We start from the raw sequence: 57,671 nt of genomic DNA on the forward strand, positions 1-57,671 counted from the left end.
AAAACATATTGGCTTAAAGAAAAAAGAAATGGCGTTATTTTTCTGGAAACTTCACTGATGTTAAATCAGTTAAAATACAATCTGGAAATCGTACAACAAAACGGAACGAATACTTTCTATGAGATTCAGAATATTGATTTTCAATCGGTCGCCAATATCAATTATGTTTTAAATACGATTGACAAAGCTACTCTGGACGCTGAACTGCAACAAGGTTATCTGGAATTTTCTAATGAAAAATATACTTTTTCAATCACTAATCCTGAAACGATTGCTCCGGAGAATTATATAAAAACGAATTTTCCTGATTATTCTTTTCGCATTACGGTTACTTCCGGAAACGGAAATATTACTATTAATGACGAACTTTTTAAGAAAAACACACTTTTAATATTTCCAGATTATATTCCGGAACTACAAACTCCGGAATTTAAAAAACGCTTGAAACAGTTTCTTAAAATCAGTTTTCCAACCAATATAAAATGTGAATGTCTGTTTTTAAGCCTTTCAGAATTAGAAAGCCTGATTCCTAATTATAGTAATTGGCATGGAAGTTTGCGCTTCAAAAATATCTTGTATTTAACTGATAAGCAAGAAGTTAACACACAAAAAGCAACATTTTCAGATCCTGAACAATCTGCAGTGAATTTAATCAATAGTTTAACCTCAATTTTAGAAACAAAAAATGGAAGAAATAAATAGCCATATTGTATCGAGTCTAAAGTGGGACACAACTTTTGACCAAAAAAGAGAAAGTTACAGACTTCAGAAACGTTTGAGTACCTGGAGCAAAATTTCGTTGCCCAGAGAAGTCGCTAATATTTTTAATGAGTTATGTCCGCCGGAACAAAGCTGGCGAATCGAATCGCTGGAACTCGATCTTGGTTCTTGCGATTATAGTGATCTTGAATTTGATTTGAGTCGAAAAATACGCAATTTATTACGAGAGAAAATAGCCGAACTAATTCTCTATCAAAATAGTCAGAAGCAAAACGGAATTGCGGTTTACAACAAAGAAAAATCGATTCTGGAGAATCTTATGGTCTTTTTGCTTGAAGGTTATTTACCGTGGAATTATCAAAATAAAGAGGGTTCTGTAAACCAAATTATGGCAGAATTACTTCAGAATAGTCTTGCCGAAGTTATTGCGATTATCAAGGAAACCGGAATGACACATGAGGAAGTGAGAAAACGAATTTCATGGCAATTTGACGAGAAAAATATAACCAAAATTATTGCAGCGCTTGAACCTAATAATAGCGAATCTATTATTGAATTTAGCTCGATTATGACCAATATTCAGGTCAAAGAAACTATTATTCAGACTAGTACGGCAAGTTTCAAAAAGAATTTGTGGTTCTTTATCCTGAACTTTTTATTGTTGGAACGCGGCACTCTTTTCAACAAATTAGCGTTCATGAAAAGCAGTATTCTGCAAATGGCGAATCATTATAATATCGCTTACGCTGAACTTATTCTTTTGATCGAAAACACGATTGTAAAACTCTCTGATAAAACGTCTCAGAATAACAATTTTATCGCTTGCCTTAAAATATTGACGCAGGAATATGAAACTCAAAAAAGCGAAAATTATAAACCTGAAACGAGCACAAATTACTGGAATGTTCTGGAACAATTGCTAAAAAGCAAAAGCGATCGAAGATTTAAAGCGGATAAAAACAATCTAAACGAATTGATTATTGCATTAAATAATGAGAATAAAACAAAATTTAATGTGCTTATTCAGCCTGTTTTAAAGGATGAAACTTTGCTTATTTTATTGCTTCAGGATTTGAACGAAACTTCGATAAAAATACTTTTTTCCAGACTGGACGCTACTCCATCGTTGCTTCACATGGAATCTGTGATTTATTTAAATAAGCTAAGTCAGACTTTTAAACTAAAAACAAACAGTAAGGCTTTATGGGAAATTGGAATTCTTTTTCTCCTGAAAAATAAAAATACTGACAATGCTACATTCCTGCTTTTTTGCATTAAGGAATTAAGCAAAAGAAACAATCTGAATCACGAGCATTTATTGGCAATGTTTACGAATGCAAAGATTCCTGCGGCGGTAAAAAACAATAATTCGGCAACGATATATACGAACTTAAATGCTATTTATTGCAAAGAAATAAACAGCAATAATTCTAATTATCCTGCAATTCACTTTAAGAATCTTGTTGTAAAACTGGAACTCGAATTGCAAAAAAATGCTACCAAAAGTGTCTTTTTTATTGACTTGCAAAGATCATTAATCAAGACTATTCTACTGCATCCCAAAATGGCTTTTGAGGTTATGCTTTCGTACGGAAATAAAGAGGTTTTGAAGAAAATACTTCCGTTGATTTTAAACCGTGAAATGCTGCAATTATTGGTAAAAACGGCTAATTACAAGAAAACAAAACTCGTACAAACAATACAAGTTGTCTACGAAATCCTAAACGAAAAAGACAAATATGATTTTCCGGAAGAATTAATGACGGATAATTTATTGTTGCTTGGAATGCAGGAAATATTGTTTCATCCGGAACACAACTCGTCTTTATTTCTGGAAACTATAATTGTGCAATTGTCCAAAAAAGTAACGGATACAAGACGCGATGATTATTTTCAGTTTATCGCAAAACTGATTCAGTCTAAGCGAATTAAATCTTTTGGCGTTGCAATCAAAAAGACTTTTTTAAATCAATTAAAGAATACAAAATCTATTGATACGCTTGCGCTTGCGTTGCTTATTCAAAATACATCCCAACAAGATCAGCTTGAATTAGCGCAATTATTGTCGACTAATTTTAATGATTCGGGGTTTGTTTTGTTGCGAAAACAAGATCGAAAAGAAAGTGAAAACATCTTGCGTTATTTCCTGACAAACGGAAATGCGCTGAAAAAGAATTGGATTCAGAAAACTTCGGAAACTATAATTCGAAATGTAAAATCAGTTTCTAAAACTAAAATTACGTTGGAATTAAACGAGCTTTTCTGGAAGACGATTCTGAAATATTCCGCTTATAAAGGCAATGAAGTTTTGTTTGAGAAACTACTTCAAAAGGAATTGAAAGCTTATCTGAAACAGAATGTTGTAAAGGAAAAATTTCAGCTTCAAAACGAAATAAAATCTTTTGAAGCCACAAATTCAGTTTCAGAATTGGATCATTTTTTTGAAAATAATATGATTTCAGATCATACGGTTTCGAATGGAATTTTGGAATCTATCAACAATAATATTCTGTTTGAGATTGAGAAACTATCGGAGAAGGAAAAATACGAATGGATTTCATCGATTATCATAGAACGACAAATTCCATCGGCTTTTATTATTTCTAAAACCATAGAAATCAAAGATCTTCTGAATGTAATTATTGTAAAAGAACCTAAGATTTTCTTTAGAATACTCAAAAAAGAAATTATTCCTGAAGCGCAAATGGATTGGCTTTGCCGAAATATTAGCTTTCATAATTTGTGCAATGCGATAAGTCAGCTGGATAAAAACAGGGAATCGTATTTGAGGATTCTGGAGAAATTCAATCATGTTTTGGGTTCGGTTACGATTAAAGGTTTGGCTTCTAAAGAAATGCAGCATCTTTTGCTTCGAAAACTTCTAAAAGCTGCCACAAATGACAATTGGAGATTAATTGCGATTGATAAAATCTGGACTGAACTGATCTGGGAAGTTGTTGCTAAAAAAGGCATTTCTAAAAAAAGCTTTCTGACAGATCTTGAAAAATATATCTATCAGTTTCCACCTGCTTTGCAACTTGGTTTCAAAGAAATTCTAAGAACGGAAAAACAATCTGCTCCTATTTTAAAACAAACTGAAATACTCTCGAAAATGGAATTAATTAAAACTAAACAAAGTCCAAAAACTAGCCTTAAACAAGGTATTGCGGTTAGAAACGCAGGAATTGTACTCTTGAACGATTATATCTCGATGTTGTTTGAACGCCTAAATCTTGTTGCCGAAAATAAGTTTATAAGCAATGAACATCAGGTTCGAGCGGTGCAATATCTACAATATGTAATCACGGGAATGCAGGAAACGGAAGAGGTTTATTTGCCTCTGAATAAAGTTTTGTGCGGTTTGCCGTTGACGGATACTGTGCCGGATTTTATTGAAATACCGGATCACGAAAAACAATTGATAAACGGTTTGATACAAGCGGCGATTTCGCATTGGCCGGACATTGGAGATTCCTCCATTGAAGGTTTTAGAGGAAACTGGCTTGTTCGCGACGGAATTCTGGTTGAGCAGGAGGATAAATGGGAACTTACGGTTGACAAAAGGGCGTATGATTTGTTGATTAACAGATCTCCTTTTGCTTTTTCGATTATAAAATACCATTGGATGGATAAGCCGTTTCATGTATTATGGCCTTATTAATCTAAACGTTGGCGACAATATAGAACGCGGATGACGCGGATTCGATTTGCGAAAACACAGATTAAAACGGATTTTATCTTGTCATTTCGACGGAGGAGAAATCACACGAGTAGCTCGACAAAGATTGGCGGTAATATAGAACGCGGATGACGCGGATTCGCTTTGCGAAAACACGGATTAAAACGGATTTTATCATCTCAATCTTGTCATTTCGAGGAACGAGAAATCCTCGTAAGTAGCTCGATAAAGATTGGGTATAGACAATAGTATATAAACAATAGTTTACATATGAAATTGGTAAGCGCATTTTTGTCATTTCGAGGAACGAGAAATCTCCACGAGTAGCTCGACAAAGATTGGCGATTTTGATTGCGTATGATGGATTAAAATCCATCTCTACAATATAATCTGTTCCTCCGGAACGCTTTATAGAATTCCGGAGGAATGAACTGTTTTGTAGCAACGTCCCGAAGCTTCGGGATTAATCCGTTGGATAATGTGAATCGACAAAGATTGGGTTTCGATTGCGAATAATGAGTGCAAACAATAAATAATAAAAAACCTTGAATACGATCTTGAAATATAAATTAATCAACTAAAAAAAACTATTATGAACAGCTACAATGAAAATCTACATTCTAGTGTATTGTCTTCATTAGAAAGTCAGGAGATGACCAAAAAACAATTGAGTACACAATTGAATGCTTCTATGTTTACGCTTTATTATGCAGAAGGAGCCGAAATTGTTGCGCAGGAAAAACTTGAGGCAACAACGAGTATGTACAAGGAAAAACAACTTATAAATACTGTGGTTGTTAAGAATAAGAACATGGCAGACAACTTGTTATTATCTGCAAATCAACAAAAAACGTACACTACACAATCTGTAACTAATATGGCTGTTTGCGCATCAAACATTCAGATTGCATCAAACTCTATTGTGCGTTTGGCGAGTGATATTGGTAGTATTTACAGTATTATTAATGCTGCAGATTATGGAACTCAAATCTACCAACAGGCTTTTGAGGCTTATAATTTAATCAATAAAACGGCTTATAATGCCGAGGAAACTTCGCAACACGCGATGGAAGCTTCCGCATCGATTGCAGAAGTTGCAACATCGACAGTTGCTGATGAAGCTAAACTGACCAATACTTCTGTAAACAATTTATTGCAGGTTACTACAACTGATTTAACTGCGATTACGGCTGTATTGACAACTGACAATGACACTAAATCTAAAGCTAGTATTGCTACAAGAGCTGCTGAAGGTGTTATAAAATGTAGTATGGTTGAATATGAGGCTTCTAAAAAAGCGTATGAATTTAATAACGAAAAATTCAATCAGAACTTAAATGTTGTGGTTCCGGCTCCTTTTGATGAAGTTAAAGGTCATTTTACGGTTTCTTTTAATTACTATAAAAGTCCGTTTTCGCCAAAAGACAAAGACACAGAAACTCAAAATCTGGGCTTAGATAAACCGGTTCAAAACTATAATATCATCTTGGTTAAAGACAGTAAAAAGTCCTTTTTTAACGTATCGACTGCTGAGGATTTATTGACAAGTCCTTCTCAATTTAAAAGAATTGCTGTTCCAACTGACCCTACAAAAATAGGAACTTCTGTAAATATTCGTTTTAATGAATTGCTGGATTCGGATAATGAAATTTTGGTATTAGGACAAAATTATGTGGCTTTTCTTTTGATCATTTTCACAGAAAACTACAAAAAAGAGATCAATACATTTGATGAATATCTGTCTGCTCCGACTGAAACTTTTACTTTGACGCATACTTTGAATAATGCCGACTCAATTACTGTTTCAAGAGAAAGCGGATCTACAGATTTGTCTAAAATAAACTTCACTGTTGAAAGAGAAGCTGATTTAAAAGCTTCTGAACTAGAATACAGATGTTTCTTATTGCCTTATCCTGACGATTTATTGACTACAAATAAGGATTTGAGTACGCTGGAATTTACAATTGAAACGTCGGAATTGGAAGAAGAGATTAAAACGGTCGAACAGGAAATTAAAGCTCTTCACGAGGAAATCGAGAATATTAATTCCGCGGCAAATGAAGTAACTCCTGATGCTACTAAAGCTGCTAAAGATCAGGATTTAGCAAAACAAAAAAGCAACAATTTTAGAAATGCTCTAAACGAAGCTAAAACTAAATTGAATATTGCTAATGACCAATTGAAAAAATTGAAAGCAGAATTGACTGAAACGGAAAAAAATTCTCCTAAACCGGTTAAAAATAAAAATGCTTTTTTCTTCAATTTAAACTTAGCCGAGAATATTCCGGCTGGTAATTATAAAAGTGCTAAGCACCATAGAGGTACTTCATATGTGGCTGAAATTGACGCAACTTCTACTGATAATTTTGGAAATCCATTGATCGAGGACAAAAAATACATTCCAGTGGTTTTGTCACTTTACAATGGTCCAGAAGTTACTAAAAGTAAGTATACAAACAGTCTTTCGGACTGGCAAAATACTACGCCGGTTGCCTATTCTACAAGTGAAACTCTAACAACAACTAATTAAAACCACCACATATGGAAACTCAAATACCTCATTCTGGTCCAAAATTGCAAAGATATGGGATCACAGAAAAGAAAAAAGCGGAACTGGATTCGTTAAAAAATCAGGTTATCGACGCGGGAGCAATTGTACAGCAACAACAAATAATCGTGAACTCGCTGAATGAAAAAGCGACGAGATATCAAGGTTATTTATTGGTTGCAGAAGCCAATCGTGCACATGCTTTGAGTAATAAAAACCTGATTGATCAGGTTGTTCAAAACGCTTATGACTTGAGTTATAACTCGAGAAATGCTTTTTACAAAACGACTTCTTCAAGTGGCGATGCTTCGCTTGTTGCGGAAAACATTAGCGATTTGATCAACAAACTGATTTATTCTGTAGAGATTATCAATAAGTTATCAAATCTTGTTATACGCAAGAAAGCACTTAATCCGCTTATTTCTGATGACTTGATTTCAAGAATAAATACGGCAGGAACAGATGCAAATAATGCTGTTGCACTTACTTTGATCGCTTTAAAATCTACGTTGGCTGCAGAAGCTTCTATTCTGGAATCTGAAGCTGCAATTACGTTAGAAAATAAACAAGCGACTAAGTTGTATCTGACCTTAACGGATGAAAAATCGATAGATACACCATTGTCATTGCACCCGGTTTCTGAGACTTGTATTAGAGGTTTGTTATATAATGCTTACAAAAATTCTCAGCTTGCATACGATAAAGCAAATACTGCAAATGATGAAACTGTAAGACAATTGAATTATGCAACTACTAATCTGAGTAAAGCACAAATCAAGCTTCAATCGCTTCAGTCAGGTTTGGCAGCGGCAACTGCAGCAGCTTTGGCGTCTTAAGATACATTATTAAAACACGGATTTCACGAATTTACTCTAATTCATTCGTGAACTTAATTACACCATATTAAGTTAACCAATATGCTTTGTGTTAATTAGTGAAATTCGTGTTTGCTTTTTTTGCGTTTATGTCCAAAAGGCAACACTTATTACAATGGTGTTTCTGTGGACTTTAATCAATAAATTTTAAGGTTATGGATCGCACTTACAAGAATTTTTACAGACAATTTTATCTTAAAACGGGAGGATTTCTGCCTACAAAACCTTTGAATAAAAATCTTTTTCCGGGCGATTATTTCCAAATAAAAAATGGCGAAATAATTCTCTTGGGAAACATTTATCGCAACGCTATTGTAGCGCATCAGGATATTGATATAAGCGATGTGATTGCGTTGAATGCCTCTAATTGGAATTTTAGCGACGGGATTTCAAAACCATATTCAGGGCGAGCGCATGCACATGCGGCAATTGATGGTCAGATTGAATTTAGTAAACAGATATTGGCTTTTGCTAATAAGGGAAGTTTCATTTTTAAAGCTGAAGAACCGGAATCCATAAAAATTAATAATTGGAATGAAATCCAACAGCAATTAATTATAAAACTAACGCAGACTTTATACTCTTTCAGGGAACTTTATGTGGTGACAGAAAGTGCTACTGCTTCTACCACAACTCTGGCTACGGCGGGCGAAGCAAATGCGGAATTGGAATTGGCATGTGAGGCGGAAAACTTTGGTCTGGTTGATATTTTTGGACATCAAAATACCAAAACGATTCAGTCAAAGGATATTGAATATTATCATAGGGAAACCAAAAGAAAACCCGCTTATTTCAAAGCTAAAAAATTAGTGGTTCAGGACGAAAAACTGGCTTATTTTATTAGTGATTTTATCGCCAAAGAAAATAATATGAGCGAATGGACGGATTCTTTTTTTGATTCGAATTTTCATAATGAGATTGATTACAATACTCAAATGCTAATGCAAAATGCGCAGGGTTTTTACCTGGATATGCTGCAATGCAATGAGTTAAATCCAAATACGGCTTTGTTGTATTTTAAATGGGTGGATGCTAATCTCGACGATGTAGAAAAACTATTTGGCACTTATGGAAACTAATCCTGATATTATCGTTTTGCATAATGAAATGGATTGGCTGCAAAGGGTAATCGATCAGGTTATTTGCAGCTATTTGCTTCAGGAAGGTCACGAAAATCGCTGGCAGGATATTCCGTTGCCTGAAACTGATACCGATATTGAAGATAGTGTTTATTACAAAAAAATAATAGAATGGGATTTGAGTCTCTACGAGCGACTTTGCCTTGCTTTGATTCTTGCGCCTCAGATTAAACCTGAAGTTCTGGATATTTTCTTTAGCAAAAATGCCATGTACGATCGTGGTTTTACTGAATTTGGCGGAGTTGTCAATAAAAATCACAGCGGTTTTTTACCAACTGGTCAAACTTTGTCTTTTTTGATTTCGGCGGTTAATCCTGAATTACGAATTGAAATACTCCATATTCTGAGCTCGACAAATATCCTTGCAAAAGAACAGGTTTTGGTTCTGGAATCTACGGAATCTTATGTACCTGTTTTGAATCAGGTGATTTCGATTAACGAACGTTGGCTGCACTATTTTATAACAGGAGTTTTGCCCAAACTTGAACATAGTGTTTCGTTTCCGGCGCAGCAAATTTCGACCAATATGGACTGGGACGATTTGGTTCTCGAAGATCATGTTATGAATCAGGTTATGGAAATTAATGCCTGGCTCAATCATGGTGCAACTCTTATGAAGGAATGGGGTCTTGAAAATAAAATAAAACCGGGTTATCGAACGCTTTTTTACGGACCTCCGGGAACGGGTAAAACGCTTACGGCAACTTTACTGGGAAAAAACACAAACAGAGAGGTTTACAGAGTCGATCTTTCGATGATTGTCTCGAAATATATTGGTGAAACCGAAAAAAATCTGTCTAAGATATTTGATGTTGCACAACACAAAGACTGGATTTTATTTTTTGATGAAGCCGATGCGCTTTTCGGAAAAAGAACGAGCGCTACCTCATCAAATGACCGACACGCAAATCAACAAACGGGATATTTACTGCAAAGAATTGAAGATTTTCCGGGTGTTGTTATTCTGGCTTCCAACTTAAAGGAAAATATGGACGAAGCTTTTTCGAGAAGGTTTCAATCGATGATTCATTTTACAATGCCAACTGCCGAAGAAAGGATTCTGTTATGGGAAAAAGCTTTCTCAGGAAAATGCAAGCTTGATCCGGATATTGACATCGAGGACATTGCCGAAAACTACGAACTCGCCGGTGGCGCCATTATTAATGTATTGCGTTTTTGTGCTTTGGCAGCAATTCAAAAAAATGAAACTATTGTAAGTCGTCAGGATCTGCTGGAAGGCATTAGACGTGAATTTAAAAAAGAGAACAAAACACTGAAGGTTACTCAAATGAATTGACGCATTATGAAAAAAAATGAAAACATAATTCAACCTATTCCTGATGAGGACAATTTATACTATTATAAAATGACTCTTAAAATTGGAAACTGGAGAAAACATTTTGATCTCAATTATGTCAATACGATAATTGCAATGGCACTGCATTTTTTTACTAAAAAGGATCAGATTTTGTTCAATGGATTTCTAATTACAAGTCAAAATGTCTATCTAATGATACAAACTAAAGAGGAAACTATAGAATCAGTGGTTAGTAAAATTGAGCTTCGAATTATTTATTTATTAAAAAATAATCCGAAGAAACTAAAAGTAAACCGAAACGAGATTTCTTTTATCGCCGACGATGAAAGTTTTTTTTATGAAACCCAAAAACCTTTATTCAAAATACATCCGTTGCGTAATAAACATTTAGAAAAACTGATTACAGGAGAAAAAGTAGAACTACCTTATTTTGATCGTACTCTTCAGAATTTGAAAGCAACGATTCATAATCATCCGTATTGTTCGGCTATTTCTTATTTAGGTGGTATTAGCACTGTAAAAGTTACCGAATTTCAAAAAGCAGATAAGGATAAGCCAGATCGTGATCGATAAAAATTAATAACACATAGAAACATAATTTTCTCTGCCTAAAAAAAGAATATAAATAAGAACAAGTTTCTTCACACATAGTTTGTCACCCTGAGCGAAGTCGAAGGGCGCTTCAATTGAAACACGAGCTTCGACTGCGCTCAGCATGACAAATAGTTATTAAAATAAAGAACCAAATCAACAAAAGCTATTAACGAAACTAAACCACAAAAAATGACTACACCAGCAACTAATAATTTCACTGTATTTGGTATTGATATTTCAAGATATCAGGGCAACGAAATCAATTTTCTAAATAAGCAAGTTGACAAACTCACTTTTATAATCTGCAAAGCTACAGAAGGAATTACCTATACTGATTCGAGTTTTAAGACAAACTGGCCAGCGATTCAGGCAAAAGGATATGTTCGTGGAGCCTATCATTTTTATCATTGCAACGATGATCCTTCCAAACAGGTTGCTAATTATCTGGGCGTTATGGGTGCGTTTTCAGACACGGACTTTCCTCCTATTGTTGACTTTGAAGAAAGCAGCATTGATGCGGGCGTTAATAAAGCGAGTATTCAGCCTAATTTATTGCAGTTCTTAACTTTATTAGAACAAAAAACAGGACGAAAACCTCTTATTTATACGGATAATAATACGGCAAATGCTTATTTGACTGATCCTTCGTTTGCTGGTTATGCGTTATGGATTGCCAATTATAACCCTACGCTTAAAATACCAAATGTCTGGACAAACTGGACGATCTGGCAACAATCTCAAAGTTATAAGCTAAATGGTCAGCTTAATGATTATGATGTTTTTAATGGTGATAGTAATGCTTTTTCAAATTTCATTCAATCGAGTTAAGGTTCTGAAATAGTACGCAGTTATATAATTCAAAAAAGAAGAAAATGACGCAGCAACATAAAAAAATATCGGAAAATAAAACGACTCTAACTGCCGCAAATGCAAATCGGGATAATAACGCTATTCAATTAAAAGACAATCGCGAATATTCTCTTGTACAAAGAAAAATGCAGGAACATGTAGAAAATAGTCTACAACAAAACACAATTTCTAATACTGGTGTTGCGCAGTTAAAAGGTGGTAAAAAAGAGGAGAAAAAGAATCCTAAGAAAAGAAAAAGAGAAGAGTCTGAAAGTGATGAAGAAGGCAGCGATGACGATGGCAGCGGTGATTTTGTACCTCCGCAAGCAAAAAAACAAAAGAGATTTCATATCCCAAACGATACTACGGAACATGTTATAAGGCATACTGCTCACAAACGCGAAAATGTCAATAGTAATTATGATGATGTTTATACTTGCCCCGGATGTAGACGACCTCTTGCTTATACCAAAAAAGGAAGCAAGAAGCTGGAACTTACCAAATATGCTTTTACTAGTAAAGGTGGTAATCATCACGAACAACGGGCTTTGACATTAGACCACTATCCTACTTGGGCACCGCGAGAACGTGAATTGAAGTCGAAAGGCGCGACTAATGAAGAAATAAAAGAAGATCACAATGATCCGGATCGTCTTAGGGCTTTTTGCAAAGTATGCAATGAAAGTCACAAGTATGAGAAAAAGAAAAAAGTCGATTATGAAAGTGATACTGATGAAGAAGGATATCATACTCCGGATGATGAACCTGAAAACAAAGGTTTTTATAGCGGTTTCCGCAAGGGTCCTGATCCTGGTTCCGGTGGTGCTGGAATAACTACATAAAAAGAAAATGACGCAACAACACGACAAAATATCCGAAAATAAAACAGCCGTAACTGCTGCCTATAATGGTGGCGGGACTACTGCTGTGCAATTAAAAAACAATCGGAAATATTCTGTTGTACAAAGAAAGCTTGCTGAGAGAAGTGCTGCAACGCAACAAGCTTCTTTTACTCCTGTTCAAAGAAAAGCAAACAATACTGGCTTGCCCAATAATCTAAAATCCGGAATAGAAAATCTTTCGGGTCATTCTATGGATGATGTCAAAGTGCATTATAACTCTGATAAACCTGCTCAGCTTAATGCTCATGCTTATGCTCAGGGATCTGATATACATATAGCTTCAGGACAAGAAAAACATTTGCCACATGAAGCTTGGCACGTTGTACAACAAAAACAAGGACGGGTGAAACCTAATTTACAAATGAAGGGAAAAGTGAATGTAAATGATGATTCAGGTTTAGAAAAGGAAGCTGATGTTATGGGGAATAAAGCTTTGAATATTCAGTTAAAAAAAACTGGTATTCAAATTATAGAATCAAACGTTTCTATACCCCAAGTTAAACAATTGTCTAAAATTAGCAAATTACCTCCAGTATCTGGTATTTTGCTTCCCTGTGGACATGAAAGTCAGGGAATAGTACAAAGAATGATTTTGTTCAATCTTCCTCCGGAAGCAAAAGATATTGAAGAACTTGAAAAATACGTCTATGGAACAGTAATTAATAATCGCGGACAAAATTTTGAAGAGGCTATAAGTGGACATAAAGATGCTCATTTATGGATGGATATTATACGAGATGCGCTCTATAAAAAAGAGATTGTGAGAGCTACGCAACAGATAAAAAATGTAATTGATATTGTAAACGACTCTGAAACCAAAAAGCCTCATCACCCAAATCCTGTGCATAAAGGCAAAAATGGGGGTGCAAAAAAACTGGCATTAGAAAATGAAGCTCCCTACACTATAAGTAAAACTGCTTTGAGTACTTCTCTTGTTAATAAGGCCCGCAAGTTAATTATTGATTCTCGTCAATTAGATACTAACAAATTTATGCTAGGTCTTTTGGTTCTTCCTGATGGTCAACAAATTTTTGCGCTTTCAGGAAATAAACCTGAAATGGTAAAATTAGTTGAAATGATTTTGGAAAAAGATTTTCAATTGTTCAATAATAAAGTTTATGATAAAACCTCGATTTCTCCTGAAGATGAAGCAAAATACGAAGAAGATGTCAGTGACGAAATAGGTAAAAATGACAAATACTTTGCTTATGAAGATAGAAAAGTAGTTAGAAAAAGAAGTGTGAACAAAGAAGATTTAGGGTCCTTTCCTGCTAACTGTTCAGCTGCGGTAGCTTTGTCAGTGGCAAAAACCGTTGATCCTAAAGCTTTTACTGGTTCGGCAAAAATGGGCTTGACCGAAGTTTTTGTATCAGGGAACCCCAATTCAAAAGTGTTGATTTATAATAAGCTAACTGCTGAGGGGGATAGCTTTACGATGCATGATGAAGATGTTCCTTCTTGTCACGTTTGTCAAATGCAATTAGCAAAAGTAGCATCTGAAGTAGTAGAACTTGAGAGACAAGGTATTACGGAAAGAGTTAGAATGGAAATCGATAAAACAAGTTATAGTATAGAACAATCAACAAAAAAATTAACTGCTCTAAAACAAGAAAAGGAACAAAAAAGCCCTTTGGCAAGTCAAGAAAAGGTACTGGAAAAAGCATTTGCCGAAGGTAAAGAAAAGCAATTAAGTTTGAAACAAGATCTTACAAATGTGGAACAAAAATTAAAAAATACCACCAAAAAATTAAACAAATTTAATGCCGAGGTCGAAGGACTAGAAGAACAAATTAACAATTTGAATTATGAGAAAAAAGGATGGGATAAAGAAGCAAAAACTTCTAAAAAATTTGAATTGCAAATGCTTGCTATCGAATCCAGAATAAAAAAATTGGAGGACAAGATTACGGAACTTGAAGCAGATTATAAAGAGTTACATAACGCAGGTAAAGGATTCGGTATAGTTTATACAGCATGGCATAAAAAAATAGCTGCTTTGCAAGTTAAATATCCTGAGGTTAAACCAAAAGATATGGAAAGCAAATTGTCAAAAGAGATTGAAGCTCTAGAAAAAATTAAATCTAAGGAAGAAGCAGATAAATCAAGAGTTTATGGAGAAAATACTTCTGCTAGTTTTACAGCCAGAGTATCAATCGCTGATCAAAAAAAAAGAGACATTTCAGACGAAATAAAACTAAAAACTGGTTCTAGAAATGAAATGAGTGCGCATGCTAAAGAGTTATCGATCGATCAAATAGCATTAAAAGAAGAAAATGACAAACTAAACCAAGAAATCGAAAAATTAATTTTAGAAAACAAAAATTTAGAAGTTAATTTAAGTGAGTCATCAACAGCTGCACAAGAATTACGTAAAATCGATAAAGAAATTAAAGATCTGGAAACAACACAAGCCAGGGAAATTCGAGAGTTGAAGATTCTTACATTAAAACAAAATGTCTATCATTAATCATAACGATGTTTTAAAAATTAAAAATGATACAGCAACACGACAAAATATCGGAAAATAAAACAACTGAAGCTTCTGCTAATAATGGCGGTGGGACTAGTGCTGTTCAATTAAAAAACAATCGGGAATATTCTGTTGTACAACAAAAACTTGCTGAAAAAACTATAAAGCAACAAGCTTCTTTCCCTCCTGTTCAAAGAAAAGCAAACAATACTGGCTTGCCTAATAATCTAAAATCCGGAATCGAAAATCTTTCCGGTCATTCTATGGATGATGTAAAGGTTCATTATAACTCTGATAAACCTGCTCAGCTTAATGCTCATGCTTATGCGCAGGGAACAGATATTCATCTTGCATCCGGACAAGAAAAACATTTACCGCACGAGGCTTGGCACGTAGTACAGCAAAAACAAGGCAGAGTAAAACCTACTTTGCAAATGAAGGGAAAAGTGAATGTCAATGATGATACCGGTCTCGAAAAGGAAGCAGATGTTATGGGTGCGAAAGCAATCCAATTGAAAAAAGAAATTAAGCAACCCAATACGCTTAAGACAGGAAATAATAATGGAAGTAGCTCTGTAAGACAATTAAAAAGCGAGCAAACTACAGATTATGGAAAATTTATTGCTGATCCGTACCAAACCATTCCAGCTACGGCACCTGTATCAGGGGCACATATCGAGTTGAAATTTGAACCCAATGAAAAAGTTGAGGGACGAATAGGTCTTGTCCAAACAGTAAAAAGAGACCTTTATACAGATAAAGGTGAGCATGCTACAAAAGACAGCGACTTTGGGCCAATGAAAGGCCAGGTTCTTGAAGGGGATAACAAAGGCTGGAGAGTAGATCAACTTCCGTTTGGAGAAACAAAAGGAGTGCTCGGTTATGGGAAAAAGAAATTTCTACAAACGACTAGTCCAGTAGCATATGGATTCTCAAACTATCATTCAGGTCATGAAGCATTGCCAGAAAAACTTTCCGATACACCCAACCCAAAAAATACCTTACCGTCTCATGGGTATAAAGGAAACAAAACTCAAACAGGTTATAGAAAAAATAATACCATAATACCTGCAATACTGGAAGATACCCCAACCCACCCAAAAAATGGAGGTTCACTATTTCTTGCAGAAACTGCGGCGATCATTCTGGATGGTCCAATGCAAAAGACTTATCTGGGTTCAATAGAATGGGGATATGTGGCTGCGGCAGGGAAATCGGCACAACTGCAGCCTGGAGCTATAAATTTGAAGAGCATGGGTGTTCCATCACCACGGTTTATGGATGCTGCACTAGCGTGGAATAGAGTACAGAAAATAACAGATCCATATAGTGGGACAGAGCATTTAATTATTCCATTACCTGTTCAATATACCGGTTTCAAAAAAGCCAAAGATCTTCCAAGTCTTATAGAAATTATCAAAGAATTTTTGCAAAGCAATCACGATACTCCAGATACTAAGTTAGCCGCTAAGCACCTTCTGACAATGGCAGAATCTGAAGGTCTTCATGCTGATAATCAAATACAAACAGGAATTCCTCAAAGCATAAAGAAGGTAGAAGATGCTCTTAAAATGCCACTTGGCTTCCTAGGTTTTATATCAGGAATGCCAACAGCCAAACTTGTATTCTCATTGAACCAGAAACTCGAATCTCTTAAAACAGAACATGAGAGAGCAAAAAAATATTTTAAAGAGTTGGAATCTCTAGCTGAGCAGCTCGACATTTTAATGAAGAAAATTAATAAAGACAAAACATTAGAAGAAAAAAGCTCCAATTCACAGATTTAATAACGGGTTCCTAATATTTTAATACGATATGGAAAATAGTTATGAAAAAGCAAAAACACAATCTATTGCCAATATTCTAAACCAGAAAACTGTTCAGAGTAAGGAATCTCTAATAAACTTAATCTAAATATTAATCTTTAAAAACTACAAAAATGAGCGACATTTCAAGAATTCCAAATGCTTCGGCATTATTTCCTTTAAGAGGAAGTGCTTATGTACCGGCACCATCAGATGATGCATTAAACCCTCCTGAAAAGTATTTTGACACTGATTTTACCAATTCTACGTTTCCTCTTATATGGGGAAAAGCAAATGGCGGTCGTGGCGATCTTTCTAATTTTGCCAATGATCTTAGAGTAAATTTTTTACATCTCTACGATTGGAGTACACCACCATATCCGGGTCAGGAACCAGGACAAAATCAAAGATCGCACATATCCTTTTTAAATGAGTGTGCTGCTAATAATATTAAAGTTTTTGTTCCTATTTCTAATTATTTTCTGGTACAATTAAATAAGGGAAAAGATGTAACAGCTTTTATTACAGCAATGGTAATTGAAATTTACAATGCCGGAACAACTCCGCATAAAGCCGCTGGAATCTGGGGAATTGGTAATGAATTTGATCAACCTGGAGAATTTACAGTAACGGATGTCGCTAAGATGATTCAGATTCTTATCAATATTGAAACAAAACTAGGAATTCCGACGTCAAATTTATTGCCAATTACTTCGCCAGTTTCATTTGCAGATCCAACACATACAAATATACCCGGAATTATTGCTATCCAAAAACTTCAAGCAGCTCTTAAGAATATTGGTTTAGAAAATGTTTGGAATAATAGATTTATTGCTTCTATAAATCCCCAAAACTCTGGCGACTATATTAGAAATTATATTGATGTAACATTTCCTAAATATTTTCCTAATATTCCTTTTTTCTTTACAGAAATGGGTGCTCCTATCAAACAGGATTGGGATTGGCCTGTAAAAACGGAAGAACAGCAAGCTGATTACGTTCTTTCTCAAATACAAAATTCACATCCGCGAGGTAACTTTTTAGGCGCTTGTGTATTTCAATTCCTGAATCAAACCACTCTTAAAACAGGTTCTGAAAGTACTTTTGGAATGACAAAACACTCCGGATCTTTTACAACCGGTATTATACCGCAATCTTATAAGCCGGGTGGAGGTCAAACTTATAATGTTGATACACTCACACACAAACCAATGTATCAGAGTGTTAAAACAGGTTTTTCGGCTATGTAATATGAATTTAGATGTTTCACACAAATCAATGAGCAGTTTTTAAATTAATTGAACAAAAACTGCTCAACGATTCAAAATAATTATCCGATGAGCAATCAGTTTATTTTTTGAAGAATTTAATGCAACTAAAATGGATCAGTACTCAGGAAAATATTTTACCCAAAATCATTCAATAACTTCGACAGCTAATAGTCAGAGTGGGAAAAATGCGATTCAATTAATGGATAATCGTCCTGTATCTGCTTTGCAGCAAAAGCTTTCTGGACTTGCAACAAAAAGTCGGACAAATTTTCTAAGACCTATGCTACACTTTCTATTTTATAAAATTCTAGTTCCATTTCTTTAGGTGTTTTATATCCCAAAGAAGAATGCAGACGTTTTCTATTATACCATACTTCTATATATTCAAAGACTGCTAATTTAGCTTCTTCAATGGTTGTGAATTTATGCTGATAGATAAGTTCTGCTTTAAGGGTCTTGAAAAAACTTTCAGCTACAGCATTATCCCAACAATTAGCTTTTCTACTCATACTTTGAGTGATTAAAGTATTTTTATTAATCAATTTTCTGAATTCTATCGAAGCATATTGTATTCCTCTATCTGAATGAAAAAGTAAAGATTCTGTTATTTCTCTTTTTGATACTGCCATTTTCCAAGCTGGAATAATCGTTTGATCGGTATACATTCGTGTGCTTAACGACCATCCTATAACCTGCCTGTCATATAAATCAATAATAGTAGTAAGATATAACCAGCCGGCAGCTGTTCTTATATAGGTTATATCAGACACCCAAACCTCATTAAGTGATTTTGGTGTAAAATTTCTATTGAGATGATTACTGCACACTGGATATCGATGATTAGAATCTGTGGTTACTTTAAAGCGTCTTTTAAGTTTACTTCTCCAGCCATTAAGAAGCATCAATTTAGCAACTTTCCTTTTGGATATTTTATATCCTTTTCTTTTTAGCTGTTCCGCTATTCTGGGACTTCCGTAAGTTTGACTGCTTAGATCAAAAACTTCTTTTATTAAATCTGTAAATAGACTATTTTCTATAAATCTATTAGAAGGACCGCCACTGAACCATCTATAATAACTACTTCGGCTTACTTTTAAAACGCTGCACATCTTTTCAATAGGATATAAATGTTTATAGCTGACTATAAATTGGTAGATTTCCCATCGCTCTTGGAAAAGATGTGAACGGCCTTTTTTAATATCTCAAGCTCTAATTCTTTTTCTTTAAGGGCTTTTCGTAATTGTTTTACTTCTAAAGAATCTATCTCTGTCTTTTTAGAAATAATTGGTTGTAGATTAGTAAATGTTTTTTGAGAAGACCTCCATTTATAAATACGCTCTACCTGGACGCCTAGTTCATCTGCTAATTCTTTGATGTTTTCTCGCTCGTAACTTAATCGTACTGCTGATGATTTAAACTCAGCACTGTAAACTCGTTTTTTCATAATTCTAAGATATTTATTTTTATTTAAACAGTCTTAAAATTTATGTCCCAGTAAATGTAGCAACTCCACCGCAAGATGTAACCTTTAGAGATACTCCGGTTGGAAAAGGCAGAGGTGACGGTCAATATAAAAACATGGCAAATACTAATGCTGCCGGCTATGCATGGTTACTAGGCAGAGTTGGGAATCAGCGTTGGGAATGGTTGCATATAAGAGGAGCCGGATTAGGCGGAAAAACCGATTCTACAAATTTAGTTGCCGGTGCAAGAGATGCAAATACACACATGATTCCTTTTGAATCAAATATTAGGCATTTAGGAACTGCCGTAAAAAATCATCCTCAAAAATATTCCAGATTACGGGTAATATGGTCAGTTTCTGGTCAGGTGGCAAAATATGCGTACAAAACCATTAGAATAAAATGGAGTTTATTTAGAAAAAATAATACAAAAAAAGCAACTGGAGATGTTTCGTTTAAACCTTTGGATACCTCAAATAACATTTCTAAAAATGAAGTAACCAAAATAGAAAACCTTTTAAATGACATTCGAAGCGGACTTTAACAAATATAGATGTTGTGGATTCAAATAGCGATTTGTTTTTGAACTACTTTCAATCCTATTTTCTGATGTTTTTAATCGTTTTCTTTTAATATATAACTATTTAAAATTTTCAGTTCATTATTTTAAAAAGACTCTTTGATTAAGATAAAATAAGAATAAACTTAGAAAACTCTGTTTTTCTGATAGTTATGTCATATTTATTTTATAAATTTATTATCTCAAATCGAAAAAGCATACTTCAGTATAAGCCTACAAAGATATTCCCTATTACAACTTTCAATAAAGTTTCTGTGTTTTGATTGACAAAAATCAAGCTTCTTCAGCAACAATCAATCAAAATTACTGTGACACCAAAAAGCGATTTTATGACACGAAAAAACCGTTCTGTGTCATATTATCCAGATTTTACGCGTTGGATATTTAATTTTAAAAACTGAAAAGAGAAATGATAGCGCTGGAAAGTTTGAAAGAAGAATTACTTCGTAAGAAGAATCCTAAATCAACAGCAGTTCATTTAAAAACAGGTAAAAACACCTGTTTCTAAGCAACTTATATAGAGTAATTTAGCATTTCATTAACAAAAATATATTTCAATTTAAAATCTTGAAATCATTAACAAATCTAATTTATTAACTAACCAATTAAACAAAAAAATTATGGACGTATTTTTAGGAACAATTCTAGCATTTGGATTTAACTTTAACCCAAGAGGTTGGCAATTATGTTATGGGCAACTAGTTCCCATATCGCAATACAATGCACTCTTTGCCTTACTTGGAACAACTTATGGAGGCAATGGGACATCTACATTTGCTTTGCCTGATTTAAGAGGTAGATCTCTTGTAGGTCAAGGACAAGGAAATGGATTAACTAATATTGTTATGGGACAAATAAGTGGTACTGAAACCATTACGCTTACAGCAAACAATATGCCTATACATGGTCATCCTCTTACTGCGGGTACATCTCCTATTGCTGTGGCTGTCAATGCAATAAGCTTAAAACCAATCAGTAATGATCCTGATGGCGGTAATAATAATTTTGCTGCTGGCGGTAATACTCCAAATATCTATAGTGAACCTGGAGGAACAACTAATGCTGTTGGTGGTGTAACTGCAACAATTAGTGGTGCTACAGGTGTTGCTGGAGGTAGCCAACCATTTGCTTCAAGAGATCCATACTTAGGTATAAACTTTTGTATCGCTATGGAAGGAATTTTCCCAAGTAGAAACTAATACAATTAAAATGAAACAGAGGCAATTATGCCTCTGTTTTTTTAATCTCATTTTATGGAAGATATTATTAAAATAGGAATTCTAATTCCGAAATCACAACAATACCCAACTCTGGACAAAGATTTTATGAGAGGATTAAAACTTAATAATCTCAATGTGAAATTTTTTGTAGAGAGCATTGGTATTGGTGCTGATGAAAAAATGATAATTGATAAAATACAAAAATTAAATTTTCAAGAGGATATATCTATTATTGTTGGTTTTTTTGGGCATTATAATATGTCTGAGGTTTATAATTATACCTCCAAAAACGATATTCTATTGCTTGCCGCAGATACGGGAGCAACTATGCCTTATGAAACATCTCCTTATAAAGGTGTTTACATAAATTCTTTTGGATTAACGGAATCCTGTTATCATTTAGGAACTTATCTAACTGCCAAAAACTATCAAAAAGTCGTAACCTCAACTTCATTTTATGATTCCGGTTATGGTATGCTGGCGGCAATTGAATATGCTTTTAAAGAAAAACCTATTTTTTCAGGCCACTACATCACTCCTTTTGTGCCCAGAGAAGACGAATCTGAATACATGGGACAGTTTATTAACTCGTATGAACCAGATGCTGTTTTTGCTTTCTACAGTGGTTTGTATGCAAAAGAAAATGCTGATTTTGTAAGTCAAAATAAAATCACTAAAAAGTATCCGTTTTATGTTACTCCGTTTTTTATCAATGATAAAATTCTTGAAGATTATAAAAATGACCCGCACGATCTTTATGTAGTGAGTTCATGGATGCAAAATGATAGTGATAACAGCAATTTTACTGAGGACTATAAAAATAAATACTCAGAGGTCCCAACAGTCTTTTCTATTTTGGGATATGAAAATGGACTTATATTAGAAAACCTTCTTCTAAATGCAGAAAACAATCTTAGTACAAGTTCTTTAATTAACCAGATTGACAAATTGAATATTACTGGACCAAGAGGCAATATTGAATTTGATAAGGACACTAACAGAACAATATTTAATCATTATATGTATAAATTAAATTTTGATTCTTCTAACGATATAAGCTTTAATAAAATTGAAACATTCGTAAATGACGGGCAATTTACCAGAGCTTTTAATTCATTTACAAAGCCCGATTATGTAGGCGGATGGCAAAATGCCTATTTATGTCATTAAACTAAACTGTATGTTATGAAAAAAAAATTACTCTTATTTATCATCTTTTTGTGTACATTCTTTGTACAACAAAACCTTAAAGCCCAGGCAACTGTCTTGGCACCAGGTGATATAGCCTTTATTGGTTATCAAGCGGGAACTCCAACTGATGGTTTCTCTTTTATCACTCTTAAAGATATCAATGCCGGAACGCTTGTATATTTTACAGAATGTGGATGGGGAAACGGTGCATGGATTCCATCAAACCCCGAAACTCATTTATTATGGACTGTTCCAGCCTTTACACCCGCTGGTAGAATTATATCAATAGTCGAAAGTTCGGCTGATGTTTTTACAGTCACAGGCTCAAGCGGAATAACACTTGCGTTGAATACAGGTTTTAATCTTCCTACTGCCGGCGACCAGATATTGGCGTATCAATCTGCAACAGGTCCACAACCGGCATCACCTACGTTTATTGCAGGTATACATGCAGATTATAATTCTTCAATTTACGACCCTATAACTACATGGACTACAGCAGCAGGTGCAGCAGCAGGTGGATCATCTGAGAGTTCATTACCACCTGGTTTAACTAATGGTACAACTTGTATTTCGTTGTTTCCGGGAGGAGTTCCCCCTGAACAAAATAACAGTAAATACATAGGAACTTTGACAGGTACAACTGCTGATTTATTGTCTAAAATTAATAATCCGTCAGCCACATACTGGTCGCATAGTACCGGAAACGTTGATTTAGGAATTATTCCTACTAGTTATCCTACACCTGCAGTATCTACTGTAGTAGTGGCAACTGTTTCAACTACTACAGCTACAAGTGTTAAAGCTGTTTCTGCTGTAATGGGTGGAAATTTAACTGTAGATGGCGGTGATGCAACCGTTCAAAGAGGTATTGTTTGGGCTACAACGGCAGCTCCAACTGTTGGTGCTGATCATAAAGTTCAAAACGGAACTGGAATTGGTAACTTTAGTGCTACTATAACAGGACTTCCTTCTGGAACAACTATTCATTATCGAGCTTATGCTACAAATAGTGCCGGTACCAGTTATGGTACTGAATCGACATTTAATACAGGTGCAGGTTTAAGTACCTCATCGACTCCACAAGTTGACATACTTTGTAATGGAGGTAATACTGGTTCAGCCACTGTTAATGTAACTGGTGGTACATTAAGCTATACTTATTTATGGTCTCCGTCTGGAGGAAGCGGAGCAACAGCTTCTACTCTTACTGCCGGAAATTATTCTGTAACTATTACTGATGGTGAAGGAACACAAATTACCAGAACTTTTACAATAACAGAACCTCCAGTAATTGTTGGAACACCTTCAACAACGGCAGAAACTTGTTTTGGATTAAATAATGGTACTGCGACTATTACTCCAACAGGAGGTGTTGGATCATATACTTACCTATGGTCTAACGGAGCTACGACTGCTACTGCTTCGGGGCTTGCACCCGGAACTTATAGTGTTACTGTTACAGATGGTAATGCTTGTTCAAAAACTATTCCCGGTATTAGTGTTGGAGGACCAACAGCTGCTCTGTCAGCAACAACTTCTACAACACAGGTTTCTTGTTTTCTAGGGACTAATGGTACTGCAACTGTTACTCCAGCTGGAGGAACAGGAACAAAAACATATTTGTGGTCAAACGGAGCTACAACTGCTACTACAACAGGACTTGCAGCTGGAACTTATAGTGTCACAGTTAAAGATGCAAATTTATGTTCTGTAACTATACCCGGAATCGTTGTAGGAGGACCTACAGCCGCTGTTAGCGGAACTTATGTTACTACACCGGTTACTTGTTTTGGAGCAAATAATGGTAGTGCTACAGTTACTGCATCAGGAGGTACTCCAGGATATACTTACTCATGGTCTCCATCTGGAGGTACCGGAGCAACAGCCTCTAATCTTGGATCTGGAACTTATAGCGTTACTATCACAGATAATAATGGGTGCCCAACTACTGTTACTGGAATTGTTGTAGGTGGACCAACAGCAACTCTTAATGGAAGTATAAGTGGTAGCTCAGTTACTTGTTTTGGAGGTGCTGATGGTATTGCTACTGTTGCTGCATTTGGAGGTACTCCAAGTTATACCTACTTATGGTCAAACGGAGCTACTACCGCATCAGCTTCTGGACTTGTCACTGGAACTTACAGTGTTACAATTACTGATGCTAATGCATGTAGCCGAACTATAAGTAATATCTTTGTAGGAACAAGAACAGCTATAAATCCTACTCCAACACAAGTAAATGTAAGTTGTAATGGAGGCAATAATGGTTCTGCAACGGTTACTCCTACAGGAGGAGGAGGAACGGGAACCTATACTTATCTTTGGAGTAATGGTGCAACTTCAGCCACAGCATCAAATTTATTGGCAGGAAATTATTCTGTAACTATTACTAATTCTTTATCTTGCTCAGTAACACAAGCTTTTACTATTACTGAACCACCTGTATTAGTAGCTTCTCAAGATACATTTACTAATCCGAGTTGTAATACTGGAACAAACGGATCTGCAACTGTTGTAGTTTCGGGAGGAACTTCACCTTATACTTATTCATGGTCACCATCTGGAGGAACTGCAGCTACTGCTTCAGGTCTTGCGGACGGTACATATACTGTTACCGTTACCGATGCTAAAGGTTGTTCAACAACACAATCTTTTACACTTGTAGAGCCATCTGCTTTAGCAGTAACGCCTTCTCATGTTGATGTATTATGTAATGGAGCTGCAACTGGTTCTGCCAGTGTAGTTGTATCAGGCGGAACACCTGGTTATACTTACTCATGGTCACCTACAGGAGGTACTGCAGATACTGCTACAGGTTTAACAGCAGGAACTTATACGATAACAATTACAGATAGTAATAGTTGTTCTACTACAGAAACAATTACAATAACAGAACCAACAGCATTAACTGCTACACAAGGAACAACTGTTAATGTAGATTGTTATGGTGATACTACGGGATCAGCTACTGTAAATGTAACTGGCGGAACTGGCTCTTACTCTTACTCTTGGTCGCCATCTGGTGGTACAGGAGCAACAGCTTCAGGATTAGCTGCCGGAAATTATGTTGTAACTGTAACTGATGATAATGCTTGTTCAACAACTCAGGGTTTCACTATTAATGAACCAGCAGCTGCCCTTTCAGCAACTACAGCATCAACTGATGTTAGTTGTTTTGGCGGATCTAATGGAACTGCAAGTGTTACGGTATCAGGAGGAACTCCAAATTATTCTTATTCATGGGCACCTTTGGGTGGTACAACATCATCAATTTCAGGCAGACCTGCCGGAGATTATACTTGTACAATTACCGATTCAAAAGGATGTATATTAACTAAAACTATTACTATTGGTAGTCCTACTATCTTATCTGGTACGATCTCAAAAGTAGACGTTTCCTGTAATGGAGGAACTAATGGATCAGCAACTGTAACTCCAACAGGAGGAGTTGGTTCATATACATATTCATGGTCACCTACCGGAGGTAACGCTGCTACAGCATCAGGACTTGCTCAGGGAACTTATACTGTGTTGATCCAAGATGGAAATACATGTGGCGCTACAGTAAGTGTTACGATAGACGAACCTGCACTTTTAACATTGTCACTCAGCAAAACTGATGTATTATGTAATGGTGGAGCCACAGGAACTGCAACTGCAACTCCAGCAGGCGGAAATGGTTCTTATACCTATTCATGGTCACCTTCTGGTGGTACTGCTGCAACTGCAACTGGACTTGCAATTGGAACTTACACCTGCACAGTTACTGATGCTAAAGGTTGTTTTGTATCACAATCAATCACTATTGTTGAGCCTGCAATCTTAAGTGCTACAACAAGTCAAATAGATGCAACCTGTTCAATAGGTGGTCAGGCATCTGTAAATGTTAGCGGCGGTGCAATTCCATATTCTTATGCATGGTCTTCGGGTCAGACATCAGCACTGGCAACGGGATTAGCTGCAGGCAGTCATACTTGTACAATCACAGATGCTAATGGATGTACACTTACTAAAAACTTTTTTATTAATACAACGAATACTTTAGTTGCTGCTACATCTCAAACTGATGTTTTATGTAATGGTACAAATACAGGTTCAGTTTCGGTAATTCCATCAGGAGCACCGGGTCCATTTACTTATGTTTGGGCACCGTCTGGCGGAAATAGCGATACTGCAAGCAACCTTACAGCTGGAAATTATTCAGTAACAATAACATCGGCAAATGGTTGTTCTATTGTAAAAACTTTTACAATTATTGAACCTTCTGCTTTAGCAGTTACTCCATCTCAAGTTGATTTATTATGTCACGGAGGAACTAATGGATCTGCATCTGTAGCTGTAACAGGCGGAGCTGGTTCTTATACTTATGCATGGTCACCTTCTGGTGGAACTGCAGATACAGCAACCGGACTTACTGCAGGAACTTATACTGTAACGATTACAGATGGCAATTTATGTCAAACAACTCAATCCTTTACAATTACAGAACCTGCTGCTCTTACTGCAACAATTGCTCCAACAAATGTTAGCTGTAACGGAGGAACAAACGGATCTGCAACTGTAACGGCAACCGGTGGAACTGGTGCATATACTTATTCATGGTCACCAACTGGCGGAACTGCTGCAACAGCTTCAGGACTTACTGCGGGAACTTATACCGTAACAGTAACAGATGCTAATAGCTGTACAACAACCGAAAGCGTTACTTTAACTCAACCAAGTACATTAGTTGCTTCTAATGGAGGTCAGACAGATGTTACTTGCAACGGACTTAACGATGGATCTGCAACTGTAAATGCAACTGGAGGATCTGGTGCATATACTTATTCATGGTCACCTTCTGGTGGAACTGCTGCAACTGCAACTGGACTTAGTCCGGGAACTTATACTGTAACAGTTACTGATGGAAATGGTTGTACTGAAACACAAAGTTTTACAATTGTAGAACCTAATGTTTTAACAGCTTCGGCAGCAGGTCAAACGGATGTTTCTTGTCATGGAGGAACTACAGGATCTGCAACTGTAATTGCAGCTGGAGGATCTGGTACATATACATACGCATGGTCACCTTCTGGTGGAACTGCTGACACAGCAACCGGACTTACTGCAGGAACTTATACTGTAACAGTAACAGATACTAACAATTGTACTGCAACACAAAGTTTTACTTTAACAGAACCTAATGCACTTACAGCAACAATTGCTCCAACAAATGTTAGCTGTAATAGTGGAGCAAACGGATCTGCAACTGTAACTGCAACTGGAGGAACTGGTGCATATACATATTCATGGGCGCCTTCTGGTGGTACTGCCGCTACAGCTTCAGGACTTACTGCAGGAACTTATACTGTAACAATAACTGATGTGAATAGCTGTACAACAACTGAAAGCGTTACTATAACTGAACCAGCTGCATTAGTTGCTTCTGTGGGAGGTCAAACTGATGTTACCTGCAACGGTCTTAACAATGGATCAGCCACTGTAACTGCAACTGGAGGAACAGGAACTTATACATATTCATGGTCTCCATCAGGCGGAACAGCTGCAACTGCAACTGGTCTTAGTCCGGGAACTTATACTGTAACGGTTACCGATGCTAACAGTTGTTTTACAACACAAAGTTTTACAATTGTAGAACCAACTGTTTTAACAGCTTCAGCAGCAGGTCAAACGGATGTTTCTTGTAATGGAGGAACTACAGGATCTGCAACTGTAACTGCAACTGGAGGAACAGGAACTTATACTTATTCATGGTCTCCGTCAGGCGGAATTGCTGCAACAGCTTCTGGACTTAGTGCAGGAACTTATATAGCAACCGTAACAGACGCAAACAATTGTACTTCAACACAAAGTTTTACAATTACAGAACCTAACGCGCTTACTGCATCAATAGCTTCAGTAGATGTAAATTGTAACGGAGGAACTACAGGATCTGCAACTGCAACTGTAACTGGAGGAACTGGTTTATACACTTATTCATGGGCTCCTTCTGGAGGAACTGCTGCAACAGCAACAGGACTTAGCGCAGGAACTTATATAGTAACAGTAACAGATGCTAATAGTTGTACAACAACTCAAAGCGTTACTATAACTCAACCAACTGCATTAGTTGCTTCTATTGGAAGTAAAACAGATGTTACTTGCAACGGACTTAGCAATGGATCAGCCACTGTAAATGCAACTGGAGGAACAGGAACTTACACCTATTCATGGTCACCTACTGGTGGAACTGCTGCAACTGCAACTGGACTTAGTGCGGGAACTTATATTGCAACAGTAACAGATGCAAACAATTGTACTGCAACACAAAGTTTTACAATCACAGAACCAACTCCATTAACAGCGTCAGCAACAAGTAAAACAGATGTTACTTGTAATGGACTTAACAATGGATCAGCAACTGTAACTGCAGCTGGTGGAACAGGCTTATATACTTATGCTTGGGCACCATCTGGCGGAACTGCTGCAACTGCAACAGGACTTAGTCCGGGAACTTATATAGTAACAGTAACAGATGCAAACAGTTGTGTAGCAACACAAAGTTTTACAATTGCACAACCAGCTGTATTAACAGCTTCAGCATTAGGTCAAACAGATGTTTCTTGTAATGGAGGAGCTACAGGATCTGCAACCGTAACTGCTGCTGGTGGATCAGGAACTTATACATACGCCTGGTTACCTTCTGGTGGAACTGCTGCAACTGCAACAGGACTTAGCGCAGGAACTTATACAGTAACTGTAACAGATACAAACAATTGTACAGCAATACAAAGTTTTACAATCACGGAACCTAATGCAATTACTGCAACAATTGCTCCAACAAATGTAAATTGTCATGGAGGAGCTACGGGATCTGCAACTGCAACAGCAATTGGAGGAACTGGTATCTATACTTATGCATGGTCACCTTCTGGTGGAAATGCTGCAACAGCAACAGGACTTGTTGCAGGAACTTATACAGTAACTGTAACAGATGCTAATAGCTGTTTTACAACTCAAAGCGTTACGATAACTGAACCAAGTTTAGTAGTTGCTTCTATTACAGTTGACGCAAATGTTTCTTGTAGTGGAGCAAGTAATGGATCTGCGACTGCAACTGCAACTGGCGGAACTGGTACTTATACATATGTATGGTTACCTTCTGGTGGAACTGCTGCAACTGCAACAGGACTTAGTGCAGGAAATTATACTGTAACAGTAACAGATTCAAATGGATGTAGTGCAACTCAAAGTGTTGCAATCACTGAACCAGCTGTCTTAACTGCAACAACTACACAAGTAAATGTAAGTTGTCTTGGAGCAACTGATGGATCTGCAACTGTAACTGCAACCGGAGGAACTGGCATATATACTTACGCATGGTTACCTTCTGGTGGAACTGCTGCAACTGCAACAGGGCTTAGCGCAGGAAATTATACTGTAACTATTACTGATGCAAACGGATGTTCAGTGACAAAAGCACTAAGCATAATAACAATTCCTGATGTAACAGCTCCGGTACCTAATTTGGCAACATTGCCTACGATTAATGCTAGTTGTTCAATTACAGCAGCTCAGATTCCTGTTCCAACAGCAACTGACAACTGTGCGGGAATAATCAATGCAACAACAACCAATCCTTTAAACTATTCGGCTGTTGGTACTTATGTAATTACATGGAGTTATAATGATGGACACGGAAATATTTCAACTCAAAATCAAACAGTAAATGTAACAGCATCACCATTAGATCTGGTAACATTTATCGATACTGAGTTTACTTATAACGGAAGTCTTAATACTATACAAGTAGGTAATCTTCCTGTAGGAGCAACAGTAACTTATGCAATAACTCCAGCATCAGGAACACCAAATGGAGCTATCAATGCAGGTGATTACAGCATAACAGCTACAGTAACACCATCTGCAAGCACGCCAAATTGTACTCCAGTAACTCTAACTGCGCAGCTTACAATTAAAAAAGCAGCACAACAGATTACTTTTGCAGCCTTGCCAGTTAAAATTCTTGGAGCAATTAATACCTTCAATTTAGCCGCAATTGCAAATTCAGGATTGGCAATACGCTACTCATTTACCTCTACTACTGCCCTGCCGGCTGCAAATGTTTCCGCAACTACAGGTTTAGTAAGTATGTTAAGAGCGGGTTCAATATTAATTACGGCGCATCAGGATGGTAATAGTAATTACTTACCGGCTGCAGATGTTTCTCAACTTCTTGTTATCAAGAACAATGACGTATCAATTGCAAAAATTACTATTGGAAGCCAAACATTCCTGACTCCTGGTAATAATATCAAATATGTAATGGTATGTGATGAAAACAATCCAAGTGTTTCTATTGTAAATGAAACAAATGCTGTGATTACTCCATCTGCTAACTTTAATATTACTACTCCAAAACCTGGAATTTATACACAAAACGTAACAGTAACTTCTGAAGATGGAACTGTAAGTAACACTTATACGATAACTGTAGAAAAACCATTTGGATTCTTTGATATCGTTCGTCAAAAATTCAATAACGTACTTCTTGTAAATAACAATCCTTTAACTAATGGAGGTTACGAATTTGTATCTTACGAATGGTTTAAAAACGGTCAGCTAATTGGAACAGGTCAATATTATACAGCAGGAAATGCTTTAGGAACAACATTAGATCCTACAGCAGATTACAGTGTAAAAATGACTACAAAAGATGGAAAAGTACTTCAAACTTGCAAAAGCAAAATTTCACTATCGAAATCAGCAGATGCTAAACTTTATCCAAATCCAATTCAAAGTGGAAAAACAATTACTGTTGAAGCAGATTTCTCTACAGAAGAATTAGCAAACATGCAAATTAGTCTGTATTCTGTATCAGGTCAATTGATCAAAACGGTTAAATCATCTTCAATACAAACTGAGATAGAATTACCTCAGGCAGAAGCAAGTATGTATATTGTAGTTGTTGAAACTGGTAATATCAAGAAAACACTAAAAGTAATTGTAAATAAATAAAATCTGGCAGTGCTATTCATTCAATAGCACTGCCATAAAAAACAATTAAAGATGAAAAAATATATAAACTATATAACATCAACGTTGATGATTACGGTACTTTTAGGAACATGTCTAAAAAGTAATGCTCAGGATAAAAAACAAGAATTATCAATTTCTGTCGCAGGTCCGTTTTCATTTCTGAAATATCCCAGCGCCGGAGAAGTAGTTCCTGGAAACGGAATCAGTGCCGGACTTCGCTATTCGTATTATTTAAACGAAGGCATAAGTATTGGTGTTGGTGCAGAATATCAAACGTATAGATCTGATGTAAAATTCGCGTATCTTGCAGGGCAATATACAACCATTGATGCCGAAAATGAATCATTTCAATTCAGATACAAAGCAACTCAATTAAGAGAAAAGCAAAATTTAGGATATGTAAATGTTCCAATTACGATTCAATATGAGAATCCGGGAACAACAAAATTTTATATAGCTGCCGGTTTTAAAGTAGGATTTGCAGTAAGCGGAAACTATGAAACAAAAATAGACAATCTTACTACAAGCGGTTATTATCCACAATACAATGTTGAATTGTTTGGTCCGGCATTTGCAGGATTTGCAAGTACAGATGATATCAAAGTAAGCAAACAAGATGTAACTACGAAAACCTCATATTCAGCTACGTTTGAAACAGGTTTAAAACAAAAAGTAGGAGACAGAAGTTCCGTTTACATCGGACTATATCTGGACTATGGATTAAATGACATAATAGATAAAAACAACAAAAATCTAGTAGAATATAATCCTGCAATACCAGTACAGCTGCACTACAACAGTACACTTGATACACAATTCACAAATAATATCAGATTGGTTTCATACGGGCTTAAATTGAGATATGCCTTGAGATAAGTTTTTACAATTTAGATAATCTTTCCTTAAAAGGGAAAAATTAAAAGCCGATTTTCTTAATGAAAATCGGCTTTTTGTGTTTATACATAATCCTCCCAAATTTGTACCGTCAGGTACTAAATATTGGTAGAAAAAACATGAATTGAAATGAATTTAGCGTGCCGTAGGTACGCAACAATATGATAACAGTTGCGTACCTACGGCACGCCAACGAACATTGAACGTATAATTATTACCAACATTTTGTACCTAAAGGCACATCTTTTTTTAACGCAAAGTTTAAAACACAAAGTTCGCAAAGCTTTATCGATTATAGCTTTGCGAACTTTGTGTTTATTAACTACAATCCAAGAAAAAGACCTTCGCGCACTTTGCGGTAAAAAAATAAACCTTAGCGAACTTTGCGTTTTCTACTTTGCTTTCTTTGCGGTAAAAAAACACATTTCCTGTTTCTCAAAAAAATCACTTCCTATTTCTCAACCAATTCTCAACAGGTTCCAAAACAGTATTCACAGTAACAACCAAAAATGTACAAATCAAAGCCTCAACAAAATACCCAGAAGCAGCAATACAGCCAATAGCAGCGCTGCACCATATTGTGGCCGCCGAATTTAATCCGTGTACATTAGCACCTTCCCTAAAAATAACTCCCGCACCCAAAAATCCAACACCCATAACAACTTGAGCCGTAATACGGGTTACGTCAATATTTGGTGCCGTTCCAGCCACTTTTATAGACAACAAAACAAAAGCGGCCGCACCGGTTGCAACCAGCATATTTGTTTTTAAACCAGTTTCTTTATGATGCCATTGACGCTCAAAACCAATAATTAATCCAGCGAACAAAGCAATTACAAGTCGGGTTAAAAATTCAGTAGTACTCAATATAATGTGATTTTATAAGGTTAAAAATAAAAATTTCTAAAGCAGATTTTTAGCTTTCTACTTCAACAGTTTGATTTTCTAATATGTTTTTTAATTGAGGAGCAAATTCCAATCCCCATTTATCAATAGCAGAAATCAAAGGCATTAACGATTCGCCCTCTTCCGTAAGAAAATATTCTACACGTAACGGAACTTCATAATAAACAGTTTTTCCTAAAAGTCCATGAAATTCCAATTCCTTAAGCTGGTTTTGCAATACACGTTTCGTAATCCCCGTAATCGCATTAACCAAATCCTTAGGACGTTTTATACCTTTTGAAATTTCATCCAACAAACAAAATTTCCATTTAGAACCAAACACTTCCATAGCTACAGTAAGACCACAGTTATAATCAATTGGTATTTTTCGCTGATACATAAAATATTCATTTAGTACTACAAAAATAGAAAACAAATATTGTTTTTATAAGAAAAATGAATAGGGATTAATTTATCACTATGGGATTAATTCGCCCCTTATTGTAGTATTTATCAATGTGTTTGATCTTTGCAATAGAAAATTTAAAAGTAAAAAAATGAAAACACTTGTAATTATAATTCATCCCAATCTCGAAACATCCATTATAAACAAAAGATGGATCGAAGAATTAAGTAAATATCCAGATCAATATACCTTACATGATTTGTACAGTTTATATCCAGACGAAAAAATCGACATTAAAAAAGAACAGCAATTAGTAGAAAATCACGACAAGATTATATTTCAGTTCCCATTTTACTGGTTCAATTGTCCGCCTTTATTCAAAAAATGGTTAGATGAAGTTGTAATTTCCGGATGGGCTTACGGAAAAACCAGCAGTTATAAGTTAGCCAATAAAAAAATTGCCTTAAGTATTTCAGCAGGAATTAATAAAGAAGATTACAGTCCAAGCGGAAGATATAAATACACACTAGAACAATTAACAGCACCATTTGAAGTTTCTTTCAATTACATCAAAGCCGATTATAAACCCTTATTTGCTTTTTACGGAGCTGAACATGAAGTAACCAAAGAACAACTAGAAAATAATACAAAAGAATACATTTCATTTCTGGAAGCTTTGTAAAACATCGCGATAACACAATCTTGTCATTCTGAGGAACGAAGAATCCCCACAAGTAACTCGACACAGATTAGCGACAATACAACCACAATCTTGTCATTGCGAGGAACGAAGCAACCTCACTAACATTAAGACACGAAATTTGATTTAGCAAATGTGATTGCTTCGTTCCTCGAAATGACAAAAAAAAAGAAAAACCTCTAAAATCAATACTTTAGAGGTTTTTATATAAAGAAAAAAAATCAAAAAAATAAAAGTGCACGACAATTTGCATCTAACATCTTGCCTCTTGCTTCTAAAATCTTCCTTCTAACATCTAACAAGAAACAATTCACAAAAGAAGCTAATCCAGATCAAAAATTTTCCCCAAATGCTCTTCCATGATAAAATAAGGATCATTAGTTTGAGTCACAGATCGCATATGAATTAAACTCGTTTTGCTCATCATTCTAAGCATTTGTCGGCGTTCGCATTTTACAATCTTGCCATTTTCTTCACGTTGTCCCGCAACAAAAGCACTTCGACCATGCGCGCACAAATGATTATTTACAAAGATTACATCACCTGAATTTGGCACATATTCACTATTTATAAGTTCCTTAGCCTCATTCCAAAATTCAGTTAAATTATAAAGAGCTTCCGGAGTTTGTCCCGCATTTTCATTGAATATTTGTTCGGCGGCATCAAAACGAATAAAAGGAAGTTGTCTGTTTCCGTATAAAACCGAAGCCGTAGGACCAGGAATTGCCTGATCATCATCATAATTAGCATCTTTTGGACACTGATAAATTGGATCAAATAATTTTTCCATAGTCTCATTAACTTCACCGTGAGAACGAATCGAATATAAAGTTGAAGGAACCCTTTCCTCATTTCTTAGATAAAGAAAACTCAAAAAGTCAGCCTGATTGCTCAAAAAAGCATCTTCGGTATGAACATATAAATCCGTTTTAGAACCAGATCCGGTTTGAGTTGCAGCCATTTTTTCATCCGGAATCACAGCATGCAAAAGCCCTCCACCCTTTCTTTGCGCATAATATTGCACCGGTTTAGAAGGAACTGCGCCATGAAGAAGCGAACATATAAAACCGTATTTATTCAGTTTTGCATAATCTGCACCTTGCCAGTTTGGAGGCGTTGGTCCTAAATCTTCCTGATCGACTTCCAGAAGGCCCTGAAAAACAATTGCCCCATATTGATTAGCCGAAAAATCAGAACCAAACTGACTTAAAATTCTGCTAATGCGTTCCGGAAGCAATTGAAAAGCGTGAAGATGAAGCGCAGCAATATAATCGGGGGTTTCATAATGATCAAAAGCTTTCACTAAAAGATTGCCAACATTCGACAAAATATTCCTTTCCTGAGGCGTAACTACTACTATTAATGGCTTTGTAGGAATTTCAAAACTTAAATTTGTTTTTGCAGGCCTTTCCTCTGCAATAATTGATTGTGATTTCATTTTTTCAATTCATTTATAGTTATTAAAAGATGTGGGGGATAAAATTTACAATTACTTAATATTCAATTAAATAAAAATTAAACATTAGATACATATGTTTTAATATGTACGGACATTCGTATAAAATTTTTAGCATTTATTTTTTTTATAAAGATTAATTTATACATTTGCCAAACACTATTCTTATTTATTCTAAATAATAATTACTTACAAATATATTTTTATTTAATCAAAACAAAAAGAATTTTCTTAAAAAAATTTCGAAAATGTATGAAAATTAAGTACAATGCCAGTAAAATCAAGCAATCAGAAACTTCTGATAAACTAAAAAAAGTTTCAAGGAATATTCGCAATAGAAGAAGCGTCTTTGCCAATGAGTTTATCAAAAAAGAAATACCTGATAAATTGCTTGAAGAAATTCTTATCAATGCCACTTGGGCTCCAAATCATAAAATGACAGAGCCTTGGAGATTTATTGTTTTTAAAGGAAAATATCTAAAAGAATATGGCGAATACATGGCAAAGTATTACACCAATTTCTATAGCGAATTGTCTCCTGAAGATCAAAAAGAAAAGCTTCGTTATCTCGCCAATTATCCACTAAATGCGGCTTGTCTTATTGGCGTAATTATGGTTCGAAATACCAAAATTAATTTACCGGAATGGGAAGAAATTGCAGCAGTTTCCTCGGCTGTGCAAAATATAGCGCTTACCTGTACTGCCCATAAAATAGGCAACTATTGGAGTACCAAAGGAGTTGCTATCGATTATGTTGCACAGTTTGATCTTGCTGAAAACGAAAAATCATTAGGACTTCTCTACTTGGGTTATCATCCTGAGGATTTAAAATCTTCTAAAAAGAAGCGAACTCACCTATCCAAAAAAGTCATTTATCTAGAATAACAATAACTAAACCCCTTAAACAACTATTTATGAATACCACACTAATCAACGAAAAACTACCTACAGACAAAGCGCTCCTGCCAGAACAGGAACTTTACAAAGACATATTTCATCAAAATTCAGGTCAGGAATATGAAAATGCTGTAAAATTAGCGCAGGAACGTGTTTCTAATTTTCTAAAAAACACAAAAAAACCTTTTACGGGAATCAGACCGGCAGAGATGAAAACCAAAGTTGAAGCAATAGATTTAGCTTCGCCTCTACCCGATTATCAAAGTCTCCTTGACGAAGTCGACGAAATTTATGTAAATCATGCAACAGCTTATCACCTTCCTGAATATATCGCGCACTTAAATTGTCCGGTTGTAATTCCGGCTTTGGCGGCAGAAGTTTTGATAAGCGCTATAAATTCTTCGCAAGATACTTATGATCAAAGTGCTGGCGGAACTTTTATGGAACGTAAACTTATCGACTGGACAAGCGAACAAATTGGCTACGAAAACGGCGATGGTATTTTTACTGCCGGAGGTTCTCAAAGTAATTTAATGGGATTGCTTTTGGCGAGAGATTATTATTCCTTAGAATACCAAAAATGGAATATCAAATTGGATGGTCTTCCTCCTGATGCTTCAAAATTCAGAGTTTTTGTTTCGGATAAAGCCCATTTCAGCAATCACAAAAATGCGTGGATTTTAGGTCTTGGAGAACAAGCAATCGTTCATGTTGGTGTCGATCAAAGATACCGTATGGATCCTGAAAAACTGGAAAAAGCTATAGCTAAAGAAATCGAAAAAGGTAATATTCCAATCGCGATTACAGCAACTGCAGGAACTACAGATTTTGGAAACGTAGATCCCCTAAAAGCAATTGCAGAAATTGCCAATCGCAACAATTTATGGCTTCATGTTGATGCAGCTTACGGTTGCGGATTACTTCTAACAGAAAAACACAGACATCTTTTAAACGGAATTGAACTGGCAGATTCTGTAACAATCGATTATCATAAATCATTTTTTCAGCCAATAAGCAGCAGTGCTTTTATCGTAAAAAATAAACTTCACCTGAATATAATCAAACATCACGCTGATTATTTAAATCCAAAAGAACAAAACTACGACGCACTTCCGGCACAAATCAATAAATCGATTATACAAAGTACACGACGTTTTGATGCCTTGAAACTCTGGTTTACACTTCGTTATTTGGGCAAAGAAAAGCTAGGTCAATTTACTGATACAATTATCGAAACAACCCAAAAAACAGCTGCTTATATAGAATCTGATAAAAACTTTGAATTGTTATGTCACTCAGATATGGGTGTTTTAGTATTCAGATATCTTGACGGTCCAGCCGAATCTAACTCTTGTGAAGTCAATCAATACATCAAAGAAAAACTCTTTTTTAGCGGAGAAGTCTTAGTTGCAAGTACCAAAGTAAACGGAGAATTCTATTTGAAATTCACCATTTTCAATCCAATTACAACCCTAAACGACATTAAAAACATTCTTAACCTCATAAAACAAAATGGAAATGAATACCACAGACTTAACTAATTTTCATCAATTGGCAGAACAGGTAAATTTTAAATCCCTGCTCAATTGTTATTGCAGAGAATTCAGTAATTGGAGTCGCTACGAAGGCATTCCTAAATACGACCAAACGCTGGCTGATTTCATGCAAACGATTAATCACAGTACGTTTTTTAGATTTGATTTTACAACGATTGGTCAGGAAGTTTTTGCTCCGCTGACTTATTTTTCTGAAAGTGGCGTTCATTCTTTTGGTTTTCCAATTGTGTCGCGCAATACAACAACAGACGAAATCAAAGCTATAAATCCAATGGAATTTACAGCACTTGTAGCTCAATATTCTAAAACAGAATATCCTGATATAGATGCAATTCCTACGCAGGAACGTATGGAAAACAGCATTGAAAACCTGGCTTTATACCTGGAAAATTATAAAAACAGCGATCATTCTGCCAACAATGCCGAACAAACATTTATAGAATCTGAGCAATCTTTGATTTTGGGACATAGCGTGCATCCTTTGCCAAAAAGCAGAGAAGGTTTTACAAAAGACGAATTGCTGAAATATTCTCCAGAAACCGCAGGGAAATTTCCTTTACATTTTTTCCTTATTCATCCCGAAAATGTAATAGAAAAAAATGCAGAAGAATTTTTAATGACCGATTATCTGAGAAATGAAATCTTGAAATATGCAGATAAAAACGCCAAAGAATTATTGGATTTTTATACCAATTACAAAGTAGTTCCTGTTCATCCTTGGGAAGCCAATTATTTGCTAGATCAAAAAGAAGTAAAAGAAATGCAATCGAAGCAACTTTTATTCAGTCTTGGTCAATTTGGACCTTCTTACACCGCAACTTCATCTGTTCGTACCGTTTATAATGAAGAAAGCGAATGGATGTACAAATTCTCATTACATGTAAAAATCACTAATTCCTTCCGTGTCAATTATCTACACGAATTAAATCGTGGTTATGATGCTACATTATTGATGAAAACAGATTGGGGAAAAGGCATTCAGGAAGATTTTCCACAAATTCAACTTATTACAGATCCCGCTTTTATCGCCGTTACTTATGATGATAAAATTATTGACGGTTTCAGTACCAGCGTTCGTCAGAATCCTTTTCATGGAGCCAATGCAAAGAAAAATGTAACGATGGTCGCTTCACTTTCTCAAGACGGAATTCTGGGCGAAACACCAAGAATCGTTAATCTTATCAATGAAGCAGCCAAAAGACAAGATTCTTCTGTAACCGAAACTGCTCTTTCTTGGTTCAAACAATATCTGAATATTACCATAACGCCTTTGGTTGGAGTTTTTAACGAATATGGATTTGGATCAGAATTTCATCAGCAAAATATGTTGGTAGAATTTGATGAGAATCTTTTTCCTGTAAAGCTTTATTTCAGAGATAATCAGGGCTATTTTTTCCGTCAGGGAAAAGTCGAAGAATTAGAAAAACTGATTCCTGATTTTGGAAAAGACAGCAGATCTTTTATTGCCGAAAAAAGAATTATCGATTTCTGGGGATATTATCTTTTAGTAAATCATTTGTTTGGAATAACAAGTATTCTGGGCAAAAACAAACTAGCCGACGAAAATGTACTGCTTAATCTAATCTACGAAGCACTAAAAAAACAAGAAGATTCAGATACGACAGGTTTAGTTTCGCATTTTACAAATAGTGTAACATTAGTTGTAAAAGGAAATCTCTTAACGAGTTTAAACAATATGGATGAAGCCAGCGCGCCAAGAACAAATCCAGCCGTTTACAGAACTTATCCTAATCCGTTAAACAAACATTTTTTCTCTAAAAAACTCATTAATCCAAAAGAAAATACCACCGTTTTCAGTCGCTTTTTTGAGAAAGAAAACGTAACCATAACCTTGCGTCCCGTAGATATCGACAAAGATATTGAGATGCTTCACGAATGGTTTCACCGTGAACACGCCTTGAAAATCTGGCAAATGAACTGGCCAATTCGCCAGATCGAAGCCTTTTACAGAATGTTACTTCCCGGAGATCACGGACACAGTTTTATTGGCGAAGCAAATGGGGTTCCAACCTTTAACATCGAAGTATATTGGGCAAGCCGCGATATTGTTGGAGAATATTATGATGTTCTGCCGTCAGATTATGGAACGCATCAATTTATCGCGCCAATAGATCCAAAATTAAAATACGGATCTCCGGCAACACAAACAATGATGGATTTTGTTTTTGGTGAACCAAAAGTTGGTAAAATGGTTGGCGAAGGATCTGTAGATTCCATTGCATCAATGATGAATAAAGCGCACGTAGGTTTTAAAATCGAAAAAGTGATCGAAATGCCACACAAAAAAGCCAATCTAAACTTCTGCTACAGAGAATGGTATTGGGCAAAATTTCCTGCTGCCAAAGATTTTCAAAACAATACAATTTCAGCACCTCAAGTTTAATTCGTAAAAATACCACAATGAGTACAGAAAAAATATATTCCGTAATCGGGATCGGAATTGGTCCTTTTAATCTTGGACTTGCAGCTCTTATAGAACCCGTTGAAGAACTGTCGGCACTATTTTTTGATCAGTCAGAAAGTTTTGACTGGCATCCCGGACTTATGCTGAATAATGCAACGCTTCAGGTTCCGTTTTTAGGAGATTTGGTCACAATGGCCGATCCTACAAATAAATACAGTTTTCTTAATTACATCAAAGAAAGCGGACGTTTATACAAATTTTATATCCGAGAAAATTTCTTCATTTATAGACGAGAATACAACGAATATTGCAAATGGGTTGCAAATCAATTGCCAAATTGCAAATTCTCGCATAAAGTAGTTTCAATTGATTACGTTGATGATCTTTATAAAATAATGGTTATCAATACGCAAACTTGTATAACGACAACTTATTATGCCAATAAAATTGTTTTAGGAACCGGAACTTCTCCGCATATTCCAGACTTTATTGATCACGAAGTTTTACCAAATGTAATTCACGCATCAAAATATCTGAATTTCAAATCACGTATTAATAAAAACGCAACCGTTACGGTTATTGGTTCCGGACAAAGTGCAGCCGAAGTTTTCCGTGATCTTTTGCCTGAAACTGAAAATGGTTTACAACTAAAATGGTTTACCCGTTCGTCTCACTTTTTCCCTTTGGATAATAAATCAAAACTAACGCTTGAATTGACTTCTCCGGAATATGTAGATCATTTTCATAGTCTTTCTGACGAAAAGCGAAAACAACTTTTGGCGAGACAACACGGACTTTACAAAGGAATCGATCAGGAATTAATCAACGAAATATTCGATAGTTTGTACGAAATGAGTTTAGAAGATAAACCTCTAAATGTAGAATTGCGTTCGAATATGCGCCTGACTTCCGTTAACGAAGAAACTGACGGATCTTATAATCTGGATTTCATTCACACAGAATTAGACCAACCTTTTGAAGATCAAACAGATTATGTGATTCTGGCGACAGGATATAAATACAAAGAACCGGGAATTCTTGCGGGAATCGAAAGCAAAATCCAACGTTTAGAAAATGGCTTATTCAATGTAAATCGCAATTATACAATCGATAAAAAAGGTACGGATATTTTTGTTCAAAATGCTGAATTACATACGCATGGACTTTCTACTCCGGATTTAGGAATGGGCGCTTACAGAAATTCCTGGATTATAAATCAACTGGCGAATCGTGAAGTTTATAAAGTCGAAAAACGAATTGCATTCCAACAATTTGGCGTACAAAAAACCACGCAGGAATTGTCTGAGGCCAATGTTTTGGAATTAATAAACGACTAACCAGTTGTGTATAATTCATAAAAACATTTAACACATAGTCCCGAAGCTCAATGTTATTAAATTAAGTTTTGAATTGCCTTCAGCCTTAGCTAAAAATCATTAAATCAATATTTTAAAAAAATAAAATTAATCTCGCGCGAAGGCGCAAAAGTTTTGTCATTTCGACGGAGGAGAAATCTCCACGAGAAACTCGACAAAGATTGGATTCTCATTACGGAGTTACTTGTGGAGATTTCTCCTCCGTCGAAATGACAATATTATGTTTAAGCTTTGTGATTTGTGAGAAAAATTATAATTCAGAAAGTTTAACATAATGACATTGAGCTAAAGCTGGAGGCAAGTCAATAAGTTAGTAACATGTTTCTATGTGTTAAAAATTAATACGCAAACGAATTAAATAAATAAGAAAAAATAATCAGGATGATAACCCCAGAAAACACATTCAAAGACGCACAACATCTCAATTCAGCGACTTGGGATAAAGTAAATCGAAACCTACTAGCCAAAAGTATCGCAGAATTAATGCGTGAAGATGTAGCGAAACCACAAATCATTAGCCGCGAAGAAAATGGTTTGACCCATTTTATATTAGACACCGATAAAGAGAATATTTATTACAGTTTTTCAGCATATCCAAGGTTTCTGAATTACTGGCATATTGTCAAAGAAAGCATTCATAAAATCGAAAATGAAGTAAAACTGAATCAAGTTGATGTTCCAAATTTCTTTATTGAACTTCAGGAAACTTTCGGGATTAACTCTTTCACACTTGCCCATTATATCGAAGAATTGCTGCATACTTTATATGCCGATGCTTTTATTCATTCAAAACGTCGTTTGTCGGCTTCAAAGTTGGCTGATGCCGATTTTCAAACCATCGAACACAGTCTCGACGGTCATCCGTGGGTAATTGTAAACAAAGGGCGAATAGGTTTTGACTCCGAAGATTATGAAAATTACACGCCTGAATCTGGTCAAAAAACACGATTGGTTTGGATTGCTGCTCATAAAAACAGAGCAACTTTGCGTCTCCAAACGGATATGAATGACCAGACTTTTTATGAAAATGAAATTGGTTCTGAAAAAATAGAAACCTTTAGAAACAAACTAATTCAGTCGAAAGTAAATCCGGACGATTATATTTTTATTCCCGTGCATTTATGGCAATGGCAAAATAAATTAGTCATGCAATTTGCCAATGATATTGCGTCTAAACATCTTATTCCGTTAGAATTAACCGAAGATATTTATAGTCCGCAACAAAGTATTCGTACTTTTTTCAACCAAAGCAAACCCAACAAACATTACGTAAAAACGTCGATGTCAATCTTAAATACAAGCCATATTAGAGGTTTGTGTCCAAGACAATTGTCGATTGCGCCACGTTTGACAGGTTATCTGAAAGATATTCTTAAAAAAGATCCGCATTTACAAAAAATGGATGTTGTGCTTTTGGGCGAAATGGTTTCGGTTAGTTACACACATCCAAATTATAGTAAAGTTGTAAATACACCGTATCAATACAACGAATATTTGGGTGCAATGTGGCGAGAAAGTCCTATCAATTTTCTAAAACACGGCGAAAATTTAATGACAATGGCGGCCTTGCTTTATGTAGACGATCATGGCAAAAGTCTTGTCGAAGAATTGATTGAAAAATCAGGACTTTCGACAGAACAATGGCTAAAAGCCTATATGACGGCGTATCTAAAACCTGTGCTTCAAATCTATTACCAACACTCATTATGCATCGATCCGCATGGACAAAATGTGATTCTTATTCTTAAAGATTACGTTCCAACGCGTATTGCTTTGCAGGATTTTGTAGGTGATATTTTAATTAATGAAGAAGGAAAGAAAAAGCTTCCGCAGGAATTTATTGAGAATATGTTTGTCGCTTCTCCAAATCCTGAAAATGCGCCATTAACGATCCTTATTGCGGTTTTTGATGCTTTTTTCAGATATCTGAGCGATGTATTAATTACGTCAGCAAACTATTCTGAAACCTCTTTTTGGAATTGTGTTCACGATATTATTTTAGAATATCAGCAGGAACATCCCGAGCTTCAGGATATGTTTGATAAATACAATTTATTTATTCCTGAGTTTAAACGTCTAATTTTCAATAGCCGACGTTTGTATAATGGTTATGAAGAAACGGTTGGTTTTCCACACATGAAAAAAAGCGGTTTTATTCCGAATCCGTTGCATCAATTGATCAATCAGGAAGTATTAATTGAAAAAGAAAACGCATGAAAGAAGCCATTTTAAAAACACGTACTTTCTTTGGTCTTTTAAGGCGTTCTCTTGCCGGAAGCGAAAGCAATTTTACATCAGGAAGTATCAACAAAACCATCATTTTATTGTCTGTGCCAATGGTTGCAGAACTTTTGATGGAATCTTTATTTGTATGTTCAAACCTGTTCTTTGTGAGTAGATTAGGCACAAATGCGATTTCTATTGCAGGCGCAACAACAACCTTTATTACGTTTTGTTATTCCGTTTCGATAGGTTTAGGAATTGCAGCATCAGCAATGATTTCGCGAAGAATTGGCGAGAAAAAGTTCAAAGCTGCAGGACAAACTGCGATGCAGGTAATTTATGTCACAACACCAATCGCAGCACTTATAAGCGTTGTTTGTACGATTTGGGCAACCGATATTATGAGCGCAATGGGACTTTCTGCCGAAATGGTTCAGGAAGGAACTTCATACGGAATCGTCATGTTTGCCTCAAGCGGATTTTTGATTCTCCGTATCGTAATAAACGGAATTTTTCGTGGTGCGGGCGATGCTTCTACAGCGATGAGAATACTTTGGGTATCCAATGCAATCAACATTATTCTATGTCCAATTTTTATTTTTGGATGGGGACCAATTCCCGCTTACGGCTTACTAGGCGTTGGATTAGCAACCTTAATTGCCCGAGTTATTGGCGTACTTTATCAAGCCTGGTATTTGGTAAGAGGCAAAACGGTCATGAAAATTGGTTTGGCACAATTAGTCTTTAATCTGGCTATTTTCAAAAGAATCGGGAAACTTGCTTTTGGCGGAACAGTTCAATTTATAATTCCTGCTTCAAGTTGGGTATTTATGATTAAGATTATGTCTCATTTTGGACCTAACGCATTGGCGGGATACATTCTGGCACAAAGAGTAACTTCGATTGCGACAATGCCAGCTTGGGGATTAGGAAATGCAGCCGGAATATTAACTGGGCAAAATCTTGGTGCAAAACAACCCGATCGAGCCGAAAAATCAGTTTGGAGAGCCGGAATGTTAAACATGGGATTCTTGGTTTTAATTGGAATTTCGTGGATTTTTCTCGCCGTTCCCGTTGTCAAAATCTTCACAGATATTCCCGAAGTGATTTCCTTTAGTACAAGATATATCCATTTTATTTCGATGGCATACATACTTCTGGGATATACAATGGTTATTTCCAAGGCTTTAAACGCTGCGGGAGAAGTCAAAGTTGTAACCTGGCTTTATATTTTAATGTTTTATATCGTTCAGATTCCGCTGGCGTATGCTTTGGGAATTTCTTTTGAACTGGGATCAAATGGTGTTTTTACAGCCATTCTTTTGTCTGAAATTGTATTGGCGGTTGCCTGTATAATTGTCTTTCGAAAAGGAAAATGGAAACATACTAAAGTTTAAAAAATAGCCACTCCCGATAGCTATCGGGATAAAGGATTGAAAAGATTTTTGTTTCTCGCAGATTTTGCAGATTAAGCAGATGATTATCTCGAATTAAATCTGCGTCATCTGTAAAATCTGCGAGAAAAAATTAGCAAATACATATCACCCCGCTGGGGTTTAAGCAAACGAATTCTGGATTTTCTATAAATATTATGTCCCAATGGGACTTCGCATTTATTAAAAGCTCTGGAAGAGCGCCATATTTATAGAAAATCCGGAACACATTTTTTGTAAAAGCTCCAGCGGAGCGACATATTTGTAGCCTCCAGCGGAACGACATGTTTATAACCTCAAGTGGAGCGATATCAATAAGCAAACACTTTATATCAAAACATTACATACAATAATAAAATATCAATTTAATTTTAACAACATAAAAATGAGTACAATAGAACAATTACACGGAGTATTTGCAAGAGCTTTTGAAATTCCTGTTGAAGCAGTAAACGACCAATTAGAATATCAGGCTATAGCCGAATGGGATTCTATGAGTCATTTGGTTTTGGTAGAAGAACTTGAAAGCACTTATAATATCTCTATCGAAATGGAAGATATTCTGGAAATGGGAAGTGTAGCAAAAATAAAAGATATCCTTAAAAAATACGGATTCGAAATTAATTAGACTAAACCATTAGACTTTTTTAATACATAATTTCGAAGCTTCATTAGGAACGCTTTTGTCATTTCGACGGAGGAGAAATCTCCACGAGAAGCTCGACAAAGATTGGATTCTCGTTGCAGAGTTACTCACGAAGATTTCTCCTCCGTCGAAATGACAATATTGTGGTGGCTTTGCGCGAAATTTATTAGACTTCGAAACTATGTGTTAAATCATTTTTCAATAATTACACTTAACCGATTAAAATAGACCTAAACTTATGGAACTATACGATTTAATCCGAAAAAACGAAAAACTTACTTTTACAGATTCGAGTACAGGAATTTCAAAATCGATTGCAGATATGCATCAGTCTTTAGAAATTGAAAACCTGCGTTCTGTCGTTTTTATATACAATGATAATCAGTTGCCGGCAATAGAAACATTGCTGAATTTTTATCAAAGCAGATACACAATTGCCTTATTAGGAATGGGATTATTGGAGGATTTAAAGGAGAATTTAGAACAAAAATATACTCCTTATTATATCTACGATCCTACACGAACTGAAATCGAAGGTTACGTTACGGTAAATGCCTCAGAAAGTATTGTATTGTTTAAACGAAACGTAAATTTAATTTATCCGATACATGCCAAAACCAAACTTCTTTTAAGTACTTCCGGAACTACAGGTTCGCCAAAATTCGTGAGACTTTCTGATGAAAATCTGGTTCAGAATGCAAAATCAATTATGGAATATATGCCTATTCGAACTGATGATGTGGTGCCGCTAAATGTGCCCATAAATTTTGTGTACGGATTATCAATTTTCACCACAAATTGTATAAAAGCAAGTCAAATTGTATGCACGGATAAAGATGCTTTTCAGAAAGAATTTTGGGCAGATTTCAAAAAATACGGCTATTCTACCTTAGGCGGAGTTCCTTATTTTTATGAGATGTTGTACAGCATTGGTTTTTTCAAAAAAGATCATCCTTCGCTAAGATATCTTACGCATACAGGCGGAATGTTAAATCATAAACTGATCGAAGCAATTTCAGATTTTAGTGAGAAATTCGGTAAACAATTCTTTGCGCAATATGGTCAAACAGAAGCTTGCGGAAGAATGGCGTATTTGCCTCCAAAAGATTTATTGCGAAAAGGAACTTCGATTGGTTTACCTGTCAAAAACGGACGTTTCGAAATCGACAATGAAACAGATGAATTGATTTATATTGGTCCAAATGTTTTTGGCGGTTATGCCAATATCAGAGCCGATCTTCAGTTTTTTGAGCAACAGGAAAAACTTCATACCGGAGACAAAGCCAGAAAAGACGACGAAGGTTACTACTATATTGTCGGCAGAATAAAACGAATTGTAAAATTATTTGGTGTACGCCTCAATCTCGATGAAACTGAGCTTCTTTTGAAAGATGCTTTGGGCGGACAAACTTTTATTTGCTTGGGAATAAACGATAAACATTTGGCTGTAATGTACACTGACAAGAATTTAAACAAAGAGTTGATTCTGAAAGTCCTAAAAGCAAAACTGAATCTTCATGCTAATTCTTTAAAAGTAATGCCAATCGAAGATGTGCCGCTTACGCCAAATGGAAAAGTAAATTATCCGTTGCTTAAGGAATGGCTGGAATTGAGTTATGCTTAGTTTTCAGTCGCAGTATTCAGTCCTCATGCTAGTGCGAGCTCAATATCTTTAATACTTATTGAATGAATTTCTCGCAAAGACGCAAAGTCGCAAAAGAATTACATAAACTTGGCGACTTTGCGGCTTTGCGAGATTTTTTTAGAGATTTTTTAAATAAAAAAAGGTTCCTGACAAAAAATCGCCAGAAACCTCTCAAATAAAAAAACAAAAAATATTATTATAATATCATATTTTAGAAACTATAACCAAGAGCTAGATTAAATCTTGAACCATTTCCTCTAGTATAGTTGGCATTTGTACCATAAAACTGAGAAGTAGTCGTGTAATAATCTGTATTGAATATATTTTCGATTCCAAGTTTTACTCTGATACTGTCTGTAACTTTGTAAGCAGTAGCCAAATTCCATAAATTGAAAGAATGAATTGGACCTTCGCCAATTGCATAAGCGCCTTTAGCATTTGGCTGAAAAAGATCACGATCTCCAACCAACATCCAGTATAATTCTACATTTAATCTCTCGTCGCCATATTTTGCATAACCCGTTACTTTTACCGGAGGAATTCTGTTTGATTTTAAGTAAATATCTGTCGGTCCGTAAAAATGTCCATCAGAATCTTTATCACCTCTTCCTTGCACATAAGCGTAGTTTCCTCCTACTGTCAATTGCTTCAGAATTTGATAATCTGCCTGAACTTCATATCCCCAAACTCTTTCCGGCAAACGTTCTGCAACTAAATAACCATCAACCTGAACCAGATTTGTTCCCAATTTTGAAGTACTGAAATAATAAGCGGCACTTAAATTAAATTTCCCAAGCTGGCTGCTAAAACCTCCTTCATAATTGTTAACGATAATAGGTTTTGTTTGTAGTTTTGAGATTGCATCTTCTTTAGCATTTGTAAGCACTCGGCCAAGATCGAATACTGAGAAAGATTGAGAAAAACTCACAAAAGGGTTAAAGAATTTAAACTTAGAATATCTCACTCCGGTATTAAATACAAAGGCATCATAAGTAAGATCACCGCCTTTTACAGCAATACTTCCCGCGCCATTTGCTCCGGTTGCGAGCGTGTTATAATCATCAATATTAATCTTGATATTCTCTGCACGCAAACCTGCTTTTACATTAAAATCACCAAAAATCTGCGTCGATAATTGAGCATATGGAGCAAGATTAACCATATTGATATTTGGAACCCAAACACGCCCGTCAACAAGCTTCTGATTTGTTTTATCATTCAGTAAATCAAAACCATACGTCACATCTCCTGTAAAATTTGAAGAAATTGTAAATGGCGTATTCAGATAAACTCTAACACCTTTTTTGGCCGATGCCGTTTGAGATTGTCCACTTCCGTAGAAGAATGCCGAATTAGAAAATATCGTTAAGAAGTCCTGAAAATAAAGATTTGCCGTAAACGAAGTATTTCCGAAAAGCTGTTTGTTTACATATTGAAGATTTGCATTGTGATTGTAACGCGTTCCTTCATCAACTCCGGGTCTGTTACCTAAAATACCAATCGCTGGACTTACGCCATAAACACCATTTTTAAGGATAAAATCAGAATCCTGATTCGAACTAAAGTAGTTATACATCACCTCAATTCGCTGTTTGTCTGTTAAATCATATCCAAGTTTCGTGAAGATATTGTAGGTTTTAGTTTCTCCTAATCCATATTCCGGAGAAATAACCTGTCCTTCGCCATCGCGGAAAACACCTGTTTTATCGTAAGTCCCAGAAACCATATAATTGAATTTATTAAGTCGCCCGTAAAACTGTTGGTTAAATCTATAGCCTAAAGTACTGTCACCTTTAATGTTTCCGTTCGTTCCTGCTTCACTATATCCGGCAAATTTCTTTTGAGTTTTACCAGATTTTGTAATATAATTGATCAAACCTCCATCGGCACCATTTCCGTAAATTGCTGTTGCACCTTTGATTACCTCGATGCGTTCAATTACCGAAGGATCGATAGAACGAATTTCTCTTCCTGCTGATTTTAATGGCGTCGATTGCGGAATTCCGTCAATAAGAACCAACGGATTTCTTCCGCGAAGGGTTTGTCCGTAGTTCCCTGTATTATTCGTTGCCGATCCTAAACCCGGAACTGCATAAGCCACAACATTAGCAATATTTGGACTAACAATCGATAAATCTTCGATATCTTTAGCATTAATTACCGTTACAGAAGAAGGCGTTTTTGATAATGTTTCTACCTTTCTGCTAGCCGAAACGATGATTTCATCCAATTGATCGCCATTATTGTCTGAAGCTTCGTCAAGTTTTCCCGTAAAATTCAATTGTAGATTTATTGTTTCGGTTTCATTATTGGTTATAAAAATGTTTTTTTCAATAGTTTCATAACCCGGCAAAGAAGCCTGCAAAGTATAGGTATTTGGAATAACTTTATTGAATGAAAAACTACCGTCACTTTTAGCTGTAGTTTTATATTTTGAACTTATAATGATAATCGTTGCTCCTGAAGCTGATTTTCCGTCAGAAGTTGTTATTTGTCCTTTTATTTTCCCACTATTTTGTTGTGCAAAAGATGAAAAGACCGAAAATAAAAAGCTGATAATAAGTAAAAACTTTGATGTTCTTAAACTAAGATATTTCATTGATTTTTAGTTTTGGTTAGGTTTATTTGTTTTTATTTAGAATCAATAAAAACAATTCAAAAGTAGAAATTAATCGTTGTTTAACAAGTAATATTTTGATTTATTCCCCAGAAATATGATTATGACACTTTCTTTTCTTCAAAAAACCAGCAGTTTTATTGACTTTATGTACATCATTAAATGTAATCCGTAATTCTTCTGAATAACCATATATACACAAAGCAACAATAACTTTAACAAGTAAATTATACGTTTAAGAACTTCTTTTCTTCTTTCTAATATTAAAATTCTGAATGTTTTATTTCGAATTAAAAAAAGAGCATTTTTTCTAATGTTATTGTATGGATTAAGTCTAAATAAGTATAAATTTGCGCCAGAACTTTAAAAGTTCAGATCAGTTTTATTATAACGCAAACAATCTCCCGGAACAAATTGAAAGGTTTTGGAAAACAGGATTTATGAAGAAAGGATTTAAAAAAAATATTGGTCTGTTGCATTTATGGCTTGGACTTGGTTCTGGATTAATTGTTTTTATAGCTGCCTTAACGGGAAGTATTTTGGTTTTTGAAAAAGAAATTGACAAAGCTATAAATCCTGAATATTACAATGTTGCTACGATTGGAACGACAAAAAAAACAATTGATTATTGTGTAGAGATACTTCAAAAAGAGCATTCTATAAAAAAGATTACTCGTATTTATACTTTTAACGATCCTTCGCGCACGATTCAAATTTTAGGAAAGGATTCCGATAAAAAAGCACAGTTTTTTTCAATCGATCCTTACACGGGGAAAATCCTGGCACAAACTCCTCAAGAAAGCAGATTTTTTGTTGTTGTTTTATCCATTCACAGACAATTATTATTGGGCGAAACGGGCGAAATCATTATGGGAACTTCCTGTTTGATCTTTGCTTTTATGCTTATTTCAGGTATGATTTTGTGGTGGCCTAAAAAAATCAAAAATCTAAAACAAAGACTTACTGTAAAATGGAGCGGTTCTTTTAAAAGAGTAAACTGGGATTTCCATTCGACTTTTGGTTTCTACAGCTTTTTAGTTTTGTTCATTATTTCCTTAACCGGATTATCATTTGCGTTCACGTGGTTTCAAAATGGTGTTTATTTCCTGACTGAAGGAAATGCGAAAAAGCCTTCGGCAAAAGTAGAAAACCCAACAAAAATTGATCCTAAACTAAACAATACTGCATTCTATCAAAATATATATAATAAGGCTGACAGCATTTTTCCGTACACAGGAAACATCCAAATCAGAATGCCTGCTGACACGATAAATAGTATTTTGGTACTAAAAGAATATTCAGAAATAACGATTCCAAATCAATCCAGTGCTGCTTATTTTGATAAATATACCACTGAACAAATTGAAGCAAGACCTTATGACAAATTTTCGACCGGAGACAAAATAAGACGTTTAAACTACCCTATTCATACCGGAAGTGTTTATGGTCTTCCTACCAAAATAATTGCATTTATAGTTTGTCTTTTTGCTGCGACATTGCCAATTACGGGACTTATAATCTGGTTGGGAAGAAAGAAAAAGGGAGCAAAAAAATAATTTAAACACATAGAAACATAGCTATTAAGAACTAAAAAAAAGAGGCGTTTCACTTTTTTTGAATTCACATAGCCTCTATGTGCAGGAAACAAGTTTCTTTTTAATCTTCTTATGGATAAAGAAAAGCTATGTTTCTATGTGTTAGATTTTTTGTCATTAACAATTGGAATCTACCAAATAGAACAAAGCAATAATTAAACAAAAAAGGATTTAAAGCTTTATTATTAAAGCTTTAAATCCTTTTTTTGTCTTATATTATTTCAGCTTTTGCTTAAGCAGGAATAAGATTTGTTGCAATACCAATTCTATTCCACGCATTAATTGTAATAATGGCTAAAATTACCTGAGCCAGATATTTTTCATCCAAAACTTTAGCTGCAGCTTCATAAGTTTCATCTTTTACATGATTGCTAATCAAAGTAATTTCTTCAGTTAAGGCTAATATTGCTCTTTCTTCGTCTGTAAAATACGGTGTTTCGCGCCATGCATTCAAAGCATAAATACGTTGTTCTGTTTCGCCCGCTTTACGAGCATCTTTTGTGTGCATATTGATACAAAAAGCACAACCATTAATTTGTGATGCTCTAATTTTAATCAACTCTTTATGCGTTCTTGTCAATGATGTACTTTCGATGAATTTTTCAAGTCCCAGAATAGCGCTGTATCCTGCTGGTTCTACTTTGTCAATATGAATTCTTGTTTGCATTTTTATAAATTTTTATATTATTAATCCTTTATTTTAAAACTAAATTATTGTTTATCAATATTTTACATCACAAATATACAACAGTAATCTGGATGTAAAATATGCCAATTTTCAAATAAATACCAGCCCAGATTATCAAACGAATCTCTCTTTTAAAAATGTAAACCTTATAAAAGCTTTCTACTTTTTGTTTTTAATTTTTAGTTTTAATATCAATACATAATGATGCAAATTCAACGATATTTGTATTCCGTGATTAAAGAATAATTCAGAAAGTTGATTTGTAAAATTGACTTATTCAAGTTTAAATTATGATCTATATATGAATGAAAATCTAATAAACCGTTATCAGATTAACTTTGCCAACTTGACGGAGCAATTAAATAATAATCAGGCGAAAATAACCAAGCATCCATATATTAAAAATAAGCACCTTAGTTTATTTTTATACGAATGGTCAAATCCTCAGGAAATCAACGAAGCCTTATTGCCTGATATTGAAGCTGCTTTTTTAGATACAAACTATTTCGAAAGTAACTCAAGCGAAAACGTAAGTATTATGATTTATCATAATAGAGTTGAACTTTATGATGATACTAAATGTGTATATGAACTGCCTCTGAAAGACTTCAAAGAAATAGTTATTGGTTGGCGTGATTTTTTATTAACTCCGCCATTAAATGGAAGTAAAATTTATCAAGACAATAAAAGTGAAAAATCTGAAAATAGGCAAGAAATAAATTCTACAGAATCTGATACAGTATTTGAAACGACTGAAAGTGAAATTTCAGATATTGAATTAAAGACTTATTCCAGACAAAACAAATTTGTATTTATCTTATCGTTGGTTTTATTTATTGCATCTTTTCTTTTTTTCTTCATTATTGTACCTTCGTTAGATGTTGCCAGAGTAATAATTTTCGTTTCTATTGTAGGATCGATTATGATAAGCTTATCTGGATTTTATTGTTTATTATATTATAAAAGTTGGAAGAAGGATTTTATAGAAAAAGTCGGAAAACCCAAATTAAACATTGAAACTTTTATTCTTATTTGTAGTTTACCAACAGTTTTGTTTTATTTCATAATTTCATGGAATTTCCTGGAAGGTCCCGGACATAATCTGTACAAATTAGGAATAACTCTTAAAGTATTAAAGTTTCTAAATCCTTAAAAAATGACTTCAGATATAAAATACAAAGATTATTATGGTAATTATATTGCAGAGCAAAAAGTATCAGATTTAAAATTCTACTCGAAAGAATTTTTTAATAATGATGAATTGAAATTAGTTGAGGATTATGGTCCCAAAGGAAGAACTACTGAAATTATTTTACGAGGCGGAGAATATTACTTATCTGCCGATGAAGATTTGCAAACAATTGTTAATCAGCATAAATATACTGGTAATCATTGGATCTTTTTCTTTAATAAACAACAAAATAATTTAGGAGATACTTGTTGGGAATATCATTTTTATGAAAAAGGAGAACTAAACAGAAGCGGAATCAAAGTTTTCAATAATGATAATCTGTTAATTGCTTCATGTACAATAGATTTAGAAACCAATGAAATAGACAATAAACAAAAATACTTTTATGGAGATCCAAAGATTTATAAAAGACCGGAATATGAAAGTCATTTTTTAAGTGTTTCTTATCATGCCAATAATGATGTAAGCGACATATACATTTATGACGATGATTACCAGAGCGCAGATGAATTTTTAGCCTCTTATGATTCTAAATATTTCGATTGGTCATCACATACTTATTTTCATAGTTTCATGCCTATAATGCCAAAAGATTAATTGTCTAATTCGCTCTGCTTTGATTTTTCATTAGAAAATCCTGAAATATATTGCTCTGAATTGTTTATTCCTGATAAAATTTTTCTTCGATCAATATCTTAAAAGATTTCACGGCTAATTGTATATATTTACCATTTAAACCGAAGTTTTTATTATGGAAGATTTTTTAATTGGTATTGGAAAAAGATTAAAAGAAATTAGAAAGAAAAATTCGCTGACCATTCACGAAGTTGCCAACATGGCGGGTGTGAGTAATGGTTTGATTTCCAGAATCGAAAATGGACGAACAATTCCTTCTTTGCCTGTTTTAATCGAATTAATACAATCTCTGAATACTGATGTAAGTTACTTTTTTGAAGGCGTTGAAAATACCAAAAATGCCAAATACATTCATATTAAAAAAGAAGATTACCAAAAAATAGAAAAAGAAGACCGCGCCGAAACTACTGGTTTTAATTACTATCATATCTTTAGTAAAAGCATAAATTCTATAGGTTTTGAAGCCGTAATCCTTGACGTTGAACCTAATTGCAAACGTGAAAAAGTGATTACAGATGCCTGGGAATTCAAATATATCATAAAAGGAAGCGTAACGTATATCATTGATGACGTTGAAGTTATCGTAAACGAAGGCGATTCGTTATGTTTCAACGGAAGACATCCGCACGTACCTGAAAACAGAACTACAGAAAATTGTGTAATGCTGGTACTTTATTTCTATTCTGAAAGTAATAGTTAAACTGCATAACTTTAAAATTTAACCGCGTATTTTTACCGCAAAGTAAGCAAAGGTTTTGCGCAAAGTTCGCAAAGCTTTGTATTGATTTAGCTTTGCGAACTTTGCGTTTACTAATCACAATCTAAAATAAAAGAACTTTGCGCGCTTTGCAGTAAAAAACATTGCAAAACTTCACGGTTAAAACGAGTAAAAGGCTACCTCCAAAATGAAGATAACCTTTTAAAAACAAAAAACACAAACTGAATTAATTTCCTGCCGGAAGCCAAGAGCGCCCATCCAGCGACCAAGCCGAATTAATTGGCACTCCAAACCATAACAGCGAAGAATATGCGATATCTACCATTTTAGGAACTACTCCAGTTGCTGTTCCGCATTTTAAAGTAGCTGTACTTGTTGTCCATGTTGGTGTATTTGGAAAAGCAAGATTAATTTGTTGCGCACTTGAATCTGTAAAAGAATTTCCTGATCCGTTATCGCCTTTCCAATATCCAATAAGATTTGCGTAATCAGGATGAGAACTTGTTACAGATGAACATGTATAATTCAAAATTGAAGCCTCAGACAAAGCTTTATTCCATACGCGAACTTCAGCGATATTACCGTTTACATTTGCGCCATAAGTCAAAGTTCCGTCTTGTCCAACTGCAAAAGGCAAACCAGAAGTCAAACTTCCAAAAGTGCTAACAATTGCTGCTTGTCCCACAAAAGCGCCATCTTGATACGTTTTTATCAACTTTGCCGTGCGATCAACTATCATTGTCAAATGATGCCATTTTCCGTCGTTGATTGAACCTCCTGAAATATCAACACGATTTTGAGTATCGCCAATATTTACTTTCCATGTTCCGCCAGTATTAGCACAAATCACAAATCCGCGATTTTTACCACTTACCCAATTTTTGTTTGAAACCAATGATGGATCGCTTGAATAACCAGAAGTTTTTACTCTACATTCAACTGTAAAACTTGAATTTCCAAAATTGTATAAAGCATTATTTGTCGAAGCATAAATACTATTCGAATTAAAAGTCGCAAATTTACCAGTGATTGATGTTGTAGGATCAACCGGTTTTTCGATTTTAGTCGAAGTGAAATTCTTATTATTGAAAATTGTAAAAATATTTCTTTCTTCATAAGATGTTCCTCCGTGCGATCCTGTAGAACCTGTAACGATTCCGCCATGATCCGGCGCTACAATTACCAACCAATCTTCATTAGCATAATTTGGTCTGTTTTTTAATGCGGTTAAGATTTCGCCAATATAACCGTCTGTAGTTTCGATTGCAGCTTTATATTGTGACACATTAAGCGAAAATCCGTAGCTGTGACCCGCGTGATCTACGTCATCAAAATGCATAAATAAAGCATCTGGATTGTCGTTTGTTAATGCCGTTACGACTTCATTTTTAACGGCTAAATCTGTAGTTAACGTTTTTTCTACGTCAATTCCGTCAACAATATAAGTATTGATTGGCGCCCAATGTACGATTGACATTGTTCTTAAAGCAGTATTATATGTTTCAAGACGTTTTAAAAAGCTTGGATAAGTTCCAAAATTTGGCGTTGAAAATGAATTGTCTGTAACACCGTGTTTCAAATGAGTTACACCGCTAAGCATTGTCGACCAACCGTTTCCACTCCAGGTTGGTGCTTCAGTTAAAGCATCTAAACTATAAACCGAATTTGGCAATAAAGCATGAACATTTGGTGTGTTTGCGCCCATCAAAGCGTCTCCTCGACAGCCATCGATTCCTATAATAAGCAGCTTTTTAGTACCGCCGCTTAAAGCAGATTTGCCTGTTTTTAAAATAGTTTTTGTATTTACTGAACTTTCATCGCTCGCAGGCGTTGGTTCATTGGTACAGGAAGTCACTAAAAGTGCACTTGCAAGAATTGTAATGTAACTTAATCTAAAAATCTTTTTCATTGGGTTGAATTGTTTTAATGGGTTACTATTGATTTACTTGTAAAACTATTTCCTGCAGGGATTTTTATTTTAACTAATTAGTTTATTATTATTTAGCGCATTGAAGCGTATTTTTAAACATTCATTTTT

38 protein-coding genes (1 of these 38 cut by a window edge) are annotated in these 57,671 nt (G+C 35.3%); 30 read left to right on the top strand and 8 right to left on the bottom strand.

The window, feature by feature from the left end:
- From CLU81_RS00880 to CLU81_RS00935, 12 genes are all read left to right on the top strand, one after another.
- Window positions 1–702 carry the 3' portion of a hypothetical protein gene (locus CLU81_RS00880; protein ID WP_099708099.1) on the top strand. The gene continues 2,049 nt to the left of window position 1, outside the view, so the window shows 702 of its 2,751 coding nt (coding positions 2,050–2,751); its start codon lies beyond the left edge, outside the window; it ends in the stop codon at window positions 700–702.
- Window positions 686–4,381, top strand: a complete 3,696-nt coding sequence (locus tag CLU81_RS00885) for a contractile injection system tape measure protein (RefSeq protein WP_099708100.1) — start codon at window positions 686–688, stop codon at window positions 4,379–4,381. Before CLU81_RS00880 ends, CLU81_RS00885 begins: the two co-directional genes overlap by 17 nt.
- A gap of 610 nt (window positions 4,382–4,991) precedes the next feature.
- A complete protein-coding gene (locus CLU81_RS00890; protein ID WP_099708101.1) occupies window positions 4,992–6,929 on the top strand; it encodes a hypothetical protein in 1,938 nt (645 codons plus the stop codon).
- Window positions 6,930–6,940: 11 nt separating this feature from the next.
- Window positions 6,941–7,783, top strand: coding sequence for a hypothetical protein (locus CLU81_RS00895; protein WP_099708102.1), 843 nt, complete (start codon window positions 6,941–6,943; stop codon window positions 7,781–7,783).
- A 194-nt stretch (window positions 7,784–7,977) separates the two neighbouring features.
- Window positions 7,978–8,901 (top strand): hypothetical protein, encoded by a 924-nt coding sequence (locus CLU81_RS00900; protein WP_099708103.1) that lies wholly within the window; start codon window positions 7,978–7,980, stop codon window positions 8,899–8,901.
- On the top strand, window positions 8,891–10,258 hold the full coding sequence (locus CLU81_RS00905; RefSeq protein ID WP_099708104.1) for an ATP-binding protein: 1,368 nt from the start codon (window positions 8,891–8,893) through the stop codon (window positions 10,256–10,258). The genes CLU81_RS00900 and CLU81_RS00905 overlap by 11 nt, the downstream gene beginning before the upstream one ends.
- A 6-nt stretch (window positions 10,259–10,264) precedes the next feature.
- Window positions 10,265–10,852, top strand: a complete 588-nt coding sequence (locus tag CLU81_RS00910) for a hypothetical protein (RefSeq protein WP_099708105.1) — start codon at window positions 10,265–10,267, stop codon at window positions 10,850–10,852.
- Window positions 10,853–11,062: 210 nt separating this feature from the next.
- Complete coding sequence (locus CLU81_RS00915) at window positions 11,063–11,701, top strand: GH25 family lysozyme (protein WP_099708106.1); 639 nt, start codon at window positions 11,063–11,065, stop codon at window positions 11,699–11,701.
- Window positions 11,702–11,745: 44 nt separating this feature from the next.
- Entirely contained in the window at window positions 11,746–12,564 is an 819-nt protein-coding gene (locus tag CLU81_RS00920; RefSeq protein ID WP_099708107.1) for a GH-E family nuclease, read from the top strand.
- A 7-nt stretch (window positions 12,565–12,571) separates the two neighbouring features.
- The gene (locus CLU81_RS00925) at window positions 12,572–15,091 is read left to right on the top strand and encodes a DUF4157 domain-containing protein (RefSeq protein WP_099708108.1); all 2,520 of its coding nucleotides are present in this window, start codon (window positions 12,572–12,574) and stop codon (window positions 15,089–15,091) included.
- Between the two features lie 26 nt (window positions 15,092–15,117).
- Window positions 15,118–16,881, top strand: coding sequence for a DUF4157 domain-containing protein (locus tag CLU81_RS00930; protein ID WP_099708109.1), 1,764 nt, complete (start codon window positions 15,118–15,120; stop codon window positions 16,879–16,881).
- A 152-nt stretch (window positions 16,882–17,033) separates the two neighbouring features.
- A complete protein-coding gene (locus CLU81_RS00935; RefSeq protein WP_099708110.1) occupies window positions 17,034–18,149 on the top strand; it encodes a hypothetical protein in 1,116 nt (371 codons plus the stop codon).
- Between the two features lie 299 nt (window positions 18,150–18,448).
- Here the strand turns inward: CLU81_RS00935 and CLU81_RS00945 are convergent, their stop codons facing one another.
- Both CLU81_RS00945 and CLU81_RS00950 read right to left on the bottom strand, forming a co-directional pair.
- Window positions 18,449–19,369, bottom strand: a complete 921-nt coding sequence (locus CLU81_RS00945) for an IS3 family transposase (RefSeq protein ID WP_144444448.1) — start codon at window positions 19,367–19,369, stop codon at window positions 18,449–18,451.
- Window positions 19,312–19,614, bottom strand: a complete 303-nt coding sequence (locus CLU81_RS00950; protein ID WP_099707978.1) for a transposase — start codon at window positions 19,612–19,614, stop codon at window positions 19,312–19,314. The genes CLU81_RS00945 and CLU81_RS00950 overlap by 58 nt, the downstream gene beginning before the upstream one ends.
- Window positions 19,615–19,748: 134 nt before the next feature.
- Between CLU81_RS00950 and CLU81_RS00955 the strand changes: the two genes are divergently transcribed.
- From CLU81_RS00955 to CLU81_RS00975, 5 genes are all read left to right on the top strand, one after another.
- Window positions 19,749–20,177 (top strand): hypothetical protein, encoded by a 429-nt coding sequence (locus CLU81_RS00955; RefSeq protein ID WP_099708112.1) that lies wholly within the window; start codon window positions 19,749–19,751, stop codon window positions 20,175–20,177.
- A gap of 656 nt (window positions 20,178–20,833) precedes the next feature.
- On the top strand, window positions 20,834–21,412 hold the full coding sequence (locus CLU81_RS00960; RefSeq protein ID WP_099708113.1) for a phage tail protein: 579 nt from the start codon (window positions 20,834–20,836) through the stop codon (window positions 21,410–21,412).
- 54 nt (window positions 21,413–21,466) lie between these two features.
- Window positions 21,467–22,603, top strand: coding sequence for an ABC transporter substrate-binding protein (locus CLU81_RS00965; RefSeq protein WP_099708114.1), 1,137 nt, complete (start codon window positions 21,467–21,469; stop codon window positions 22,601–22,603).
- Window positions 22,604–22,618: 15 nt separating this feature from the next.
- The gene (locus CLU81_RS00970; protein WP_099708115.1) at window positions 22,619–31,624 is read left to right on the top strand and encodes a T9SS type A sorting domain-containing protein; all 9,006 of its coding nucleotides are present in this window, start codon (window positions 22,619–22,621) and stop codon (window positions 31,622–31,624) included.
- 51 nt (window positions 31,625–31,675) lie between these two features.
- Complete coding sequence (locus CLU81_RS00975) at window positions 31,676–32,521, top strand: outer membrane beta-barrel protein (RefSeq protein WP_099708116.1); 846 nt, start codon at window positions 31,676–31,678, stop codon at window positions 32,519–32,521.
- A gap of 462 nt (window positions 32,522–32,983) precedes the next feature.
- Here the strand turns inward: CLU81_RS00975 and CLU81_RS00980 are convergent, their stop codons facing one another.
- On the bottom strand, window positions 32,984–33,406 hold the full coding sequence (locus CLU81_RS00980; protein WP_099708117.1) for an MgtC/SapB family protein: 423 nt from the start codon (window positions 33,404–33,406) through the stop codon (window positions 32,984–32,986).
- Between the two features lie 49 nt (window positions 33,407–33,455).
- On the bottom strand, window positions 33,456–33,824 hold the full coding sequence (locus tag CLU81_RS00985) for a helix-turn-helix domain-containing protein (protein WP_099708118.1): 369 nt from the start codon (window positions 33,822–33,824) through the stop codon (window positions 33,456–33,458).
- A 157-nt stretch (window positions 33,825–33,981) separates the two neighbouring features.
- Between CLU81_RS00985 and CLU81_RS00990 the strand changes: the two genes are divergently transcribed.
- On the top strand, window positions 33,982–34,512 hold the full coding sequence (locus tag CLU81_RS00990; protein ID WP_099708119.1) for an NAD(P)H-dependent oxidoreductase: 531 nt from the start codon (window positions 33,982–33,984) through the stop codon (window positions 34,510–34,512).
- A 340-nt stretch (window positions 34,513–34,852) separates the two neighbouring features.
- On the opposite strand, the gene CLU81_RS00995 is transcribed toward CLU81_RS00990, so the two are convergent.
- On the bottom strand, window positions 34,853–35,968 hold the full coding sequence (locus CLU81_RS00995; protein ID WP_099708120.1) for a taurine catabolism dioxygenase TauD: 1,116 nt from the start codon (window positions 35,966–35,968) through the stop codon (window positions 34,853–34,855).
- Between the two features lie 270 nt (window positions 35,969–36,238).
- On the opposite strand from CLU81_RS00995, the gene CLU81_RS01000 reads away from it, so the two are divergent.
- From CLU81_RS01000 to CLU81_RS01035, 8 genes are all read left to right on the top strand, one after another.
- Complete coding sequence (locus CLU81_RS01000; RefSeq protein WP_099708121.1) at window positions 36,239–36,871, top strand: nitroreductase; 633 nt, start codon at window positions 36,239–36,241, stop codon at window positions 36,869–36,871.
- Window positions 36,872–36,900: 29 nt separating this feature from the next.
- The gene (locus CLU81_RS01005; protein ID WP_099708122.1) at window positions 36,901–38,424 is read left to right on the top strand and encodes an aspartate aminotransferase family protein; all 1,524 of its coding nucleotides are present in this window, start codon (window positions 36,901–36,903) and stop codon (window positions 38,422–38,424) included.
- Complete coding sequence (locus CLU81_RS01010) at window positions 38,402–40,843, top strand: GNAT family N-acetyltransferase (protein ID WP_099712628.1); 2,442 nt, start codon at window positions 38,402–38,404, stop codon at window positions 40,841–40,843. The genes CLU81_RS01005 and CLU81_RS01010 overlap by 23 nt, the downstream gene beginning before the upstream one ends.
- A 17-nt stretch (window positions 40,844–40,860) precedes the next feature.
- Window positions 40,861–42,201, top strand: coding sequence for a lysine N(6)-hydroxylase/L-ornithine N(5)-oxygenase family protein (locus tag CLU81_RS01015; protein ID WP_099708123.1), 1,341 nt, complete (start codon window positions 40,861–40,863; stop codon window positions 42,199–42,201).
- Window positions 42,202–42,621: 420 nt separating this feature from the next.
- A complete protein-coding gene (locus CLU81_RS01020; RefSeq protein WP_099708124.1) occupies window positions 42,622–44,457 on the top strand; it encodes an IucA/IucC family siderophore biosynthesis protein in 1,836 nt (611 codons plus the stop codon).
- Window positions 44,454–45,860: an MATE family efflux transporter gene (locus tag CLU81_RS01025; protein WP_099708125.1), complete on the top strand. Its 1,407-nt coding sequence runs from the start codon at window positions 44,454–44,456 to the stop codon at window positions 45,858–45,860. The genes CLU81_RS01020 and CLU81_RS01025 overlap by 4 nt, the downstream gene beginning before the upstream one ends.
- A 421-nt stretch (window positions 45,861–46,281) precedes the next feature.
- Window positions 46,282–46,524, top strand: a complete 243-nt coding sequence (locus CLU81_RS01030; protein ID WP_099708126.1) for an acyl carrier protein — start codon at window positions 46,282–46,284, stop codon at window positions 46,522–46,524.
- A 256-nt stretch (window positions 46,525–46,780) separates the two neighbouring features.
- Window positions 46,781–48,166 (top strand): AMP-binding protein, encoded by a 1,386-nt coding sequence (locus CLU81_RS01035; protein ID WP_099708127.1) that lies wholly within the window; start codon window positions 46,781–46,783, stop codon window positions 48,164–48,166.
- Window positions 48,167–48,398: 232 nt separating this feature from the next.
- Here the strand turns inward: CLU81_RS01035 and CLU81_RS01040 are convergent, their stop codons facing one another.
- Window positions 48,399–50,786, bottom strand: coding sequence for a TonB-dependent receptor (locus tag CLU81_RS01040; RefSeq protein ID WP_099708128.1), 2,388 nt, complete (start codon window positions 50,784–50,786; stop codon window positions 48,399–48,401).
- 458 nt (window positions 50,787–51,244) lie between these two features.
- Between CLU81_RS01040 and CLU81_RS01045 the strand changes: the two genes are divergently transcribed.
- Window positions 51,245–52,360, top strand: a complete 1,116-nt coding sequence (locus tag CLU81_RS01045; protein WP_099712629.1) for a PepSY domain-containing protein — start codon at window positions 51,245–51,247, stop codon at window positions 52,358–52,360.
- 271 nt (window positions 52,361–52,631) lie between these two features.
- On the opposite strand, the gene CLU81_RS01050 is transcribed toward CLU81_RS01045, so the two are convergent.
- Window positions 52,632–53,066 carry a carboxymuconolactone decarboxylase family protein gene (locus CLU81_RS01050; protein ID WP_099708129.1) on the bottom strand — a complete coding sequence of 145 codons (435 nt, stop codon included), beginning with the start codon at window positions 53,064–53,066 and terminating at the stop codon, window positions 52,632–52,634.
- Between the two features lie 322 nt (window positions 53,067–53,388).
- On the opposite strand from CLU81_RS01050, the gene CLU81_RS01055 reads away from it, so the two are divergent.
- From CLU81_RS01055 to CLU81_RS01065, 3 genes are all read left to right on the top strand, one after another.
- Entirely contained in the window at window positions 53,389–54,240 is an 852-nt protein-coding gene (locus CLU81_RS01055) for a hypothetical protein (protein WP_099708130.1), read from the top strand.
- 3 nt (window positions 54,241–54,243) lie between these two features.
- Window positions 54,244–54,876 (top strand): hypothetical protein, encoded by a 633-nt coding sequence (locus CLU81_RS01060; protein ID WP_099708131.1) that lies wholly within the window; start codon window positions 54,244–54,246, stop codon window positions 54,874–54,876.
- A gap of 154 nt (window positions 54,877–55,030) precedes the next feature.
- Window positions 55,031–55,615 (top strand): helix-turn-helix domain-containing protein, encoded by a 585-nt coding sequence (locus tag CLU81_RS01065; RefSeq protein ID WP_099708132.1) that lies wholly within the window; start codon window positions 55,031–55,033, stop codon window positions 55,613–55,615.
- Between the two features lie 244 nt (window positions 55,616–55,859).
- Here CLU81_RS01065 and CLU81_RS01070 read toward each other — a convergent pair whose 3' ends face one another.
- Window positions 55,860–57,542, bottom strand: a complete 1,683-nt coding sequence (locus CLU81_RS01070; protein ID WP_099708133.1) for a DUF4983 domain-containing protein — start codon at window positions 57,540–57,542, stop codon at window positions 55,860–55,862.
- Window positions 57,543–57,671: the final 129 nt, after the last annotated feature.

It is taken from the genome of Flavobacterium sp. 9 (genome assembly GCF_002754195.1).
In the GTDB taxonomy this organism is placed as follows: Bacteria; Bacteroidota; Bacteroidia; order Flavobacteriales; family Flavobacteriaceae; genus Flavobacterium.

Excerpts from the sequence above, each read along its gene's own strand:
- CLU81_RS00885 (WP_099708100.1), top strand. The coding sequence starts at position 686 with ATGGAAGAAATAAATAGCCATATTGTATCGAGTCTAAAGTGGGACACA.
- CLU81_RS00890 (WP_099708101.1), top strand. The coding sequence starts at position 4,992 with ATGAACAGCTACAATGAAAATCTACATTCTAGTGTATTGTCTTCATTA.
- CLU81_RS00895 (WP_099708102.1), top strand. The coding sequence starts at position 6,941 with ATGGAAACTCAAATACCTCATTCTGGTCCAAAATTGCAAAGATATGGG.
- CLU81_RS00900 (WP_099708103.1), top strand. The coding sequence starts at position 7,978 with ATGGATCGCACTTACAAGAATTTTTACAGACAATTTTATCTTAAAACG.
- CLU81_RS00905 (WP_099708104.1), top strand. The coding sequence starts at position 8,891 with ATGGAAACTAATCCTGATATTATCGTTTTGCATAATGAAATGGATTGG.
- CLU81_RS00910 (WP_099708105.1), top strand. The coding sequence starts at position 10,265 with ATGAAAAAAAATGAAAACATAATTCAACCTATTCCTGATGAGGACAAT.
- CLU81_RS00915 (WP_099708106.1), top strand. The coding sequence starts at position 11,063 with ATGACTACACCAGCAACTAATAATTTCACTGTATTTGGTATTGATATT.
- CLU81_RS00920 (WP_099708107.1), top strand. The coding sequence starts at position 11,746 with ATGACGCAGCAACATAAAAAAATATCGGAAAATAAAACGACTCTAACT.
- CLU81_RS00925 (WP_099708108.1), top strand. The coding sequence starts at position 12,572 with ATGACGCAACAACACGACAAAATATCCGAAAATAAAACAGCCGTAACT.
- CLU81_RS00930 (WP_099708109.1), top strand. The coding sequence starts at position 15,118 with ATGATACAGCAACACGACAAAATATCGGAAAATAAAACAACTGAAGCT.
- CLU81_RS00935 (WP_099708110.1), top strand. The coding sequence starts at position 17,034 with ATGAGCGACATTTCAAGAATTCCAAATGCTTCGGCATTATTTCCTTTA.
- CLU81_RS00950 (WP_099707978.1), bottom strand. The coding sequence starts at position 19,614 with ATGAAAAAACGAGTTTACAGTGCTGAGTTTAAATCATCAGCAGTACGA.
- CLU81_RS00955 (WP_099708112.1), top strand. The coding sequence starts at position 19,749 with ATGGCAAATACTAATGCTGCCGGCTATGCATGGTTACTAGGCAGAGTT.
- CLU81_RS00960 (WP_099708113.1), top strand. The coding sequence starts at position 20,834 with ATGGACGTATTTTTAGGAACAATTCTAGCATTTGGATTTAACTTTAAC.
- CLU81_RS00965 (WP_099708114.1), top strand. The coding sequence starts at position 21,467 with ATGGAAGATATTATTAAAATAGGAATTCTAATTCCGAAATCACAACAA.
- CLU81_RS00970 (WP_099708115.1), top strand. The coding sequence starts at position 22,619 with ATGAAAAAAAAATTACTCTTATTTATCATCTTTTTGTGTACATTCTTT.
- CLU81_RS00975 (WP_099708116.1), top strand. The coding sequence starts at position 31,676 with ATGAAAAAATATATAAACTATATAACATCAACGTTGATGATTACGGTA.
- CLU81_RS00985 (WP_099708118.1), bottom strand. The coding sequence starts at position 33,824 with ATGTATCAGCGAAAAATACCAATTGATTATAACTGTGGTCTTACTGTA.
- CLU81_RS00990 (WP_099708119.1), top strand. The coding sequence starts at position 33,982 with ATGAAAACACTTGTAATTATAATTCATCCCAATCTCGAAACATCCATT.
- CLU81_RS00995 (WP_099708120.1), bottom strand. The coding sequence starts at position 35,968 with ATGAAATCACAATCAATTATTGCAGAGGAAAGGCCTGCAAAAACAAAT.
- CLU81_RS01000 (WP_099708121.1), top strand. The coding sequence starts at position 36,239 with ATGAAAATTAAGTACAATGCCAGTAAAATCAAGCAATCAGAAACTTCT.
- CLU81_RS01005 (WP_099708122.1), top strand. The coding sequence starts at position 36,901 with ATGAATACCACACTAATCAACGAAAAACTACCTACAGACAAAGCGCTC.
- CLU81_RS01010 (WP_099712628.1), top strand. The coding sequence starts at position 38,402 with ATGAATACCACAGACTTAACTAATTTTCATCAATTGGCAGAACAGGTA.
- CLU81_RS01015 (WP_099708123.1), top strand. The coding sequence starts at position 40,861 with ATGAGTACAGAAAAAATATATTCCGTAATCGGGATCGGAATTGGTCCT.
- CLU81_RS01020 (WP_099708124.1), top strand. The coding sequence starts at position 42,622 with ATGATAACCCCAGAAAACACATTCAAAGACGCACAACATCTCAATTCA.
- CLU81_RS01025 (WP_099708125.1), top strand. The coding sequence starts at position 44,454 with ATGAAAGAAGCCATTTTAAAAACACGTACTTTCTTTGGTCTTTTAAGG.
- CLU81_RS01030 (WP_099708126.1), top strand. The coding sequence starts at position 46,282 with ATGAGTACAATAGAACAATTACACGGAGTATTTGCAAGAGCTTTTGAA.
- CLU81_RS01035 (WP_099708127.1), top strand. The coding sequence starts at position 46,781 with ATGGAACTATACGATTTAATCCGAAAAAACGAAAAACTTACTTTTACA.
- CLU81_RS01040 (WP_099708128.1), bottom strand. The coding sequence starts at position 50,786 with ATGAAATATCTTAGTTTAAGAACATCAAAGTTTTTACTTATTATCAGC.
- CLU81_RS01045 (WP_099712629.1), top strand. The coding sequence starts at position 51,245 with ATGAAGAAAGGATTTAAAAAAAATATTGGTCTGTTGCATTTATGGCTT.
- CLU81_RS01050 (WP_099708129.1), bottom strand. The coding sequence starts at position 53,066 with ATGCAAACAAGAATTCATATTGACAAAGTAGAACCAGCAGGATACAGC.
- CLU81_RS01055 (WP_099708130.1), top strand. The coding sequence starts at position 53,389 with ATGAATGAAAATCTAATAAACCGTTATCAGATTAACTTTGCCAACTTG.
- CLU81_RS01060 (WP_099708131.1), top strand. The coding sequence starts at position 54,244 with ATGACTTCAGATATAAAATACAAAGATTATTATGGTAATTATATTGCA.
- CLU81_RS01065 (WP_099708132.1), top strand. The coding sequence starts at position 55,031 with ATGGAAGATTTTTTAATTGGTATTGGAAAAAGATTAAAAGAAATTAGA.
- CLU81_RS01070 (WP_099708133.1), bottom strand. The coding sequence starts at position 57,542 with ATGAAAAAGATTTTTAGATTAAGTTACATTACAATTCTTGCAAGTGCA.